The organism is Rossellomorea vietnamensis NBRC 101237 (assembly GCF_001591825.1).
GTDB lineage: Bacteria > Bacillota > Bacilli > Bacillales > Bacillaceae_B > Rossellomorea > Rossellomorea vietnamensis.
This window is the reverse complement of sequence record NZ_BCVQ01000035.1, coordinates 1-41,869: the sequence shown is the minus strand read 5'-3', so window position 1 is coordinate 41,869 and position 41,869 is coordinate 1. Positions and strand designations below refer to the sequence as shown.

The 41,869-nt window shown below is 42.2% G+C and carries 39 protein-coding genes, 1 tRNA gene and 2 riboswitches; of the genes, 3 read left to right on the top strand and 37 right to left on the bottom strand.

Going from position 1 to position 41,869, the window contains the following annotated elements; all coding sequences use genetic code 11:
- Window positions 1-320 precede the first annotated feature (320 nt).
- The 29 genes from ptsG to groES form a co-directional block, all read right to left on the bottom strand.
- Window positions 321-2,384, bottom strand: a complete 2,064-nt coding sequence (ptsG, locus tag BVI01S_RS16045; RefSeq protein WP_061810903.1) for a glucose-specific PTS transporter subunit IIBC — start codon at window positions 2,382-2,384, stop codon at window positions 321-323.
- Between the two features lie 184 nt (window positions 2,385-2,568).
- The gene (gene glcT, locus BVI01S_RS16040; RefSeq protein ID WP_061810902.1) at window positions 2,569-3,411 is read right to left on the bottom strand and encodes a glucose PTS transporter transcription antiterminator GlcT; all 843 of its coding nucleotides are present in this window, start codon (window positions 3,409-3,411) and stop codon (window positions 2,569-2,571) included.
- A gap of 216 nt (window positions 3,412-3,627) precedes the next feature.
- Window positions 3,628-4,962, bottom strand: coding sequence for an NCS2 family permease (locus tag BVI01S_RS16035; protein WP_034766080.1), 1,335 nt, complete (start codon window positions 4,960-4,962; stop codon window positions 3,628-3,630).
- A 109-nt stretch (window positions 4,963-5,071) separates the two neighbouring features.
- A riboswitch (purine riboswitch) is annotated at window positions 5,072-5,173 on the bottom strand.
- A gap of 177 nt (window positions 5,174-5,350) precedes the next feature.
- Window positions 5,351-6,904: a glutamine-hydrolyzing GMP synthase gene (gene guaA / locus BVI01S_RS16030; RefSeq protein ID WP_061810901.1), complete on the bottom strand. Its 1,554-nt coding sequence runs from the start codon at window positions 6,902-6,904 to the stop codon at window positions 5,351-5,353.
- A gap of 129 nt (window positions 6,905-7,033) precedes the next feature.
- A riboswitch (purine riboswitch) is annotated at window positions 7,034-7,135 on the bottom strand.
- A gap of 39 nt (window positions 7,136-7,174) precedes the next feature.
- Window positions 7,175-9,379: a transglutaminase TgpA family protein gene (locus BVI01S_RS16025; RefSeq protein WP_061810900.1), complete on the bottom strand. Its 2,205-nt coding sequence runs from the start codon at window positions 9,377-9,379 to the stop codon at window positions 7,175-7,177.
- Window positions 9,376-10,593 carry a DUF58 domain-containing protein gene (locus BVI01S_RS16020; RefSeq protein ID WP_061810899.1) on the bottom strand — a complete coding sequence of 406 codons (1,218 nt, stop codon included), beginning with the start codon at window positions 10,591-10,593 and terminating at the stop codon, window positions 9,376-9,378. Before BVI01S_RS16020 ends, BVI01S_RS16025 begins: the two co-directional genes overlap by 4 nt.
- Window positions 10,594-11,550, bottom strand: a complete 957-nt coding sequence (locus BVI01S_RS16015) for an AAA family ATPase (RefSeq protein WP_034766072.1) — start codon at window positions 11,548-11,550, stop codon at window positions 10,594-10,596. It abuts the gene before it with no gap.
- 227 nt (window positions 11,551-11,777) lie between these two features.
- Window positions 11,778-12,605, bottom strand: a complete 828-nt coding sequence (nadE, locus tag BVI01S_RS16010) for an NAD(+) synthase (protein WP_061810898.1) — start codon at window positions 12,603-12,605, stop codon at window positions 11,778-11,780.
- A 71-nt stretch (window positions 12,606-12,676) separates the two neighbouring features.
- Entirely contained in the window at window positions 12,677-14,146 is a 1,470-nt protein-coding gene (locus tag BVI01S_RS16005) for a nicotinate phosphoribosyltransferase (protein WP_061810897.1), read from the bottom strand.
- A 334-nt stretch (window positions 14,147-14,480) separates the two neighbouring features.
- Entirely contained in the window at window positions 14,481-15,317 is an 837-nt protein-coding gene (locus tag BVI01S_RS16000) for a hypothetical protein (RefSeq protein ID WP_061810896.1), read from the bottom strand.
- Between the two features lie 754 nt (window positions 15,318-16,071).
- Window positions 16,072-16,353: a hypothetical protein gene (locus BVI01S_RS15995; protein WP_061810895.1), complete on the bottom strand. Its 282-nt coding sequence runs from the start codon at window positions 16,351-16,353 to the stop codon at window positions 16,072-16,074.
- A gap of 12 nt (window positions 16,354-16,365) precedes the next feature.
- The gene (locus BVI01S_RS15990) at window positions 16,366-17,766 is read right to left on the bottom strand and encodes a fibronectin type III domain-containing protein (protein ID WP_061810894.1); all 1,401 of its coding nucleotides are present in this window, start codon (window positions 17,764-17,766) and stop codon (window positions 16,366-16,368) included.
- Between the two features lie 291 nt (window positions 17,767-18,057).
- Window positions 18,058-18,264 (bottom strand): hypothetical protein, encoded by a 207-nt coding sequence (locus BVI01S_RS15985; protein ID WP_061810893.1) that lies wholly within the window; start codon window positions 18,262-18,264, stop codon window positions 18,058-18,060.
- 20 nt (window positions 18,265-18,284) lie between these two features.
- Window positions 18,285-18,980, bottom strand: a complete 696-nt coding sequence (locus tag BVI01S_RS15980) for a Tad domain-containing protein (protein ID WP_061810892.1) — start codon at window positions 18,978-18,980, stop codon at window positions 18,285-18,287.
- Entirely contained in the window at window positions 18,970-19,377 is a 408-nt protein-coding gene (locus BVI01S_RS15975; RefSeq protein ID WP_061810891.1) for a TadE/TadG family type IV pilus assembly protein, read from the bottom strand. Before BVI01S_RS15975 ends, BVI01S_RS15980 begins: the two co-directional genes overlap by 11 nt.
- An 18-nt stretch (window positions 19,378-19,395) precedes the next feature.
- Entirely contained in the window at window positions 19,396-20,088 is a 693-nt protein-coding gene (locus BVI01S_RS15970) for a hypothetical protein (protein WP_061810890.1), read from the bottom strand.
- 11 nt (window positions 20,089-20,099) lie between these two features.
- Entirely contained in the window at window positions 20,100-20,900 is an 801-nt protein-coding gene (locus BVI01S_RS15965; RefSeq protein ID WP_061810889.1) for a hypothetical protein, read from the bottom strand.
- 72 nt (window positions 20,901-20,972) lie between these two features.
- On the bottom strand, window positions 20,973-22,286 hold the full coding sequence (locus BVI01S_RS15960; protein ID WP_061810888.1) for a hypothetical protein: 1,314 nt from the start codon (window positions 22,284-22,286) through the stop codon (window positions 20,973-20,975).
- Window positions 22,287-22,343: 57 nt separating this feature from the next.
- Window positions 22,344-23,726, bottom strand: coding sequence for a VWA domain-containing protein (locus tag BVI01S_RS15955; protein ID WP_061810887.1), 1,383 nt, complete (start codon window positions 23,724-23,726; stop codon window positions 22,344-22,346).
- A gap of 99 nt (window positions 23,727-23,825) precedes the next feature.
- The gene (locus tag BVI01S_RS15950; protein ID WP_061810886.1) at window positions 23,826-24,044 is read right to left on the bottom strand and encodes a hypothetical protein; all 219 of its coding nucleotides are present in this window, start codon (window positions 24,042-24,044) and stop codon (window positions 23,826-23,828) included.
- A gap of 17 nt (window positions 24,045-24,061) precedes the next feature.
- Window positions 24,062-25,003, bottom strand: coding sequence for a type II secretion system F family protein (locus tag BVI01S_RS15945; RefSeq protein ID WP_061810885.1), 942 nt, complete (start codon window positions 25,001-25,003; stop codon window positions 24,062-24,064).
- Window positions 25,004-25,006: 3 nt separating this feature from the next.
- Window positions 25,007-25,939 (bottom strand): type II secretion system F family protein, encoded by a 933-nt coding sequence (locus BVI01S_RS15940; protein ID WP_244886948.1) that lies wholly within the window; start codon window positions 25,937-25,939, stop codon window positions 25,007-25,009.
- Window positions 25,908-27,293: a TadA family conjugal transfer-associated ATPase gene (locus BVI01S_RS15935; protein ID WP_061810884.1), complete on the bottom strand. Its 1,386-nt coding sequence runs from the start codon at window positions 27,291-27,293 to the stop codon at window positions 25,908-25,910. The genes BVI01S_RS15940 and BVI01S_RS15935 overlap by 32 nt, the downstream gene beginning before the upstream one ends.
- Window positions 27,294-27,319: 26 nt before the next feature.
- On the bottom strand, window positions 27,320-28,468 hold the full coding sequence (locus BVI01S_RS15930) for a CpaE/TadZ family protein (RefSeq protein WP_061810883.1): 1,149 nt from the start codon (window positions 28,466-28,468) through the stop codon (window positions 27,320-27,322).
- A 28-nt stretch (window positions 28,469-28,496) separates the two neighbouring features.
- A complete protein-coding gene (cpaB, locus tag BVI01S_RS15925; RefSeq protein WP_061810882.1) occupies window positions 28,497-29,285 on the bottom strand; it encodes a flagella basal body P-ring formation protein FlgA in 789 nt (262 codons plus the stop codon).
- Between the two features lie 620 nt (window positions 29,286-29,905).
- Window positions 29,906-31,093, bottom strand: a complete 1,188-nt coding sequence (locus tag BVI01S_RS15920; RefSeq protein WP_061810881.1) for an alanyl-tRNA editing protein — start codon at window positions 31,091-31,093, stop codon at window positions 29,906-29,908.
- 64 nt (window positions 31,094-31,157) lie between these two features.
- Entirely contained in the window at window positions 31,158-31,310 is a 153-nt protein-coding gene (locus tag BVI01S_RS22605; RefSeq protein ID WP_156030238.1) for a hypothetical protein, read from the bottom strand.
- Between the two features lie 206 nt (window positions 31,311-31,516).
- On the bottom strand, window positions 31,517-33,151 hold the full coding sequence (groL, locus tag BVI01S_RS15915; protein ID WP_034766062.1) for a chaperonin GroEL: 1,635 nt from the start codon (window positions 33,149-33,151) through the stop codon (window positions 31,517-31,519).
- A 55-nt stretch (window positions 33,152-33,206) separates the two neighbouring features.
- Window positions 33,207-33,494 carry a co-chaperone GroES gene (groES, locus tag BVI01S_RS15910; RefSeq protein WP_034766060.1) on the bottom strand — a complete coding sequence of 96 codons (288 nt, stop codon included), beginning with the start codon at window positions 33,492-33,494 and terminating at the stop codon, window positions 33,207-33,209.
- Between the two features lie 289 nt (window positions 33,495-33,783).
- Between groES and BVI01S_RS15905 the strand changes: the two genes are divergently transcribed.
- A complete protein-coding gene (locus BVI01S_RS15905; RefSeq protein ID WP_061810880.1) occupies window positions 33,784-34,527 on the top strand; it encodes a CPBP family intramembrane glutamic endopeptidase in 744 nt (247 codons plus the stop codon).
- Window positions 34,524-34,733, top strand: coding sequence for a YdiK family protein (locus tag BVI01S_RS15900; RefSeq protein ID WP_034766057.1), 210 nt, complete (start codon window positions 34,524-34,526; stop codon window positions 34,731-34,733). Before BVI01S_RS15905 ends, BVI01S_RS15900 begins: the two co-directional genes overlap by 4 nt.
- 15 nt (window positions 34,734-34,748) lie before the next feature.
- Here the strand turns inward: BVI01S_RS15900 and tatC are convergent, their stop codons facing one another.
- The 3 genes from tatC to BVI01S_RS15885 are packed head-to-tail and all read right to left on the bottom strand — an operon-like array spanning window position 34,749 to window position 36,434.
- Complete coding sequence (tatC, locus tag BVI01S_RS15895; RefSeq protein WP_061810879.1) at window positions 34,749-35,516, bottom strand: twin-arginine translocase subunit TatC; 768 nt, start codon at window positions 35,514-35,516, stop codon at window positions 34,749-34,751.
- 15 nt (window positions 35,517-35,531) lie between these two features.
- Window positions 35,532-35,702: a twin-arginine translocase TatA/TatE family subunit gene (locus BVI01S_RS15890; protein WP_034766054.1), complete on the bottom strand. Its 171-nt coding sequence runs from the start codon at window positions 35,700-35,702 to the stop codon at window positions 35,532-35,534.
- Window positions 35,703-35,756: 54 nt separating this feature from the next.
- The gene (locus BVI01S_RS15885; RefSeq protein WP_034766052.1) at window positions 35,757-36,434 is read right to left on the bottom strand and encodes a redox-sensing transcriptional repressor Rex; all 678 of its coding nucleotides are present in this window, start codon (window positions 36,432-36,434) and stop codon (window positions 35,757-35,759) included.
- 190 nt (window positions 36,435-36,624) lie between these two features.
- Here BVI01S_RS15885 and BVI01S_RS15880 point away from each other — a divergent pair, with 190 nt between their 5' ends.
- The gene (locus BVI01S_RS15880; RefSeq protein WP_034766050.1) at window positions 36,625-38,565 is read left to right on the top strand and encodes an ABC-F family ATP-binding cassette domain-containing protein; all 1,941 of its coding nucleotides are present in this window, start codon (window positions 36,625-36,627) and stop codon (window positions 38,563-38,565) included.
- A 351-nt stretch (window positions 38,566-38,916) separates the two neighbouring features.
- Here BVI01S_RS15880 and tsaD read toward each other — a convergent pair whose 3' ends face one another.
- The 5 genes from tsaD to BVI01S_RS15855 all read right to left on the bottom strand — a co-directional run bounded on the left by tsaD (window position 38,917) and on the right by BVI01S_RS15855 (window position 41,783).
- Entirely contained in the window at window positions 38,917-39,933 is a 1,017-nt protein-coding gene (gene tsaD, locus BVI01S_RS15875; protein ID WP_034766087.1) for a tRNA (adenosine(37)-N6)-threonylcarbamoyltransferase complex transferase subunit TsaD, read from the bottom strand.
- Window positions 39,930-40,367: a ribosomal protein S18-alanine N-acetyltransferase gene (gene rimI, locus BVI01S_RS15870; RefSeq protein ID WP_034766086.1), complete on the bottom strand. Its 438-nt coding sequence runs from the start codon at window positions 40,365-40,367 to the stop codon at window positions 39,930-39,932. Before rimI ends, tsaD begins: the two co-directional genes overlap by 4 nt.
- A gap of 21 nt (window positions 40,368-40,388) precedes the next feature.
- A complete protein-coding gene (gene tsaB, locus BVI01S_RS15865) occupies window positions 40,389-41,087 on the bottom strand; it encodes a tRNA (adenosine(37)-N6)-threonylcarbamoyltransferase complex dimerization subunit type 1 TsaB (RefSeq protein WP_034766046.1) in 699 nt (232 codons plus the stop codon).
- A complete protein-coding gene (tsaE, locus tag BVI01S_RS15860) occupies window positions 41,084-41,539 on the bottom strand; it encodes a tRNA (adenosine(37)-N6)-threonylcarbamoyltransferase complex ATPase subunit type 1 TsaE (protein ID WP_034766040.1) in 456 nt (151 codons plus the stop codon). Before tsaE ends, tsaB begins: the two co-directional genes overlap by 4 nt.
- 167 nt (window positions 41,540-41,706) lie before the next feature.
- A tRNA-Asp gene (locus BVI01S_RS15855) sits at window positions 41,707-41,783 on the bottom strand.
- Window positions 41,784-41,869 lie beyond the last annotated feature (86 nt).

Below are 41,869 nucleotides of genomic sequence, written 5' to 3'. Positions count from 1 at the left end.
GTTCCGTTGCTTCTCTCGAAGCGACTTGACCATCATATCAAGAATTCAGTGCGTTTGTCAACAACTTTTTTGAAATGTTTTATGATCTCGTTGAATGTTGTTTATGTAACCCGCTGCTCTCTTGCGACGGTTTTTAAAGTATATCAAGCTATTAGATATTCGTCAATAGATTTACTAGATTTAATTTAAAAACTTTCACACCCTCCTACTATGAGTTCGTGATTCTTCTATTTAAAACAACCACTATCTTCTATATATAAACAAAAACAAAACCGGCTCACCTTCCATGATGGCAGGTGAGCCGGTTTATCATTTGACTATTAGTCGATCTTAATGATGTTTTCGTCGTTACGGTTAATGTTACCAGACTTCTCGATTGTCACTTGTTGACCTTCTTTTAGGTTTGTGAAAACAATCGGTGTCATGATGGATGGTGCGTTTGCCTTGATGTAGTCAAGATCCACTTCTAGTAATGGTTGACCGGCTTCTACCTGGTCCCCTTCTTTCACTAGCGCTTCGAATCCTTTACCTTCCAATTTCACTGTATCGATTCCCACGTGGATCAGGACTTCACGGCCTGCTTTGGACTCAAGTCCGATGGCATGCTTCGTTGGGAATACGTTCACGACTTTACCTGTGATTGGAGAAACGATTGTTCCTTCAGTCGGCACGATCGCGAAACCGTCACCCATCATCTTACCTGAGAATACTTGGTCAGGAACTTCTGTGATGTCTTTGATCTCACCTGTGATCGGAGCTACGAATTTTTCGTTGTCGCGTTCTGTTTGAAGAGCTTCCGGATTCACCTCTTCGATTTGTTGCTCCACTTCTTCGTTTGCGTTTGTTTCTACTCTGCGTGGAGCTTTCCCGCGGATGATGTCTTGCATTTGTGATTTGATTGTGTCTGATTTTGGTCCGAAGATCGCTTGGATGTTATCTCCGACTTCAAGTACACCTGAAGCACCCAGTTTTTTCAGACGGTTTTTATCTACTTGTTTCACGTCGTTGACAGATACACGTAGACGCGTGATACATGCATCTAGATGAGCGATGTTTTCTTGTCCACCCATTGCATCAAGGATGTTGTATGGAAGATCGCCCGCTGAACTTGCAGGAGCGTCATCTTCATCTACGTCCTCACGACCAGGAGTCATAAGGTTGAACTTACGGATAGCGAAACGGAATCCGAAGTAGTAGATGAATGCAAACACGATACCTACCGGGATGACGATCCACGCATTTGTTTGCGGGTTGATCAGTCCGAATAGGACGTAGTCGATTAAACCACCGGAGAATGTCATACCGATTTTAACATCTAATAGATGCATCGTCAGGAATGAAAGACCGGCAAAGATTGTGTGAATTCCAAATAGCACTGGTGCTACGAATAAGAATGAGAATTCGATTGGTTCTGTGATACCTGTCAAGAATGAAGTCAATGCTGCTGATGCCATGATTCCACCTACAACCGCTTTACGCTCAGGCTTCGCTTCATGGTAGATCGCTAATGCCGCTGCCGGAAGTCCGAACATCATGAACGGGAATTTACCAGTCATGAACGTACCTGCCGTCAGGTCTTGTACACCATCTTGAATTTGTTTCATAAAGATTGCCTGGTCACCACGTACAACGTCTCCCGCTGCAGATGTGTAAGAACCAAATTCGAACCAGAATGGAGCATAGAAAATGTGGTGTAACCCAAATGGAATAAGTGAACGTTCGATTACACCGAACACAAATGCTGCTAGTGCTCTGTTTTCACCAAGCATAAAGTTAGAGAATGTGTTAAGACCATCTTGAATCGGTGGCCAAATCAATAGCATTAATAATCCTAGTACAACGGAAGATGCCGCTGTTGCAATTGGAACAAATCGTTTACCTGCGAAGAATCCTAAGTATGAAGGAAGTTCGATTTGATAAAAACGATTGTACATTGACGCCGCCAGGATCCCGACGATGATACCGCCGAATACACCTGTTTGTAAGGTTGGGATACCGAGAACCAACGCAAATGCAGGATCTACGTTATCACCCGTAACATCAGGAATACCTAATCCTTCTACCGTACCCATCGTTACGTTCATGATGAGGAAACCAACGATAGCCGCTAAACCGGCCACCCCTTCTCCACCGGCGAGACCGATAGCAACACCGACCGCGAAGAGCAGTGCCAAGTTTCCGAAGATAATTCCGCCCGCTTGTTCCATTACGCTGGCAACGGTTTCAACGCCGCCGTTGTTAAGGAATGGAGCAATGTCTAGAAGCGTTGGATTTTGAAGGGCATTACCAAACGCTAGTAAAAGTCCGGCTGCTGGTAAGATCGCAACTGGAAGCATTAATGCTTTACCGACTTTTTGTAGTACACCAAAAGCCTTTTTAAACATGTGAGTTTCCTCCCTTTATATTCATTTTCGACTAATTAGATGATTGCGCCTAACCAAACAAAAAAAGGCATGAGAAAAGAGGATAATGAACGTATATGGATAGACTACCCCAAAATACACGCTTCAATTATCTTCTTTACTCATGCCTGATCGAATCAGTAACACGTAAGAAAAGATAAGTACGTTAATTCACTTTATTTTGAATCCGCTGCAGATGCATTGTGAGGTATACTGCCTCGGCATCGTACACGGGTTTCTGCAATGTTTGCTGCATCATCTTAATCAGCTTCCAAGATAGATTATAGCAGACAGGGTATTCTTCTTTCAACAGTTTTGCAATTTTTTCTGGTTCTTCTACTCTTTCTCCCCTGAGAACCCTCTCGATCGTATAGCGAATATGACGGATGAGCCTCATATAATCGACGCTTTCTTTATTAATTTCAACGTCCAGCTGTTGCTCGATCATCCCTATCAGTCGACTGATCAACTGGGAATGCTGATTCACCTCGGAAAGATCCTTGTTCATCATGGCACTGTGAATATGAAGGGCGATGAATCCCACTTCCCCTTCAGGAAGATGAACATCAGTCATTTCATTGATCATGCCGACGACTTCTCTCGCGATTTCATATTCAAATGGATACAGCGTTCTTGTCTCCACCAGGAACGGATTCCGAATCTCCATCCCTCTCATCAATCGGTTAATGGCAAATAGAATATGGTCTGTAAGGGCGATATGGATATGCTCGTTAAGGAATGAATTGGTTCTTTTCCTGATCAATTCAATGGCAGAGATAATGACGTTTGACATATCCTCATTTAAAAAAGGAAGAAGGTTTTTGTACTGCTCCTGTTCTTTTTCCCCTTTTAGGACAAACATCTTTTCGGCTATATCATTTTGGATGGGATCACCATTTTTCCGGTTGAACCCTATCCCCTTCCCGATCAGCACGACTTCTCCGTAGCTCTCGTGAACGGCAATCAATACGTTATTGTTTAAGGCTTTTTTTACATTTAAAGTAGACATACTCAATTCTCCCTATATATTCGACCATTTTCGACACTACCCGATTCCATGATTTTAACGAAAACTGACCCTTTTTTCAATTGATACTTCTTACCTTAGTACTACTTTCTCTACCATTGTTGCTATTCCCTTTATTTATTTTCTACACTTTCTCCGATAAAAACCAAAAAGAAGCTGATCTGCAAGAGATCAGCTTCTGATGATGGTTGTCTATTTTTATACCAGGAAGATAAAGTACAGTACAAAGATCACAAACAGGAAATACATGATTGGATGAATTTCTTTTCCGCGACCTTTCATGATCATCGTAATCGGATAGAAAATGAATCCGATGGCGATACCCGTTGCAATACTGTACGTAAGCGGCATGGCAACGATGGTCAGGAATGCCGGTACAGCAACTTCGAATTTCTTCCAATCGATTTCACCTAATGACGATACCATCAGTACCCCTACAATGATAAGGGCCGGTGCCGTCACCGCCGATGTGATGACCGCCAGTAATGGGAAGAAGAAAATCGAAAGCAGGAATAGGATAGCCGTTACAACTGATGCGAATCCAGTTCTTGCTCCCGCAGCAACCCCTGCAGATGATTCGATGTAAGACGTGGTTGTAGATGTTCCCAGGATCGCTCCCACTACTGTTGCACAAGAATCCGCGAACAACGCTTTACCGGCTCGTGGTAATTTATTGTCTTTCATAAGTCCAGCCTGGTTGGCCACCGCTACCAGTGTACCGGCTGTATCAAAGAAATCGACGAATAGGAACGTCAGGATGACTACAAGCATTTGGATGGTAAATATACTGCCTGCATCATTAAATAAAGGCTCAAGTGCTGCTCCGAATGTCGGTGCAAGACTTGGTGCTGCATCCACTACTCTTTCCGGTGTATCAATCAGTCCTGCGATCATTCCCACGATGGCCGTTACGACCATCCCAATGAAAATTCCGCCTTTGACGCCTCTTGTCATTAAAATGACCGTGATGACAATTCCGAAGATGGCAAGTAACGTAGTTCCCTTTGTCAAATCACCCAGACCGACTAATACGGCATCGTTATTTACGATGATGCCTGCATTTTGAAAACCGATGAAGGTAATGAATAAACCGATTCCGGCTCCAACAGCGTATTTTAATTCTGCTGGAATCGAGTTAATGATTTTTTCCCGGATGCCAGACAGTGTCAAGGCGATGAAAATAAGTCCTGAAATCAAGACGCCCGTCAAAGCCGATTGCCAAGGTACACCCATTGTTAATACGACAGTGTATGCGAAGAAGGCATTCAAGCCCATTCCCGGTGCCAATGCAATCGGATACTTGGCGATGAGCCCCATGATCAACGACCCGATGGCCGCGGCCAATGCTGTCGCTACGAACACTGCACCATAATCCATTCTCATGCTGTCGGGAAGATCCGGCACGGATTGAAGGGTCAACGTAAGCGGGTTGACGATTAAGATATAAGCCATCGATAGGAAGGTGGTCAATCCCCCGATGATCTCCCTTTTATAATTCGTTCCTAACTGGTCAAACTGAAAGAAATTCCTCATGCTTGTACTCCTCCTATAGAGTCGCCGTAGAAAATAAAAAAACCTCGAACTACCAGAGTTCAAGGCTTTGACTGTTAAGATCAAGATCAAGAAGGAACCAGCGTACGGTCCTTTTCATCCATCACCTCGTAGTCAAGCCATTTACGGTAGCTTGGTAGAAACGCTCGGGCCCTATTCCCGAAATTATACGACGTAATACTTTTATTATGTTTTTTATGATTACAGTACTATTGTACCAACGGGATTTCAGTCCGTCAATACAAAATACGAACATTATTATATATTTCTCTCCTTAATGTTCGTTTAATACAAAAAACGACAGGCATTCTTCCGTTTGTCGAATGGATTCGACCCAGAAGAGTGCCTGTCAATGATTTAGATACTCAATTTATTCCCACTCAATCGTTGCAGGTGGCTTACTCGTCACATCATACACCACGCGGTTGATATGATCGACTTCGTTCACGATGCGTGTGGAGATTTTCTCGAGAACGTCCCATGGGATACGTGCCCAATCTGACGTCATACCGTCAATGGAAGTCACAGCACGGATTCCGATTGTAAAGTCATATGTTCTCGCGTCTCCCATAACACCTACACTTCGAATATCGGGAAGGACCGTGAAATATTGCCAGATGTCACGATCAAGTCCGGCTTTCTTGATTTCATCACGAAGAATGTAATCAGATTCACGGACGATTTCAAGCTTCTGTTCAGAAATTTCACCAAGCACACGGATACCAAGACCAGGTCCCGGGAATGGTTGGCGCCACACAATTTCATCCGGAATGCCAAGCTCGGAACCTAATGCACGCACCTCATCCTTGAATAATGTGTTTAATGGCTCGATCAAGGTGAACTGCATATCTTCAGGAAGTCCGCCGACGTTGTGGTGGGACTTGATGGTTTGCGCAGTCGCCGTACCACTCTCAATGATGTCGGTATATAACGTACCTTGTGCAAGGTATTCAATACCTTTAAGCTTTGTCGCTTCATCATCGAATACGTAAATGAATTCATTTCCGATGATTTTACGTTTTTGCTCAGGATCGGATACACCTTTTAATTTATTCAAGAAACGATCCTGGGCATCTACTTTAATCACGTTCATATTAAAGCCGTCAGCGAATGTCTTCATGACACTGTCAGCCTCGCCTTTACGAAGGAGTCCGTGATCGACGAAGATACATGTCAATTGGTCGCCGATGGCTTTGTGGATCAATACAGCCACAACGGAAGAATCGACTCCTCCGCTTAGAGCGCAAAGGACTTTTTTATCACCGACTGTTTGGCGGATCTTGTCCATTTCCATTTCAATGAAGTTCTCCATGGACCAGTCGCCTGTGCATCCACACACTTCAAACACGAAGTTTTTCAGCATTTCGTTTCCGTGTTCTGAGTGTCGTACTTCAGGGTGGAATTGTACCGCATATAACCCTTTTTCCTCATTACTCATAGAAGCGATCGGGCAAGATGGATTTGTTGCGTTCACATCGAATCCTGCAGGAGCTTCGACAACAAGATCCCCGTGACTCATCCATACGACTTGCTCTTCGGGAAGATTCGAGAATATCTTGGACTGCTTCTCGATATTGATGGCTGCCTTCCCGTACTCACGGTGCTTCGCGCGTTCTACCTTTCCGCCAAAGTGCATCGTCATCAACTGCATACCGTAACAAATTCCGAGAATCGGAATATCAAGATCAAAGATGCGCTCATCGCAACGGAATGAATCCTCACCGTACACACTGTTCGGACCGCCGGAGAAGATGATCCCAGTCGGATTCATTTCCTGGATTTCCTCAAGGGTAACTGTATGCGGATGGAGCTCACTGTAAACACCAAACTCACGAATTCTTCGCGTGATTAACTGATTATATTGACTTCCAAAGTCCAAAACGACGATCATTTCCTGATTGTGCAATTCTTCTTTACCAAGCATTCAGTTCACCTCTTCAATTTATTTACCTACTACCATCTATTGTTGTTAGCATTCCAAAAAAAATATAAAAAAAACTAGACTCCGCCTTAAAAAAAGGCAGAATTCTAGTTTTTTGCATACACGGATGTCAACTAAGAACACTGCCTTCATAGTCCAGTCATTTAAGGTGACCGGGTAGATACTTTCGAACCGTATTATCGAGGATATACGAAGGATGCTAACGAACGCTATTTGAATTTGACATCATTTTATACTTTGTGATCAACCTGGTCAACCGGTTGTCCTTTTAATTAAATTTTCCCATAATTCCCTCATCTTCGCCCAATCTTCTGATGTAGGACTCTGACCGTATAATATCCGTTCATAATTATTGGTCAAACTGGTCATTTCACGGGTACCGAAGAACTGATCGATGTATCTCGAATATCCCCGTAATGTCTGACCGTCATCCATTTTCAATCCGTATCTTTCCAATTGCTTCATGAGGGACAGATAGGCCTCCGAGAATACATCATCCGATGACTTCCTGCGGTAGTAAAAAATCAGGACATACGGCATCCAGCGTCTTCTTACAAGGAATAATGCAATGGCAATGATGATCAGCAGAATGGTTCCCATCACGATCTTGCCCCAATTGTCCGCAATGAACGACGTAATGTCATCCCAAAGCTTCGATAATGAAAAACTATCACCGGAAGAAGCGGTATCTTCATCAGGCTGCAGTGGTTGTTTCGGTGCTTCCTTTTTCTCCGGAACAGGGACTTCACTATCATCAGAATCGGGTATATCAAGGTCATACTGATAAGAAACATTGTTGCTGAAACCGACAGTAGGCTCAAACGGAACCCAGCCCACTTCCGGGAAGAACACCTCTACCCATGAATGGGCATTATTGTTCGATACTTCGTAAAGTTTATAGGTCGAATCCACCTGCCTGCTGTATTCCCCTTCTGTATAGCCTTTAGCCCATCTCGCCGGAATCCCGAGCGAGCGGACCAGCACGACCATGGAAGTAGAGAAGTTATCGCAGTATCCGCGCTGCGTTTCAAACAGGAACTGATCCACGTAATCCTGTTCCTCTTCAGGAACCGGTACATCGAACTGATCGTATACATACGCTTCCTTTGAAAAATATTGCTCGATCGCCCTTACTTTGTCATACCAATTCTCTTCTTCCGAGGTGATCTCAACGGCAAGGTCCTTGACGCGCTGAGGAGTCGTATCAGGCAGCTGGGTGTAGCGGTCGACAAACTCAGGCACCTGCATGATCTCCTGTTCTTCATTGGCCGCCTTCATCTTTTTCTGGGAATAGGATGGCGAGCGGTAGGACAACTCATACTCTTCAAGCTTAACGGTTTCATCGGATTCTTTATAACTCGTCACTTTTTCATCTATGGGATTGAAGCTGAAATATCCATTTTCATTCCCGTTGATCGTTTCGACCCCGTAAGGATAAGCGACATGGGAATAGGTACGCTCGACCATGACCTTCTCACTTTCCAGGTCCCTCTCTTCATCGGATTCCGGTGAAGGGATCGGAACCTTTTTCCCCGAATCAAACGTGAGTGGTTCCTTTTGATCGTCAGGAATGGACTGCTCCCATCCTTTCCCCGTATATAAATCCTTCGATTCAATTTTCCAGTAATGCTCCCTCGTCACCTCTGCATTGAAAATGACCGTGGGATCACCGACAAAGGGGCCCCCAAGCTTCGTATCATCTGTATCGTAGCCAATCTTGTTGACACCACTCCCACCAGCACCCTCAGAAAAGGATTGAAGATATGGGACAGGATCCGGCCAGATCGGGTCGGCTTTAGGTGCTGCAAACGCAACAACCGAACTGATCGTAAGCATCACCGTCAGAGGAACGATCCAGCGATGGCGGCTCATCTTGGAACCAAGGAGCTTTTCTTTTTGCACCAGCCTTTCAAGGGCCAATAATCCCATGAGAAGAAAGCCGAAAATGACGACGCGTATAATCGAGCTATCCCCTTCATATACCGTAAAAGTATCAATCAAACACACATAAGTGACCGTCATTACATAAAACAAAAGGATTGTTTTCCGGACAGATATCCAGTAATGAATCAAGTACGTCATCAGCCACAGAAGCACAAAGAATAACAAGCTTCTATACTCAAAAGACAAACTTGGCCATTCACGCCCGAGGGTCAACCCGAGATTCTCCCATAAATCATGACTGAACTCCCTGAACCACTTGGGAGAGAAGAAAGAGCCCCTGTAATACAACCCATGCAGACTGTACAGAATAAAAAGAATTTTCACACATGCGGTGATAGCATAATGAATCCGGAAATATGAGAGGGCTAGTGCCAAGGCGATAAAGACAATGAAATAGGTCAGACTCGCTGTGTCCGTCACAACTTTAAGTGGTTTTAGCCACTCCCATAAAAGGAGGAATCCAAAGAAATACGTCACAATCTTGAAAAAGGAGCTTGCTGTTTCTTGCCTCATGCCCGTTTCACCTCCAGAAATGCTGACGAGAAATCGCCTTCAAAGCATACCTGCAAACGAATGCCGCGGGAGGAGGCATAGGCTCTCAACGATTTCTCTTCTGCGGTGTACGAATCCCCTGCCCTCTTCACCAAAAAGATGACGACAGAGCTGTTCCTCTTCGCATATTCGTTCACGCTCATAATCATTTTTTTTGAGACGGACGAGGTCACAAATAGCACCGCCGCTGATTGAGAATAGTTCAATCCCGCCCCCTGCAGGACTTTCCCCAGAGCAAACGGGCTGTCCTGCCTCACTTTCGCCAAGTGATAATTCAGCTGACTCAAGTGCTCATCGCCACCACGGATGGGAAATGAAACATGATCTCCACCAATTGACACAAGGCCGACCTGAGCCCCTTTTTTGACGATGGACCTGACTATCGATGCCGTAAAGGTCACCATCGCTTCAAACGCTTGCGAAGACTCCCTGTCGAGGACAATGAGGACGTCATGGGACTGGCGCTCCTCAAACTCCTTCGTCATCAGCTCATTGGTCCTCGCAAAGGTCTTCCAATGAATCCATGAGAAGCGGTCTCCCGGTTGATACTCACGGATACCCGTCGCCATTGTCGTATCTTTTTGGATCTTCACACTTGAAGTCGTCATCCCCTGGTCATATCGATTCTCCAATGGTCGATAAGGGACATCGACGATCGACGGGTACACGAGGAGCCTGTCCACACAATCCACAGTGGCTTCCTTTTCAAAAACACCAAAAAAATCACCTGTTTTGAACCTGACATTAGAAAAGATGTGTTCTCCACGGGGAAGCTCATCAATGTAATACGTCAGCTTGATCCGTCTTCTGAAGCCGGGATGAATCATTGCTTTCGCCTTCTGATAACCGGACTGATGAAAGACAGAATCAGTCACCACATCTTCCAACACCAAATAAAACAGAGGAAATGGCAGCTTTCGCGTCAGGGTGATGGTCACCTTCAATTCATCCCCGGCCTTGTACTCAGCAGATTCAAAACTCCGCTCCACATAAAACTCTGATAACGGATATAAGAACACAAAAACCGAATAAAGGGAAAACGGCAAAAAACTATAGAACAGAAACCAGCTTACAAACCCACCTTGAAACATCGCATACGAAAAAGTCACACCCATCAGAATAAGCAGGAGCAGAAACTTCCCCAGCGGTTTAAGAAATTGAAGTTTCGTCTTCATCTATCTCACAAGCCTTTGTACCGGGACCGGTATTCGCGCCATGACTCTCTCTACCACTTCTTCAGGTGTAATCCCTTCGTATCTCGCTTCCGACTTCATAATGATCCGGTGAGAAAATACGAAAGGCGCCAGGAATTGAACATCGTCGGGAACTACATAATCCCTTCCTCGTAAATAGGCATAAGCCTGACAAGCCTTCATCAGGGCAATCGATCCACGGGGACTCGCGCCCAGGTACACATTCGCATGGATCCTCGTACGGTTCGCAATCTCCACAATGTATTTCTTAATGGTGTCGTCCACCAATACTTCCTTGACATCCCCCTGGATATACCTCAATTCCTCAAGGGTCATAACAGGCTCCAATTCATCGATCGGCGGAGTCCGCTGGGCACGGTGAAGAACCTCCATCTCCTCCTCTGGTTCCGGATAACCCATTTTCATTTTCAGAAGGAATCGGTCAAGCTGAGCTTCCGGAAGCGGATAGGTCCCTTCATATTCAATCGGATTCTGGGTCGCCATAACGAAGAAAGGTTTATCGAGCTTTCGCGTCATCCCGTCAATCGTCACGCTGCTCTCTTCCATACCTTCAAGTAAAGCGGACTGTGTCTTCGGTGACGTACGGTTGATTTCATCCGCAAGAATGATGTTCCCCATGATCGGTCCAGGTCTGAAATTAAATTCCATCTCTTTCGGGTTATAAATCGATACCCCGATCACATCAGACGGCAGTAAGTCCGGGGTGAACTGAATTCGTTTAAAGCTCGCCCCAACGGATTTAGCCAATGCGCGAACCATCATCGTCTTCCCTACACCCGGAACGTCTTCAAGCAAAACATGTCCCCCGGCTAGCAGGGAAACGATGCTCAGTTCCGCTACTTTTCTCTTTCCAATCATGACTTTCTCTATATTATCAATGATACTTTGTAACTTTGGATTCACCGTTTCATGTGACATCGTACCCCTCCTGAATGATTCAAACTCATCTTTAACTATTACTACTTTCGTTTAAAAAGTCGAAAATCCTCTATAAAATGGGAAATTAGTAGATAATTTTTGGGGCATTGGTAGGATATGAAGGCCTTCGAGGGGATGGTTAGTTCCATTTTTTGTGACATCATCTTGTTTCCATCCAATTAAAAAAGCCGATTCTCCATTATACGAGAATCGGCTTTTCCACTTGACTATTTCCAAAAATCATCAAACACCGTGACCGGCAGATGACGTTTGTGCTGTGTTTTCAGGTAATGACCTTCAATGGTTTTCTTGGCTTCAGCGGGTACTTCTTTCCCTTCCAGGTAATCATCCAACTGATCATACGTGACGCCAAGGGCTTCTTCGTCTGGAAGCGACGGACGATCTTCTTCCAGGTCCGCTGTCGGCTTCTTATTATATAAGTGTTCCGGACAGCCGAGCTCGATCAAAAGCGCTCTCCCTTGACGCTTGTTCAGGCGGAAAAGGGGAACGAGATCTGCCGCTCCATCACCGTATTTGGTGTAGAAGCCGGTGACTGCTTCAGCAGAGTGATCCGTACCGAGCACCACGCCATTTTTCATGGCGGCAATGGCAAATTGCACCTTCATCCGTTCACGTGCCTTTTCATTCCCTTTGACAAAGTCGGAAAGCTCGATGCCGTTCTTCTTCAACGTTTCGACGCTTGCATCGACTGCGGGCCGGACATTGACCGTCATCGACACGGTCGGGTTGATGAACTCCACGGCATCGATGGCATCCTGGGCATCCCCCTGTTCCCCGTAAGGAAGCCTGACGGCATAAAAAGCATAACCCGATGAATCGGACTCCTGATTCAATTCATCAATGGCCATCTGAGCCAGTTTTCCTAATAAAGTGGAATCCTGACCTCCTGAAATGCCAAGGACCAGACTTTTCATAAATGAATGTTTCTTCAAGTAAGCCTTCATAAAGTCGACGCTGCGACGGATTTCTTCCTGCGGATTGATTTCCGGGGACACCATCATTTCTTCTACGATTTGTTTTTGAAGAGAATCCATGTTTTCACACTCCATGTTAGGTTTTATTACATCATATTATATCTTTTTATCATACCCAATCCCAGGCAAACTTACCAATTTCCGCTATGTTTTTCTTTCACTTCGGCTTTTACACGATGAATCAGATCCATTTTATTGTTCCAGCACTCTTCACTCAAATCCACAGGGTACTCTTCCGGATTCATGGAACGCTTGTACTCATCCCATAATAATTCAAGGTTTTCATTCACGAAACTTCTCATGTCTTCCAATGGAGGCGTATCATACACAAGCTCTCCGTCCTTGTATACATCCACATGAAGCTCCCTCGCTTCAAAATTCGTGACGAACTTACTGATATACGTATGAACGGGATGGAACATCTTCAACCGCTCCTGACTTTCGGGGTGTTCATGATCCAAGGCAATATATTCGCCCTCTGATTTATGATTAACCGTATTGACGATGCGGTAAACCCTTTTCATCCCAGGAGTCGAAACTTTCTCCGCATTGCTCGAAATCTTGATCGTGTCTTCCATTTCACCTGACTCATTTTCAATGGACACAAGCTTATACACGGCACCTAGCGCAGGCTGATCGTACGCTGTGATCAGCTTCGTCCCGACACCCCATACATCAATCTGTGCACCTTGAGCCTTTAAGTTCAAGATCGTATACTCGTCCAGGTCATTGGAAGCGATGATCTTCGTATCCGTAAAACCGGCATCATCCAGCATCTTGCGGGCGATCTTTGATTGATACGCCATGTCTCCGCTATCAAGGCGGATCCCCTTAAAGTTAATCTTATCACCGAGCTCCTTCGCTACCCTAATCGCCGTAGGCACACCGGACTTCAACGTGTCATACGTATCAACTAAGAACACGCAATCCTTATGGCTTTCCGCATACTTATGGAACGCCTGATACTCATCTCGGTAAGCCTGGACCATGGCATGGGCGTGAGTGCCGGAAACCGGCATGCCAAATAACTTCCCGGCCCGCACATTACTCGTCGCATCAAAGCCGCCGATATACGCAGCACGGGTTCCCCAAATAGCTGCATCCAGCTCATGGGCACGTCTTGTCCCGAACTCCATCACAACCTCATCCTGAACCACCTGCTTGATCCGGTTCGCCTTCGTCGCAATCAATGTCTGGTAGTTCACGATATTCAAGATCGCGGTCTCGAGTAACTGCGCCTGAGCAAGAGGCGCCTCAACACGGACAAGTGGAACATTCCCGAACGCCACCTCCCCTTCCTGCATGGAGCGGATTGTACCTGTAAAGCGAAGCTCTGCCAGATATTCCAGAAACGCCTCCTCATACCCAAGCTCCCGAAGGTACTCAATGTCACTCTCCGAAAAATGAAACTTTTTCACATATTCAATGATCCGTTCAAGACCGGCAAATACCGCATATCCATTGCCAAAAGGCAGCTTTCGAAAGAATACTTCAAAAACAGCCTTTCGATTATGGAAATCATCATCCCAATACGCCTTCGTCATATTTATCTGATACAAATCTGTATGCAACGCTAAACTATCATCTGCATGGTTCGTCATCTATTTCTCTCCTTTAAGCTATAGCCAATTGTTGAGCATGTTTGAGTCTTTTCTATTTTAACCAATATTGGGTGGGATATCGAATGATTGGTTTTGGTATGGGTTTAAACGAACGTTTATTTAATTTACATTCTTTGTGGAAGAAGGTAATTTAGTTATGACTACACATAACTAATCTGAATCTATTTATCAAATTTGTACAGCCATTAAACTCTTAATATAATAAAGGAATGTAAAAATCAATATTCCAGAAGTCGTTAGTAACATATTTACCATGGCGGTAGTTATAAAGGATATTAATTAAATATTAATTTGTCATACATAATTCAATTTCTTAGTTCCTTATTTGTGGGGCGAGATTTGACTCAAACATTTGATATCCTTCTTTGATCTTCAAGCGTCTAAAAGAGTCAACATCTTCAGAAGAGTAGGATAAATTATTAATATCCCCTACTTCTTTTTGAATAACGCCTTCTAAAAACTTAACAAACGATTCTCTTCTTTTTTCTGTATGCATATTTTCTAATGTTTTATTTAATTTCTTCCCTTTGTTACTCTTGTCTACATGATTCTTGATTAAAGGAATATCATAGAAATTTAACAGTTGCATACGTTGCTCTTTATATAAAAGCACATGCCATTCAATAAAGATTTCATGTATCCTATCAAATGTCTCTGCCGTTAAAACTTTTTTTATTTCTTGAGACTCTGCAATCGCACATATTTCTTTAAACATTTTTACAAATTTCGGTTGGTTCTCCTGCATAGTTTTACACAAGTCAATTAACAAGGTTAATTCTTTATGAAGTGGGTGTTCCACAGGAATTACCTCACCAAAATATTCTTTAACCTGATTCTCAACTGTCTTCATTGTTTTTATTGGACGTTTCACAATATCTTTCATACCATCTTTAGATTGACCAGCAAATCGCATAATATTATTATAGGAACTTACTTTAAAAACAACTTTTTTTGCAATGTCTCTTCCAGGCGTATCACCATCATTTCTAACAGCTACAGCCCCTTGAGGAAGCCCGAACAAATTTAAGAATAGAACATAGTAAAATAATTCTCCATTAAATTCTGCAATATGACGAGAAACTTCTATACGCTCATTCCATTTTTTCTTCTCTTTTATTGCTTTTTTTGTCTTTCTGTTCAATTCACCCATGAATTATCCTCCCATGAAAGTTTTTAATTGGCTGTGCATAAAGAAGAGTAAAGCTGAAAGTCAGACAATTGCTCTGGATTGAAAAATACCTTATTTTCAGTTCCTTCACTTTAAGCTACCAACACGATAACAATTAGTGCATATAAAACAACACCACTGGCAATAAATTGTAGAGTATCCAACCCAGGAAGGGCACTGAACAAAAAGGTTACGATTATGATTGGTACGGTAAAAAGAAGAATCCTGCTTCCCAACTGTTAAATCACTCCTCTAATTCCTCCATCCTCTCAGGAGTGATCAGAAGGATAGGAGCAATAAACAGGAAGAATAAGGCACCAACATAAAGGAAAATCGCTATTGGTATAGCACTTGGTTTATCACTGGTCCTCACATTAGAGAATAAAATGGAGACCAATCCCTCCTGCCCTTAGTTTTATGTTGTTCGAATTCATCTTGAACTTTTAATCTGGCATACGTCCATCCTCAAACGAACGCTCCAAAAACCTATTGCTGCTCCGTAAACCCCATCACGACACTCAGAAATACGAATCAAGTACTAAAATTCAATATTTTGGAAATATTTCATATCTTATTTTCCACTGTAATGGTTTTTGAAACGTATTAATGGAAAAAATTCAATCTATAAGTGTCTTTTGGACTTTGTTTTTAGTTCATGGAATGAAACCACAAGAACCGTCATTCCTTCTTTAGATGTTTTAGTTTGCAAAAAAAAGAACTGATCCGAGTCAGTTCTCTAATATTCTTTACCATGTGCATATTTTAATGCCCGGTTAATGCCTTTAATATTGTTATAAGCTTTATGGTAATCTTCTTCAGAGTAGGGTTTCTGTGGCAAACCTTTTTGAATCCCCCAATGCTCTAGATCGATTACATACGTTCCATGCCCATATCTTTCTGAGAATAACTTCTCCGCAAGGTTCTGATCTTTATTAATGAATACTGAATCTGCTACCGTTATAGGAAAAGTGAGTGTCCCTTCTTCATCTATCAATTTTTTTATTTTACCATCCAACATTATCACCCCTATTTAATTCTCTATAAAAGAACTTCCATGTATAATTAGAGCAGGAGAATTATTTAGTATATCCGTTACATAATGATTGGTGGATTCATTCGTAAAATCAAAATCAGATTTAAGGATTAAATCTCCCCGCCCGTTTCTGGCATAAAGTTTCACGCGATATAATAACCCCTGCATAGTTGTCGTGTTATTCTTACTTGCGAATAAGTTAAAACGATCAGTAATTTCACCCTCATTTACACCTTCAATCCGAACGGTTACGAATTGTCCGGAAGGGATGATTGCATAACTTGTACTCGCTTCAAATCTCCCATTCACATATAAATCGCACCCGGATCGACGATAGCTTGCACCATTGTGCTGGGTGTAAATTTGCACCCCTGATGTTGCTCCCTCTATTAAATAGTTACTCCAGGAATTGACTTTGGGATTGAGGGAGCATTGTATTTCCATAGCGTCAAAGGTGATTTGAGGTGTTTCCACATAGTCGCTTCCTCCTCTTAGAGATAAAACTACATCACCTTGAGTCTTAGAAACGATTGTTCTACCATTGGATTCCTGGTTAATTTCATTTCTCGTAACGACTCTGAGTGAATATACAGTGGAACTCGTTAGTTGTGTAATCTCGAATGATGTTTCTGTTGTAGTACCTACCAGAGTATCCCCTACAAATACTAGATATTCTAAAGAATCGTTCGTCCTGAAGTTAGGATTCCAAGTGAGTGTTATAGAATTTTTCGTACTATTAATCGCTTGAAGTTCAATGACGTCCAGTGGAATGACGTAACCAATAGGCTCGTCTATAGAATAGTCTTCTAATCTCAAAGAACCTCCACCAACATTTTGTTTACCGCCTTGCCACTTACCCTGGGTATAAACCAAAATATCCCCATCCGTTAATTGATTAGGGGACAGTTCGATATCCAGTAGATCAGACAGGCTATGACTATGAGCAGCATCCGCTTTAGAATCCCAATTACCCTTCTCATCATCCGTCACAAATCGATGATCTTCATCTTCCGTTATCATACTTGCCGGATGTGATTCAGGATGGGTATATTCAGTACTAACTTGTTCTTCACCGTCAATGGTAAGTTTGTTGGACGAGGAGATCCCTAATCGATCAAGAGTGGGTTTGTTAGGATGGGAATGACTTGAGGTGGTTAAATCATTAATAGCCGTTTCATGGATTGAGATTTCACTTAGGTCTATGGAAGACTCAGATCCCGTTTGTTCAATTTTATCTAAGATGGATTTATTTGTATGAATATGCTTTTCTTGATCTAGTTGGTTCAACCTGGTTTTGAGTTGATCAACTTCCGCTTGAATTCCACTGTCATCATAAACAACAATTTCCTTGTCATTAATGATGATCTTTCCATTATTATCCGATTCGTTGACTGCCATCGACACAGCCTCCTTAGTATATCTCGTAAGTTTACAATTGCTTATCCCGTTTCCATTACTCACTTTCCCTGAAAATAGTAATAAAGTAATAGTTGGACATGCTTTATTTTATGCACATTTCGTTAAGTGGTGATTAGAATGTGGAAATATACTTTTATAATCAAATTGAGCATAAAAAAACCGCTAATAGATAATACATAGCGGTAAGAAAATCATTTTATTATAATTGGATAAAACAAACGTTTGATCAAAAAACAATAAAGAACTCATTTAGAAAGGTATTATTAACCTTCAAGCATTTGTCCCTTCTTTCATCTGAATCTGATGAAGATGATTTTTCCTCATATACGGTAAAGCAATCCCTACTACTACGGCCGTAATGGGCACACCCCCATCACCCAGTAGCCATTCCAGTACTGAGACCGGGACGTATACCGCATAAAAGAAAATCATCAGGAATAAATAGAACCTTCTCCAGCGCTTTTCTTTTTTGGACATCTTTATTCCTCCAGTCATATTTAATAATCAAGGGATCGTTCTACCTCTTTATTATGAAAGTTTGAAAGTTCTTCAATAAAGTCCACTTTGGGCCCAGCCGAGGTTTGAAACAGATCTTCCTTGATGTCTTGAAAAAAACCTTTGAAGGCGGTTCCTTCCATGGTGTTTGAAGCATGTACAAAAACTTGTCCATTGTTTATGGTAAGGGTGGCATCTGTTAAATTCCCATCATTTTGTATGATGGTCGATTTAGCTTGAGACACCATGTCAGGTAAGGTTTGTTGGTAAATTTCTTCTCCCAAAATTTCATCCAGCTTATCCTTACCTATTCCATGACGTAACTCCTCTGTTAAAACAATGTCCATCGCTTCCAGCTTGATCTCATTTTCCGAATAATCATTGTACCCGGCATCAGATCTTAATTGTATTTCCTTTTTTTCAATCTTCTGCCCGATAGATTCTGGATATGAATCTACTGTACCGATAATTCCCTTCTCATATTCTTCAATAGCCTCGTCCAATTGATCGTAAAGGACGGAAGTAGCCGCTAAGCTTGCCTGCTGCGCAGTTGTATTCGCTTCTTCCTTCACCGCAAATATCTTGGACAGGTTAAAAACAAAAACAAACAGGACCATCATGATACTTAGTAACCCTATCATAAAGAGCGCTGCATTCCCTCGTTCCTCCTGAAGATATACTTTAACTCTAGCTCTCATTTTTAATCACCTTGCCAGAGGCTGTAGAAGTAAACGATATAGACGGAGTTGTCCCTCCAGGGAAGATATTCTTCGGTAGAAATACTAAATCAATCTCTACATCAACACTCGTGGTAAAATCCTTATCAGCCATACCTGATGCCCCTGAAAAGGTTAAATACGATCCCCCGGCATTAACTATTTTTTTTGCAGCCTCCGTCGCCTCAACCGAATCTTCAGTAATCGAATACACCTTTGCAGCTTCGTTTGCTGCCGATTGAGCAACCACGACGGCTTGTACGCTCACGATAAGCTGCCAGGCAATCATAACGACCAGCAGGATAAAGGGTAGGATCCCTAAGAATTCAATAGTGGAGGAACCTTCTTCACTTTTCAATTTTTCTTTTAGCTTAAACATAACCTTCTCACATCCTCACTACACAAGTTTGCGTAATCCTGCTCTCCACTTTAATGTGTAGGTTGTTAATAGCACTAAAAAAACAGGGTAGAATATCATATTGGTAATCATTTGCACGCCTGCTATCGCCGCGTATGAAGAAGTAATATTTAAAATAAGCCCATTTAGAACAATTCCTACGACCATCTCTATGATTCCCCATAGTAATAGAAGCAGAATAATCTTAATGAACTTCTTTTTAAACAATAGACCTGCTTCTTTAATAGACTTCCATACCGATTTGTTGTCTACTATTGCAATGATTGGAGCCGTGATGAACACAGCCATAATCACAATCCCCGGAATAATAAAAAATGCAAAACCTATTATTGATAGAATGCTAATCAGGCAAGCAAAGAGAAAAATAGGAAAGCCCTTTACTACAAAAGTATATAAAGCGTTTTGCAGAGAATTCTCCCTGCCTTCTAATTCGTTGAACGTATATTTCACAAACGGAATTTGAGCGTAAATAAAAAATAGAATGGTAAATAGAGCATAATAAATATCCGCTACAGAATAGATCGTCCCTACATTGGGAGTAACTGCATAGATATAATTTGTAATAAGAGAATGCAATAACAATAACGGTAATTGCACACATAGAATGATTACTAAAATCTTTTCAAACCTTTCCCCTATAAATGAGAAAGTGTGTCTTATTGGTTTATCCATATTATCTCACCTCAGGGTTTTGGGTAGCGTAGATCTTTTTTATAGCGGTTCAATTTTTCAAATCCATTTTTATAATATGTCTTCTTTATTTCATCAATATCGTGATTTTCTGTCAGAATATCTGCTTTTCTATCTTGTTCAAACTCTTTTAATGATTGTTCAACTTCTTTCTTACCTTTTAAAAACTCCTCTAAAAAATCTTTATTTTCTTTTGAAAGTTTTCCGAATATATTTGTTTTCTTCATCTCATTCAACATTCGTTTTAAGTCCTCGAAGTTTTCTAGTAATGTTTTAGATTGGAAATATTGGACTCTATCAACGTGTATGAGAATTTCAATTAAATTTTCATAATCTTGATCTGTTATAATATTTTCTTTTAATATACGATGGTCGTAATCATTCGAGAAATCAATAACTCTTTTCTTTAAATCTTCCTGAAGATTACCATACTCCAATAAAACATCTTTCCCTTTTGCCAATATATTATTATCATTACTTAATAAATAATCATTGATTATATTTATCGGTTTAAAGAAAAAATCTGTACTTAATTGGCCTCTTTTTTCTCCAATCGCGAAATAATTGTTTGCATATGCTGTGTAAAGAACAAGTGTCTCAAACGCTTTAAGAGCATCTTTTTTTATAGAATCCTCTTCTGAAATAACTGAGTACCCCTTAACTTTATTATTTCTTTTATAGATTGATAAATAATAATACGTTTCATCAACCATGTAACCAAATGGGTTAATGAGGACACTTTCGAAGATTTTTTTATGTTTATTTGCTTTAGGTATGAGAATTTCTGTATTCATTTTAACCAACCTTCCAAAACCTTTATTATTTACTTAAAGGAGTAAGAGGAATTCCTCTTACTCCTTTACATCCTAACTAAACCAGCCCTTAACCTTACTTATACCTTTTCCTATCGCTTTCGCTGTGTTTTTCACAGGATGTTTAGCAAATTTCTTAATCCCACTCCAATTATCCGCAACAAGCTTGGTTACTTTCGACGCTCCCCAAATTGCTGCACCTCCTACAACCATAACGGCTCCAGCAGCTTGACCACCTGGAAATGCAGCAGTCACTACTCCAGCATTCATCAATAATTCTCCAAGATTACCAGTGGCTTCAGCAACTGCAGAAGTTTTCACATTCCCTGCAACATCCGAATTGAGTACATCATATGCTTTAGCCCCATTGAATCCTAATTCAAAAGCAGAGTATCCCGCTCCTACAGCAGCTGCTACTGCATTTAATTTAGAAATGGAACCCATCATTTTAAGCCCTTGTATACCAGAACTTGTTCCACCTGTGGCTGTTATTGTCCCCCTTAAACCATCAGCTGTATCAGACAGATTTGAAGCTGCTTTAATTAATCTATAATCATGAGCAGCATCAACAGCATCAATAGTTTTTAGAACAGAATCGTGAGTGTCTGATAACCCAGCTACCCATTTATTATCACCAAGACCTACTTTTACTCCGTTAAGAAGTATTGAGGAAAAAAAACTACCATTCGGTCTGTAACTATTGGGATTTTCCATGAAATCGCCAATCATATTCACCTGGCCACCAACGACATCATTACCCAAATATTTAAATACTTCATAACCCATCGGAAGTTTAATATCCATGGGATCACCAGTAAATGAGCTAGCCGTTTCCCCTCCACGAGGATTTGTGGGGTCCCCTTCAAATGATCGGCCAATTGTGCCATTTCCATCAAAAGGATTTCCGTTCGTATCATAGCCTACAAATGGGTTTCCATTCGTTCGATTACCGTTAAAAGGACTACCGCTTGTACCATTCCCAACAAATGGATTCCCGTCTGTTCCATTACCCTGAAACCCGTTTGGCGTCCAACCGTTCATTACCCAAGGATCCATATACCAGGGCGCGTTAGACCAATCAAACCCTTCCCAGGATTGTCCATTCGTTCCTTGGCCATTTGTTCCCTGACCTTCAGTACCGTTACCTTCCCAATCATTTCCCTGTGTTGACTTACCTTCCCAGGGATTCCCTTCCCACTTGAATTGCTGAGGGTCCCAAGGGCTTCCTTCCCACGAATCACCTGTCCATGGATTCCCGTTCCAAGGCTTAATGGTAGCACTTGCGTATATAGGCAAGGAAAATGATTGGAAAAGAACGATGAGTAGAGCCAAAAGTACAAAAACCTTTTTGGTCAGTCTTTCTATCATCGTTCCATTTCCTTTCTATGTGTAAGGTTTTATGCTTTACTCATCGATGTATGATTTCTAATTGGTATTCGTGTTGTATTTTTCGTTGATTTCTTTTTTCAAATCATCAATATTTTCATCTCTGCTCATTTCAAGATCTTCTTTTATTTTCTTTTCGGACTCATCAACTAATTCTTTTGCCTTATTTTTTCTTTCCATAAGTTCTTTCTTTTGTTCATTAGTAATCACACCTTCTAAAGAAAGATCAGCAATAATCCCGTATAAATTATTATTTTGGATGTCTGCCATTAATGAATAATCATTTGTATAGCTTAGGATGTCAAAGTTTGCATCTACTTTTTTGGCATCAGCATCATTGAGTGAATCATCTTTCCAATCTTCCCAACTCTCTAAAACATCCTTTGCACGATCAAATTCTTCTTCTAATTGCTTAGCATTAGTCACTGTTGTATAAATACCGTTTGTGTTATCAGCAAGAGATTTCAACTGCTTTTGGGCAGCGCCATCCACATTAAATCCGATGACATTGACAATTGGTTTAATATTAGAGTCCGCAAAGGTTTTAGCAAATTCAACAGGATTTCCGTCACAAGTCTCGATCCCATCACTAACAAGATAAATAAGATTCGTATTATCCTTTGAATCATATTTACTGAAAGATTCTTTGGATGCTTTTAATGCCCCTTCAATAGGAGTCCAGCCACTCGGCTCAAAACTGTTTAATGCTTTATCAAATTGCTCTTTATTATACTTATCAAAACCATATACTTGTTCCACACTGGAGCAGCTCATTTTTTTGTCTTGATCCGAGCCAGATCCTTTATGGCCATAGACCCTTAGGGATACATTGGCTTCTTCTGGAACGGTTGACAGGAAGTCCTTAATGGCTTGTTTTGCAAGGTCCATTTGAGTTTTACCTTCCACATCATTCTTCATGCTCCCACTTGAATCCAATATTATTTCAATATTGTAATTGTCTTTAAATTGGTATCTTTCATCGGTAGTATTGGGTGTACCTGACATGCTGTATTCCCACTTTTTCACAAGGTCTTGAGGGTCAGGGAAATCAACCGCAGCTAAAGAATATAGATACTTAAAATATTGATCGTACTCTTCCTCACTCGGATCCTCACTTAGTGACGGAGCACTTTTTACCTCTTTAAACAAGGTAGGTTCAAATTCTTCACTCCTAATGGGTTCTCCAACAAATTTTCCTGGTACTTGGCTAATTATTTCTGTTGCAGAATTAGGTATTTCAGGTATACTACTGTAAAAACTTTCAGCCTCTTCTTCGTTATTCTCTTTCTTCGATGTCTTTTTTTCCTTGTTATCCTTTTGCTCTACTTTACTTTGGCTGGAAGGTTTCTCATTCTGCTTCTCGCTATTACACCCTGATAATACAACTGCTAACGCGAGCAGAATAAAGAGGTGCTTTCTCATGCATATCCCCCTTGATGAAAATCACTATTTTTTTGGATATTCATTGAAATTCTTATGCTTGGTGGTTAACCTTATTTCCCCATTCCAATTGAAGAGGAATTAATTCCCTCCTATTGAATCAATCATCCCTTCAATTTTTTCAACTACAGCGTTCCCAATCTTTGTGTCATCCGCAAACGCCTGTGAAATAACCCCAACCAAAATAACAATGACTGCTGCAATCCCAATCCACTCCAACGTTTGAGATCCTCTTTCGTTGCGGATCATTCCATCCAATTTAAATGAGCATTTTGTGTAAAGTTCTGTTAGTTTTTTCATGATTAATTTCCTCCATTTTAAAAGTTATTAAATAGTTTAATGATGCTGTTCTCCCCGTATATTAAATTCAGTAACATCAGCCCGGCAATCATAAGTATGGATACCGGCGCCACTACGAATGTGGTGACGAGTGTTACTTTCGGGGAAGCTTTTGCTGCGAGTTCTTTTACTTGTTCTTCTCTGAACTGTCTCATGTCTTCCGCTTGGACTTTGAATGTCGTGGCGATTGGGACACCGAGCTTCAATCCCTGCATCAGTGCCTTGATGAGACTTTGGAATTCAGGGTTATCGTTTCTTTCCAGTAAATTGCGATAGGCGGTTTCTCTTTGTACCCCCAGGTCGATTTCATGATTGAATCGTGAGAACTCTTCCCTGAGAGGACCGTCAAAGAACCGTATCACCTCCCTTAAAGCTTGGTCTAAGCTGACACCTGCCTGCAGGCTGGTGCTGATGGTATCTAAAAAATCGGGTAAATCATGCCTCAATGCTTCTTGTCGCTTTTTTGCCTGATTTCTCACCAGGACGATCGGCAGGAAATAGCCAATCACCGGATTGAGAATCAATGCATATTGAGAGAATGGTAGACCGATCACTAGGGATAGGACCCCTGAAATAAACCCGATTAATAGTAAAACAATTTTCATTCCCTGAAATCTTTCAACGGTTAATCCGTATCTATTACCGGATTTTCGCAGCCAGTCTTTGACATCGTGATTTTCACTGAAGAAATTGATTCGTTGTCCAAGATCTGAGAATTCATCTGCATATTTGGTTAACTTTTGAACCATGCTGGTTTTGTTTTTCTTTTTTGACTTCTTTTCAAAAGCACTTACTTCCGTCATATCTGATATATGTTCAAGTAACATACGCTTTTCTTTCAGGTAGACTGAATAATGGCGTATCGCTATGACAAACGTGATCCAGAAAACAATGATTGATAAAATAATTATGGCATCCATAGGCTACACCTTGATATTCGTTATTTTTCTGATTAGGAAGAAAGAGAGTACGATTCCTGAAAGAAAGAGGACCAGGATGATCATGCCCGGAACTGTTCTCAAAGAATCGGTAAATCCTTCAATGATATTGTTCATCATCAACACGATAAAGATCGGCATGGCTGGAACAAGGATGGAAATATACCGTTGTTCGGAGGTCATCGTTTTTATGGTTTGATTCAACACTTTACGGTCTTCCAGGGTGTTGGACATAGAGTCCAGTGTTGTCGCCAAGTTTCCTCCCGTTTTCTTCTGAATGAGGATGGTCGCGATGAACAGTTGAAACTCCCTGGATTTATTTCGCTGCTGGATGGACCTTAATGCCACTTCAAGAGGTACTCCGAGTTTGAGTTCATTCGCTAGCCTCTTAAACTCTTCTCCCGCTGGAGCACTTACCTCACGCGCCACCATTTCAATTCCTTGATTGATTGTGAGTCCCGACCTGGCACCGTTACCGAGTAATCGGCAGATGTCGGCAAGCTGACTGTTGAAACGTTCTTCATACTTATTCTTTCTTAAGTAGAATAATAGAAAGTGGGAAGCGAGAAGAATTCCAGGAATCAGTATGAAAACTAGATTCAAAGGCAATTTAAAAATATTGAATAACAGGACTAGGAGCACTAAGGCACCTAATATATGAACCCCTAAATATTCAGATGGGAGGAGGGCGATATTTGAGCTTTGCAGCTTTAGCGCCAACGGCTTTGCCGTCTCAGATTGATCAAACTTATCTCCTACCACACTGATGGAGCTCTTTCGCTTTTGCTCCGGGTACCACGTACTGACCTTCTGCTTCCATTCTTTCTTCTGATTCCGGTAGCCCAGAAGGAAGTATAGTCCCCAGAGCAGGAAGAGGACAGCTAAACTATAAAGAATAGATACCGTCATTAGCGGCATGGGTTACTCCCTCCTTCGGCTCAAACAGGCTGTCATCAATTTCAACACCATGGATCTTCAGACGGTTCAAGCATCTCGGGCGAATACCTGTTGGGACGAATTCTCCTACGACTTCACCATTTTTACCAATTCCGGTTCTTTCAAATATGAAAATATCCTGTACTTCGATTTTATTATGATCATTTACATATACTTCTGAGATGTTCATGATTTTCCTTGATCCATCAGATAATCTTTCCGCTTGTACGATGAAATCGAGTGCTCCCACAATGTATTCCCGGATGATATGGGTTGGGAGATCCATCCCGGCCATTACGACCATTCCTTCTACACGGCTGATCGCATCTGAAGGGGAGTTGGCGTGGACGGTCGTAATCGATCCTTCATGACCAGTATTCATCGCTTGTAACATATCGAATGCCTCTGAACCCCTGACCTCTCCTACAATGATTCGGTCGGGACGCATACGGAGGGCATTCTTCACTAATTGACGGATTGTGACCTCTCCTGAACCCTCAACGTTTGAAGGTCTTGCTTCCATACCGACCACACTAGACCGATTCAAGCGTAACTCAGCAGAATCCTCTATGGTTATCACGCGTTCCTTTAAAGGAATGGACTTGGCCATGGCGTTTAATAGGGTTGTCTTCCCGCTCCCGGTTCCTCCGGAGACAAGGATATTCATTTTTGCCTGGACAATTGCCTCAAGGAAGAATGCCATCTCATTCGTAAAGGTGTTGTAGTTCATGAGGTCTTCCATTTCAAATGGCGTTTTCTTGAATTTCCGGATAGAGATAAGAGTCCCATTCAAACTAATCGGTGGAATGACGGCATTTACACGGCTTCCATCCGGTAAGCGGGCATCGACCATTGGAGAGCTTTCATCAATTCGTCTTCCGAGTGGAGCAACAACACGGTCAATAATGTGTCGTACATGCTCTTCGTCTTTAAATGTGATGTTCGACTTCTGTAGTTGGCCATTTTTTTCTATAAATACCTCTGATGGGCCATTCACCAGGATTTCGGTGATGGTTTCGTCCTTTAGCAATGCTTCCAGTGGACCGAATCCTACACTTTCATCGATTAAGCGGGAGAGCATCGATTCTTTTTCATGACTTGGAATAACAACCTTTTCTTCCGCCATGAATTGATTAATGAGCCTTTCAATCGACAGCCTTCTCTCACCATCTCGTAAACTCGTCAATTCATCTAAATTGGTTTCAGTCAATAATCTTGCTTTATAGTGTTCAATCAGCTCATCTATATAAGGATTGGATGAGCTTGATGGTACCTTCTCTTCATATTCATACTTCTTATCCGCTTTTCTTTCGGGGTTTCGTTGAAAGAGTGACATCGTTCCACCTCCCTCTGTTCAAATGTTTATTTCAACATAGAAGTAACCCACTTCTGAATATCCTTAGCAGGTGCTACTAATTTCTTCTCTTTGATTTCTTTTCGTAATGGCTGTCCCTGGTTAATGGCGGCCTGGACTCCTTTAATATCACGCCTGATTTCAGCAGAAACAGGAAGGTCCACAAATCGCTCCAGATCCTTTTTCGTCAACTCATTTTCCCTGCCTGCAAGATTCACTATCAGCTCCATGTTCTCCAAAGTTTGAGGTCCGAGTCGCTTTAAAAGATCCTCTACATGTTTCAGAACTCGAATCGCTGGGGTATCCAGGGTCATGACGTAATAGATTCGATCTGCTTCCTCTAGTGCCGTGTAAGTTTTCACATCAAGGCTTGAAGGTAGGTCTATGATGATAAAGTCATAACATCGTTTGCAGGCTCTCAATAACCTGATAACAAAATCTTCATCTATCTTTTCTGCCATTTCTGCATCCCTGGGGCTGACTAACACTTCGAGTTTTGAAAATGGCTCACTTTCAGAAATATTCTTAATGTGATGTTCGTTCAATTCATTGATAACCGGCTGCAAATCAATCAGCGATCGATTACTTTCAATTCCCAGGTACGTTTCCGAACCGCCGTACTGCAAATTAAAGTCTATGTGAATGACCTGTGCAGTCGATTCAAGCTTTAGGGTTTGAGCAAAGGCGGTGCTTAAGAGTGTTTTTCCCACTCCGCCCTTTCCGCTGTAAAAAGAAAAGATCTGGCCCTTTCCCCGCTTATAGGTCCCTGAAGAAACAGCCGTTTCGGATCGTGATTGGTACTGTTGTAAAATATGGCTGACCCGTTCTCCGAGTGATTTCTCTTCGTCGGGTAAAATGATGAAATCCTCAGCGCCTGCTCTTGTCATTTCTCTAAGTAGCTCAAAATCTTGTTTAGTATGTACATATAGAGCCGAGGCGTTAGGAAAATCCCGATAGAGTTCTTTAATCATAGATTCCGTTGTACTGTTTTCTCCTGTATAAAAGATCACTACACCAGGCTCATATTTTCTTAATTCTGTAGCCCAGGAATCTTCAGGAATCTGAATCACTTCATAAGTGGTATTCAAGCCTTCTATTAAATGTTGACTTAACTCATTCTCTTCTCCAATGAGGAAGATCTGATATTCCTTACTCATAAGGTCCCTCCGTTATCTATATCACTCACTATTGTTGTTTAGGTTTCTCTTCAGGCTTTGAAGGTTTCTGCTCTTCTTTAGGTTTTTGTTCTTCTTTTGGGTTCTCTTCTTTTTTAGGATCTTCTGCTGGTTTCTTTTGTTCTGCCGGTTTCGCTTCAGCAGGAGGATTTTCCTTTTCTGTTTCTGCAGCATTTTCATTTGCTTTTTGCTTACCGACATTTGCTTTAATAACCCTTAAGCTGTCTGCGTAATTCTGCATATGAATCAATTCAGGTGCCTTGTCGATAGACACTTCCAATTGTACACCTTTGAATTTATTATCCTTCTTTGCCGTCCTTGCAACCTTCACGTCTTTCATGAATATGGTCGTCTCTTCTTTCCCATTAAAACGATGAGAAACAATGATATCCACCCGATCCAGTGCTTCCAATGGTTCATCAAAGAAAACCCGCTCATTTTGCATTAGTGTGATCAGTCGATTATTTTCATCCACAACAGAGGAAGCTTCCTTCAGGATATTCTTTGTGATGACATCTCCTTCAGATAAGGGGACGACAGAGACTTTATTCACTAGGTCATCTACATTTGTAATATGGTAGCTTTTTAAGAACTTTTTTGGGATTTCATCGGTCATCACATTCTCTGGCGTAATGAGAGAGCGTGATGAAATCTCTTTGCTCGCTACATAGATCTTGACGCTTGTTCCCAAGTTTGTATTCAATGCTTGTACTTTCTTAAGAACAAGAAATCCCGCCGTAACGGCTAATAACACGGATAAAACTATAAAAATAATCGCTTTTCTCTTTGACTCAAGCATCCTTTGCGTTCCTTCCTTTCACTCGACAGATGGCATTTTTTTAACCATCCAAAGCTGATGTCTTTGATTTCTATTTGGTTTATCAGTTTAAGAAAAAACGTCCCTCCACTTCTAGTTGTATCTACGAACCAAAAGACAAAACAATGTCACATTCCCCCAAAATGATCCCTTAGTATGAGTTTTGAAGAAAATGGAATAAATTCTATCCTTATTTACCACGAATCTCATGTTTAAAAACTTTTAAATGTAAAATCCTAATACTTTTTTTCTATATTATAATTATCATTGGTAACCGGGAACGTCAATCCGACAAAGTCTTTGTCGAAATTTGTCTGTTATTATTGGACTATTTTATAAATTTTCCCAAAGGTAAAAATAGGTATTTTGTATAACTACTAAAGATTCACTTCAGGTTTTTCAACAGAGGTTTTGAAATTTATAGTGGTAATTATTAGGTGTTTTATTACAAGTATTAAAATTGATAGGTAATTGGAATCATTTGTGAATGAAGTGTGAATGAATCAAGGAAACATTATGTTGAGCAAATTTTCCAAATGTTGATTATTACATCCTTTAATTTAAAAAGCCACCCGGCCTCGCCGGATGGCTTTTTCATATTCTTATAGTTCGTTCACCAGCTTTCCAAGCAATTCTTCCTTACTCATAACAGCCTCTCCCCCACCTTGAACAAACGACTCTTTCCCGCCGCCTTTTCCATTTATGAGTGGGAATACTTTTTGTCCGACTTCTCTTAAGTTAATCGTCGGGAGCGGTCCCTTAGCCGTTACAAGCTGAAGCTTTTGATCATTCTGCACCACCAGCATCACAATCGCATCTTCTCTCTTAGAAATGATGTACTGTGCAATCTTCTGAAGTTCCTGGATCGGCCTGTCATTATAAGCTTTTTGGATAAGAGTATAGTCATCATTCTGGACTCCAATTAACCCTTCTGCTTCATATGTAAGCAGAACCTCTTTCAATCCTTCCAGTGCTTTCTCCTGTTCTTTCTGTTTGGAAATCAGTTGCACCGCCGTGGATACCATAGTCTCTTCCGGTACCTGCAGGACACTTGTAAGCTCTTTCAGGAGGCCGTGCTTCCGGTGCAGTTGATGGAGGACCCTGTCACCACAGATAAACTGCAGGCGGATATGGCCCTTGTGTTTTTCCCAATCAAGGATCTTGATGGCTCCGACTTCGCTCGTGGAACGTGGGTGGGTTCCGCCGCAACCGTTATAGTCGAAGTCCGGGATGATGACAAGACGGATCTCACCTGTGACGGAAGGTTGCTTTCGTAGCGGATAGTCGGACAGGTCCGCTTCCTTCACCCACTTCGTCTCGATCGGACGAGCTTCCCTTATGATCCGGTTGGCCAGTTCCTCTGCTTTCGAAGCATCTGAGTTGCTGATGTCACTGACGTTTATGTCGATGGTGAGGAACTCTTTTCCGAGATGAAAGCTGATCGTCTCATATTGGAGTGCTTCTGCAAATGCGGCAGACAGGATATGCTGACCGGCGTGCTGCTGCATATGATCGAATCGGCGTTGCCAATCGATCTGTCCTTCGACAACTTCTGAAATATCCTCAAACGGTTCTTCTATGTAATGACGGATCTCTCCGTTCACCTCTTCAACATTGATAATTCTCTTATCCTTAAGCGTTCCTGTATCGTAGGGCTGGCCGCCGCCTGTCGGGTAGAAAGCCGTCTCTTCTAATACGACGTACCAGCCTGACTCATCCTGCTTCTGCTCCTGAATAGATGTGTGGAATTCTCTCATATAGGCATTTTGATAGTATTGTTTAACTGTCATCGGTAACCCTCTTTCTGAACTGTTCTACACATACTTTATCATAAGAAGGATGGATGGAACCACGTCAGTCCCTTGGCTTCTTCTCGATCGATATCGGTACAGTCCCAACTTGGTCCCATGGAATCTCCCATCGTCTTTCAAATTCTTCTTTTGCCCGCTCGTCCCCTTCAATGACCCGTTCTACCAGCGTCCTGAGATCCATCGTTGTATAGTCCATGTTATCACCTGCTTTACTTTAGTTAGAAAGTAGAAGTCATTTGGAGCATTCGTAATTCGTAACAATACGAATGTTGTATTATCATACTTTTTACCTATATGGTGATTTTGTAAACTCTTTAACTCTCTTAGGACGTAAAAAAAAGTGGTCACTCCATAAGGAATGACCACTTTTATCTGGATAGCTCCAAGGATGAGGGATGATGATTACATCATGCCGCCCATTCCACCCATGCCGCCCATGCCGCTCATATCCGGCATGCCGCCGCCTTCTTCAGGAATGTCCGCTACTACTGCTTCAGTAGTTAGGAACATTGCTGCAACAGACGCTGCGTTTTGAAGCGCAGAACGAGTTACTTTGGTTGGATCTACGATACCTTTTTCAATCATGTTGACCCACTCACCAGTAGCTGCGTTGAATCCGACACCTACTTCTTCCTTCTTCAGACGTTCTACGATGATAGAACCTTCGAGTCCAGCGTTGTGAGCGATTTGACGGATCGGCTCTTCAAGAGCACGCAGCACGATGTTGATACCAGTTGCTACATCGGCATCCGCTTCGATTGATGCTACTTTGTTGTATACGTTCACGAGTGCTGTACCACCACCGGATACGATACCTTCTTCTACTGCTGCACGAGTAGAGTTCAGGGCGTCTTCGATGCGTAGTTTACGTTCTTTAAGCTCAGTTTCAGTTGCAGCTCCAACTTTAACTACTGCTACTCCACCTGCAAGCTTAGCAAGGCGCTCTTGTAATTTTTCTTTATCGAACTCAGAAGTGGACTCTTCTAATTGAGCACGGATTTGGTTTACGCGAGCTGCGATTTTTTCTGGATCTCCAGAACCTTCTACGACAGTCGTGTTTTCTTTCGTTACGACTACTTTCGCCGCGCGGCCAAGTTGAGTGATGTTGGCAGATTTAAGGTCTAAGCCTAGATCTTCTGTGATCACTTCTCCACCAGTTAGCACCGCTAAGTCTTCAAGCATTGCTTTACGACGGTCACCGAAGCCAGGAGCTTTAACGGCTACAGCGTTGAATGTTCCGCGAAGTTTGTTCACAACAAGTGTTGCAAGAGCTTCACCTTCAACATCTTCAGCTACCATTAATAGTGGTTTACCTTGTTGTACAACTTGCTCAAGAACAGGAAGTACTTCCTGGATGTTACCGATTTTCTTGTCAGTGATCAGGATGTATGGATTTTCTAAGACAGCTTCCATTTTATCTGAATCAGTGACCATGTATGGAGATGCATATCCGCGGTCGAACTGCATTCCTTCTACTACGTCAAGTTCCGTAGTGAATCCTTTAGATTCTTCGATTGTGATAACGCCGTCGTTTCCAACGCGCTCCATTGCTTCTGCAATCAGTTGACCGACTTCTTCGTCAGCTGCTGAGATGGCCGCAACTTGAGCGATTGAATCTTTGCCTTCGATCGGCTTTGAGATCACTTTTAATTCTTCGATAGCAGCTTGAACCGCTTTTTCGATACCTTTGCGAACGCCAACAGGGTTAGCACCAGCTGTAACGTTTTTAAGACCTTCACGGATCATCGCTTGAGCAAGGACCGTTGCAGTCGTTGTACCGTCACCGGCAATTTCGTTTGTTTTGCTTGCTACTTCAGCAACCAGTTTCGCACCCATGTTTTCGAATGCATCTTCAAGTTCGATTTCTTTCGCAATGGTTACACCGTCATTTGTGATAAGTGGTGAACCGAATTTCTTCTCAAGTACCACGTTACGTCCTTTTGGTCCAAGAGTTACTTTTACTGCATTTGCTAATTGATCGACACCGCGAAGCATGGAACGGCGTGCTTCTTCGCTGAATTTAATATCTTTAGCCATTATAAAGTCCTCCTCTTATTTAAATAATGTATGGTTTACTATTACGGAATTTAAATTATTCGCCAACTACAGCCAGAATATCGCTATCGCGAAGGATCAGGTATTCTGTGCCTTGGTATTTCACTTCTGTACCAGCGTATTTAGAGAAAATGATCCGATCGCCGACAGCTACCTCAAGAGCAACGCGCTCACCGTTGTCAAGAATGCGACCAGTACCTACAGCCATCACTTTACCTTCTTGTGGCTTTTCCTTTGCGGAATCCGGTAGCACAATACCGCTTGCTGTTTTTTCTTCTGACTCAACTAGCTCGATAACGACGCGATCACCTAGTGGTTTTAACAAGTGAAACAACCTCCTTGAATTATGTAAATGATATTTATTAGCACTCGCTCACTGTGAGTGCTAACACAACTATTATATTAATTAATTCGTTTTCATTTTGCAAGAGTCCTGCCTAAAATTTTTTTCGTCATATTTCTCTTTTTTTCACACCCTCCTATCCTATGCCCTTCTTTCGCCATATATTCCAGGATGAAAGAAACCCTTAGATTTGAACAGTTCCGCATTTCTTAGTAGAATTGTACAGGAGTAACATGACCGTTATCTTACAGGTGCTAAAGGAGATCAAACGTTGAAAAAACATTTCGGATTTATTTTAATTGCCTATATCGTCATGCAGCTTTCAAGCATTGTCGGGGTACCCCTTTTATATAAGATCGGTGTCGACGTCCTCGGTAAGCCCGATGAGACGGTACGGGGCCTTGTCCCCGGATATTGGCTTGTCATCAGCTTTACGCTGACCCTTCTCATTGTGGGAGGCATCTTAAGGAAAAGCGAAACAAGCACCCGGCTTGAACGGAGTGCTCCCATGGGCGCCGGCCGTTCGATTGTTTGGGCGGTGCTCGGGATCTTCATGGCATTCATCGCTCAATCGGTTGCGATACAAGTCGAATATGCGCTGGGAATTCAAATGGGTTCTGAAAACACTCAAATGATCATCGGGATCATTGAGAAGGTTCCATTATCCATGCTGGTCGCGGCCATCATCGGACCCATTCTGGAAGAGATTGTATTCAGGAAGATCATTTTCGGCGTTCTGTATGAGAAGATGCATTTCTTCTTTGCCGCTCTCATCAGTTCGGTCATCTTCGCTCTTGCCCATTTCGAGCCGGAGCATGTGATCCTGTATTCAGCAATGGGATTCACCTTTGCCTTTCTTTATGTAAAAACGAAACGGATCCTTGTGCCAATATTTGCTCACGTGGCCATGAATACAACGGTCGTTCTAATGCAATCTATCTATAAGGACGATATCGAAAAAATGATGAATGAAGCTGAAAAAATACAAGGATTTATTGGAGGATTATTTCTATGAGGAGATCACCATTATTCTCGGGAGTGATCTATCTCCTTCTCGGTGTGCTCTTCACATACTTTGCTGTACAAAATGTACAGAATGATGAAGGTTGGGGATTTTTCACGTATATGCTGATCTTTCTTGCAACCCTGGACTTCGGTTCCGGGTTACGGATGGTCATGCTGCATTTCAAAATCAAAAAACAAATAAAGCACAAAAAATAAGGATTGATCAAATGATCAATCCTTATTTTTGTCTTCAAACTGTTCCATTTCAAGCTTCTGCTCCGCTTCCAACACTTTTTTGTATCCGATCTTGGAGATCCAGATGCTGACTTCATATAGTATGAAGAGCGGTACCGTCACCATTAGATGGGACACAATATCGGGAGGCGTGATAAGGGCCGCGATGACCAATAAGATAAAGTAGGCAGCTTTCCTCATCTTCCCCATCATCATCGGCGTGATGATTCCTAACCGTGTAAGAAAAAGCATGGCTACGGGTAACTGAAAAAGAAAACCGAAAGGAATCGTGATCTGGAATAAGAAATGAAAATATTCGTTTATCCCTATCACTTGTTCTATATTTAGGTTCGTTGATAAACCCATCATGAATTTCACGATATATGGAAACAAAATAAAATAAGAAAATGACAATCCACCTAAGAAAAGAATAAGGGAAACTGGAATGTAACTCAGCGTCACTTTTCGTTCTCTTTCATATAAACCAGGGCTCACAAAAGACCAGACTTGAAAGAGAATGATAGGGGATGTCATGATCAAAGCAATGAACATGATCATTTCCATATAGATCTTGAGAGGATCTGTGATACGAAAGGCGTTCATGGTTAATTCTTTCGCTTCATCGGCATGCTGCAAGTACCTGATCAGCGGTTCTGCAAGAAAGAAGCTTACAACAACTGCTAACAAGAAGAAAACGACTACAAACATGAGTCGTTTTTGCAATTCTCCTATATGTTCATAAACTGTCATGTCTCTTTGACTCATGGCGTTCATCCTACTCTACTTAGCACTATTATTTTTTTCGTCTTCATCATCTGCTAAGCCTTTTGTTGCATTTTTAAATTCACGCAATGTATTTCCTGCCGCTTTTCCTAATTCCGGAAGTTTCTTAGGACCAAAAATAAGTAAAGCAACGACTGCTATTAATACGAGGCTACCTGGACCTGGCATAATGAGACACCTCCTCTTTTACCATTCTATCATAACGCAAATATGAAGAATTTTCTATTCTGTTATGATTCCATCTTGTGACATTTCCGTGTCATCCTCCGAGTAATGCTTCAAGAAGTATACGAGTGACTGAAGCTCCACCGCCAAGTCGATATGATGGACGCGGATATGGTCGGGCACCGTCAATCTCGCAGGGGTGAAATTCAGTATCCCCTTTATATTCGAAGAAACCAATCGGTCTGTGATATTCTGAGCAGAAGATGCCGGCACCGTCAGAATCGCTACTTCAATATCATGCCCCACAAGCTTCTCTTCTAAATCATCTAAATGAAAAACGGGTACGTCGCTGATTTGAGTCCCGACCTTCTTTTCATCCACCTCAAAAGCCATTTCGATCTTCGTATTATTATTCTTGATGAAATTATAATGAAGAAACGCCGTACCGAGATTCCCCACCCCGATCAGCACAACCTTCGTAAGGGCATCCTGATCCAGTGTCTTACGGAAGAAGGATAACAGATAATTGACATTATAACCGTATCCCTTTTTACCCAATGCACCAAAATAAGAAAAGTCCCTGCGGATCGTAGCAGAATCAACTTTCACCGCTTCACTTAATTCCTTCGATGAAACCCTCTGCTTACCTGATGAGTACAGATTCTTGATAAATCGATAATATAGCGGAAGGCGCTTGGCCGTTGCCTGTGGAATTTTCGTTGTATCCTGGTTCATATTGTATTCCTCCACATCTATTCAAAACCTCTGATACCGCTTCCAAAATAGAAAGCATACAGATTTAATAAACTCTCCTACCCATCATACACTATATTTTATCCTAAGTGTACGAAGATTAATAGGTGTTTTATTGCCGTTCCCCTCTCAAATACGGTACACTAGCACTATGAAATAGAGGTGAAACGTCATGATTCTTTTACAAGTGAATCAATTAACAAAAAACTTCGGTGCAGATAATATCCTATCAAATATTAAACTTGAAATACAGACTAGAGATCGCGTTGCCCTTGTCGGCCGTAATGGTGCAGGGAAGTCGACTCTTCTAAAAATAATAGCAGGACACCTTTCCTACGATTCCGGGGAGATCACCAAGCCGAAAGGCGTCTCCATCGGGTATCTTGCCCAAAATACGGGTCTCGAATCGGATCTTTCCATCTGGTCTGAGATGCTGACTGTCTTTGAGGAATTGAAACAGCAGGAAAAAAAATTGCGATTATTGGAGCAGCAAATGGCCGATCCCTCGGTATATGAACAAGAGGAGGTCTATCAACGGGTATTGAAGGAATACGATCAACTCCAGGTTCTCTTCAAGGACTCCGGCGGCTATCAGTATGAAGCGGATATCCGTTCCGTCCTTCACGGATTGAACTTTGCCGATTTTGATTACGAAACCAAGATATCCACACTGAGCGGTGGTCAGAAAACACGTCTTGCCCTTGGTAAGCTTCTTCTGACCAAGCCTGACATCCTTATCCTGGATGAGCCGACCAACCACTTGGATATTGAAACTTTATCATGGCTTGAAACGTATCTTCAAAGCTATGAAGGAGCAGTCCTGATCGTTTCCCATGATCGCTACTTTTTAGACAGTGTCGTCAATCAAGTGTATGAAATTTCCCGGAACAGGAGTAAGAAATACCCCGGGAACTACAGCAGATATCTTGAACAAAAAGCAGAAGACTATGAGAAAGATCTCAAAATGTTCGAGCGTCAACAGCAGGAAGTCGCAAAGCTCGAAGACTTCATCCAACGGAATATCGCAAGGGCGTCTACCACGAAAATGGCACAGAGCCGGCGAAAGAAGCTGGAGCGCATGGATCGGATGGATCGACCACTCGGCGATGAGAAGTCTGCCAGCTTCGCGTTTCAAATTGACCGGCCAAGCGGGAATGACGTCCTGCACGTCCAGGACCTTACCATTGGCTACGGGAAAAACGAGACGATTTCCTCCCATATCGATTTCTCTGTCAAAAAAGGGGACAGTATCGCCCTGGTCGGACCGAACGGAATCGGGAAATCGACGCTTTTAAAAACATTGGTGAATAAACTTCAGCCACTGGACGGCACATTTAAATTCGGATCCAATGTTTCCATCAGTTACTATGACCAGGAACAAGCCGAACTATCATCGAACAAGACCGTATTAAATGAACTGTGGGACGAATACCCGATGAAGATGGAGAAAGAAATCCGGACGGTCCTCGGTAACTTCCTCTTTTCAGGGGAAGATGTCCTAAAGCCCGTTTCTACCCTAAGCGGTGGAGAAAAAGCACGGTTAGCCCTCTCCAAGCTGATGATGGAAAAAGGAAACGTCCTGATCCTGGATGAGCCGACGAACCATCTTGACTTGGATAGCAAAGAAGTGTTGGAAAATGCCCTGATTGATTATCCCGGAACCATCCTCTTTGTGTCACACGACCGGTATTTCATCAACCGAATTGCCACAAAGGTCGTTGAACTATCCAAGAAAGGCTCGACGGAGTATCTTGGCGATTACGATTACTATGTAGAAAAATTACAGCAGCAGGAAGAATTGGCGGCTCTTGAACGCACAGAACAGGGTGAACAATTACAAGAGCCCACTCAAAAACGATCTCACAAGATTGATAAAGAAGCGAAAAAGCTCGAACGTCAGCGAAAGCGCAGAGTCGAAGAAATCGAAGGCCTCATGGAAGTACTTGAAACAAACATACAGGAAAAAGAAGACCTCCTCTGCGATCCTGACATCTTTCAAGATCACGAGAGAGTACAGGAGATTAATGAATCACTCACAAAAGCGAAAGAAGAGCTTGATTCTTTACTGGAAGAGTGGACAGAACTGGAAGAACTTCTGCAAGAAGAGCAGTAATCCACAGGATTGGGGATAACGATCACTCCCCAATCCTTTCTTATTCCACATTATTATCCACAGTCAAAACACTTATAAAACGTTATTCACAAGAGTTTTCCACACTATCCACAAAAACAACCCAAGTTATCCACAGTAGTTACCATTATTTAGGTTATGAATTACGTATGTTTTTCACAACGTATACACACTAAATGAGTAGTTATTAACAATTTGTCCACAACCTGTTGATAAAACGTATGTTCGTTCCTTTAATTTCTCTTTCCCCCTGATCCATTCTAAGCATTACTCACAGGATATCAACAAACAGTAAAAAAAAGCTTGAACGATGTTTCGTTCAAGCTTTCCCTTTTAGAAATTCTCGATATCTAGTCCTGGATGAGCGTTCATATCCATGCTTCCCCTTTTTCCTTGTTGGAATAACACCGTTCCTGCTGCTGCAATCATAGCGGCATTATCTGTACAAAGGGATAGGGGAGGGATGACCAATTCCGCTTCCATTCCTTCAAATGCTTCTTGAAGGGCAGCACGCAAGCCTTTATTGGCCGCAACTCCGCCAGCAAGTAAGACTTGCTCCACTCCATACTCCCTTACAGCCTTAACCGTTTTCGTTACTAACACGTCAACGACACTTGCTTGAAAGCTCGCGGCCAAATCCTCTGGATGAATAGTCATGCCCTTTTGTTTGGCATTGTGAAGCGTGTTGATGACCGCTGACTTCAAACCACTGAAGCTGAAATCATAGGATCCTTCTTCCAGCCATGCACGTGGCAGATCAAGACTTGCTTCCCCAACATGTGCCAGCTTGTCAATATGAGGACCACCTGGATATGGAAGGCCCAATGTCCGCGCTACCTTGTCGTACGCTTCCCCGGCAGCATCATCGCGTGTTTCTCCGATGACCTCAAAGGACCCGTGATCTTTCATGAGTACAAGCTCCGTATGTCCTCCGGAAACAACCAGGGAAAGGAGAGGGAACCTCATCTCTTTCACTAAGCGATTCGCATAGATATGCCCTGCAATGTGATGGACTCCCACCAACGGTTTATCGTGGGCAAAAGCGAGAGCCTTGGCCGCGTTGACACCGATTAATAGTGCTCCTACCAACCCTGGTCCTTCCGTCACAGCGACACAATCTATATCCTCCATCGTCATCCCTGCTTGATCAAGGGCTTCCTCCAGTACATACGTTACCTGCTCCACATGATGACGCGATGCAATTTCAGGGACCACTCCACCAAATCGCTTATGACTTTCAATTTGAGACGAAACAATATTCGTCACAATCTCTGTTCCATTACGTATAATCGCCACAGCTGTCTCATCACAGCTTGTTTCAATTCCCAATACTACTATATCTTTTTTCATAAATTCACCCACATTACTAAAGCATCCTCTTGATTGTCCGAGTAGTACCTCTTACGAATCCCGCCGTCTTTGAAACCGAGCTTACGATATAAGTGCTGCGCAGGCATGTTTGAAACCCTGACTTCGAGTGTCATTACGCGAGCGCCAAATTCAATCGCTATATCCATGATCTTGCGCATAAGACCTTCCCCCAAACCACGTCCCCGGTAATCTGGTAGTACGGCTACATTTGTGATATGGGCCTCATCCACGACCAGCCACACGCCGCAGTAACCCGCAAGCTTCTCTCCATCTTCTGCAACGAGGTAGGTGGACAGGTGGTTATGCTCAATTTCATTCAAGAAAGCGTCCCGGCTCCAAGGAATGCTAAAAGATTGATTTTCAATTTCCATTACCTCGTTTAAATCATCGACTGTCATAAATCGTATATCCATTTTGTAACGATCCTTTATCATCTATTCAGATTTATTTTGGGCCTCCAGCCACTTCACTTCTGCTTCCGCCATCCGTATATAGTTGGGAAGCACTTCATGTGCCGTCATCTCTTTTAAACCCAGTCCAATATAAGCCAGTTCAGAAGGGCGGGGATTATGACTGACAAATGGTGCAATTCTCGCTTGATCTCCAAGTACTTCCTTAATCATACCCTTATGGATGGAGACATCATTCCCGACAAATAACAACTCTTTATCTAACTCTTTTAACTTTGTCGCCCATTCATCGAGCATGATGTTGCGGTCCTCTTCCACACAAACTAATCGATCTCCCTCAAATTCATAGAGTCCTGTGTATACCTGCCCTCTTCTGGCATCAAACAGCGGAACGATAAACCCTTGAAAATATCGTCCGGATGAAGCCAAAGTAGCAAGGCTCGATACAGGGACAAGAGGGATATTCAATGACCATGCCAGAGTCTTGGCCAATGTGACCCCGATTCTTACGCCCGTATAGGAACCGGGACCATTCGCAACAACAATCTTCGTTAATTCCTTTGCCTCTACCCCACAGTCTTTTAATAACTGTTCGACAGCCGGCATGGCTCTCACAGAGTGGTTCTTTTTCATATACGTGATGTATTCCCCAATTACTTTATCCACTTCAATCAGGGCAACCCCAAACGGATAATTGGAGGTATCTATCGATAATATCGTCATAAAACAATCTCCTTACACAATTCACTATAACGATTTCCATGCGGCTTCAACACAATCCTTCTCTTGGAGTCGCCTTCCCGGTAAATCGACAAGCTTAATAATTCTTTTGGAAGCTGATCCTTTATTAAGTGAGCCCACTCAATGACGGTCACACCTTCTCCTTCAAAATATTCATCAAATCCCAAATCTTCAAAGGAATCGTCCAGCCTGTATACATCCATATGATAAAGAGGCAGGCGCCCCTTATATTCTTTAATGATGGTAAAAGTAGGACTGTTCACGGTTTTAGTGACACCAAGACCCTTGGCAAGTCCTTTCGTAAACGTTGTCTTCCCTGCCCCAAGATCACCTTCCAGCGTCAACACAGCACCAGGCTTTAATAATCCTGCAAGCTTTTCTGCAAATTGGCCTGTTTCCTCCGGACTGTTCGTCATAATCTCAAACTGATTCATGTTAATCTCCTCAATCATCATTTAGAGTATAAAAAAACCTTAGGATTGTTTGTTACCCTAAGGGAGAATGTATATATGTAGTTTACCCTTTTTGGGGTATGAGAGTAAAGGTTCTGAAAATAGACAATAAAAAAAACGAAACAACGTTTCGTTTGAATGAACAAAAATGGCGGTCCGGACGGGACTCGAACCCGCGACCTCCTGCGTGACAGGCAGGCATTCTAACCAACTGAACTACCGGACCAAAGTTTTTTGACGAAAGTCAAAATAACTATCCATACGTGACTCATCGCGAATTATCAATATCCTAATTCATAAATAAATCAAAAA

Coding starts and splice junctions, on each gene's coding strand:
- cpaB (WP_061810882.1), bottom strand. CDS start 29,285: ATGCTTGAGTCAAAGAGAAAAGCGATTATTTTTATAGTTTTATCCGTG.
- BVI01S_RS15880 (WP_034766050.1), top strand. CDS start 36,625: ATGATTCTTTTACAAGTGAATCAATTAACAAAAAACTTCGGTGCAGAT.
- BVI01S_RS15975 (WP_061810891.1), bottom strand. CDS start 19,377: ATGTTTAAGCTAAAAGAAAAATTGAAAAGTGAAGAAGGTTCCTCCACT.
- BVI01S_RS15945 (WP_061810885.1), bottom strand. CDS start 25,003: ATGGATGCCATAATTATTTTATCAATCATTGTTTTCTGGATCACGTTT.
- BVI01S_RS15955 (WP_061810887.1), bottom strand. CDS start 23,726: ATGAGAAAGCACCTCTTTATTCTGCTCGCGTTAGCAGTTGTATTATCA.
- BVI01S_RS15990 (WP_061810894.1), bottom strand. CDS start 17,766: ATGGCAGTCAACGAATCGGATAATAATGGAAAGATCATCATTAATGAC.
- BVI01S_RS16035 (WP_034766080.1), bottom strand. CDS start 4,962: ATGAGGAATTTCTTTCAGTTTGACCAGTTAGGAACGAATTATAAAAGG.
- guaA (WP_061810901.1), bottom strand. CDS start 6,904: ATGCTTGGTAAAGAAGAATTGCACAATCAGGAAATGATCGTCGTTTTG.
- BVI01S_RS16025 (WP_061810900.1), bottom strand. CDS start 9,379: ATGAGGCAAGAAACAGCAAGCTCCTTTTTCAAGATTGTGACGTATTTC.
- ptsG (WP_061810903.1), bottom strand. CDS start 2,384: ATGTTTAAAAAGGCTTTTGGTGTACTACAAAAAGTCGGTAAAGCATTA.
- BVI01S_RS15960 (WP_061810888.1), bottom strand. CDS start 22,286: ATGATAGAAAGACTGACCAAAAAGGTTTTTGTACTTTTGGCTCTACTC.
- BVI01S_RS15995 (WP_061810895.1), bottom strand. CDS start 16,353: ATGTTGGATGGTAAAATAAAAAAATTGATAGATGAAGAAGGGACACTC.
- BVI01S_RS15980 (WP_061810892.1), bottom strand. CDS start 18,980: ATGAGAGCTAGAGTTAAAGTATATCTTCAGGAGGAACGAGGGAATGCA.
- BVI01S_RS22605 (WP_156030238.1), bottom strand. CDS start 31,310: ATGGACTATACAACGATGGATCTCAGGACGCTGGTAGAACGGGTCATT.
- nadE (WP_061810898.1), bottom strand. CDS start 12,605: ATGGATTCTCTTCAAAAACAAATCGTAGAAGAAATGATGGTGTCCCCG.
- glcT (WP_061810902.1), bottom strand. CDS start 3,411: ATGTCTACTTTAAATGTAAAAAAAGCCTTAAACAATAACGTATTGATT.
- BVI01S_RS15985 (WP_061810893.1), bottom strand. CDS start 18,264: ATGTCCAAAAAAGAAAAGCGCTGGAGAAGGTTCTATTTATTCCTGATG.
- BVI01S_RS15935 (WP_061810884.1), bottom strand. CDS start 27,293: ATGTCACTCTTTCAACGAAACCCCGAAAGAAAAGCGGATAAGAAGTAT.
- rimI (WP_034766086.1), bottom strand. CDS start 40,367: ATGGATATACGATTTATGACAGTCGATGATTTAAACGAGGTAATGGAA.
- BVI01S_RS16005 (WP_061810897.1), bottom strand. CDS start 14,146: ATGACGAACCATGCAGATGATAGTTTAGCGTTGCATACAGATTTGTAT.
- tatC (WP_061810879.1), bottom strand. CDS start 35,516: ATGAGTCAAAGAGACATGACAGTTTATGAACATATAGGAGAATTGCAA.
- BVI01S_RS16020 (WP_061810899.1), bottom strand. CDS start 10,593: ATGAAGACGAAACTTCAATTTCTTAAACCGCTGGGGAAGTTTCTGCTC.
- BVI01S_RS15970 (WP_061810890.1), bottom strand. CDS start 20,088: ATGGATAAACCAATAAGACACACTTTCTCATTTATAGGGGAAAGGTTT.
- BVI01S_RS15885 (WP_034766052.1), bottom strand. CDS start 36,434: ATGAACCAGGATACAACGAAAATTCCACAGGCAACGGCCAAGCGCCTT.
- BVI01S_RS15930 (WP_061810883.1), bottom strand. CDS start 28,468: ATGAGTAAGGAATATCAGATCTTCCTCATTGGAGAAGAGAATGAGTTA.
- BVI01S_RS15950 (WP_061810886.1), bottom strand. CDS start 24,044: ATGAAAAAACTAACAGAACTTTACACAAAATGCTCATTTAAATTGGAT.
- BVI01S_RS15900 (WP_034766057.1), top strand. CDS start 34,524: ATGAGGAGATCACCATTATTCTCGGGAGTGATCTATCTCCTTCTCGGT.
- tsaE (WP_034766040.1), bottom strand. CDS start 41,539: ATGAATCAGTTTGAGATTATGACGAACAGTCCGGAGGAAACAGGCCAA.
- BVI01S_RS15920 (WP_061810881.1), bottom strand. CDS start 31,093: ATGACAGTTAAACAATACTATCAAAATGCCTATATGAGAGAATTCCAC.
- BVI01S_RS15940 (WP_244886948.1), bottom strand. CDS start 25,939: ATGCCGCTAATGACGGTATCTATTCTTTATAGTTTAGCTGTCCTCTTC.
- BVI01S_RS15965 (WP_061810889.1), bottom strand. CDS start 20,900: ATGAATACAGAAATTCTCATACCTAAAGCAAATAAACATAAAAAAATC.
- tsaB (WP_034766046.1), bottom strand. CDS start 41,087: ATGACGATATTATCGATAGATACCTCCAATTATCCGTTTGGGGTTGCC.
- BVI01S_RS16000 (WP_061810896.1), bottom strand. CDS start 15,317: ATGGGTGAATTGAACAGAAAGACAAAAAAAGCAATAAAAGAGAAGAAA.
- tsaD (WP_034766087.1), bottom strand. CDS start 39,933: ATGAAAAAAGATATAGTAGTATTGGGAATTGAAACAAGCTGTGATGAG.
- BVI01S_RS15890 (WP_034766054.1), bottom strand. CDS start 35,702: ATGCCAGGTCCAGGTAGCCTCGTATTAATAGCAGTCGTTGCTTTACTT.
- groL (WP_034766062.1), bottom strand. CDS start 33,151: ATGGCTAAAGATATTAAATTCAGCGAAGAAGCACGCCGTTCCATGCTT.
- BVI01S_RS16015 (WP_034766072.1), bottom strand. CDS start 11,550: ATGTCACATGAAACGGTGAATCCAAAGTTACAAAGTATCATTGATAAT.